The sequence below is a fragment of the Sulfitobacter sp. L-8 genome (assembly GCF_056859255.1).
The window spans coordinates 113,937-171,607 of record NZ_JBSXOD010000037.1 but is presented as its reverse complement, the minus strand read 5'-3'; the positions used below and the strand labels follow the sequence as shown (position 1 = coordinate 171,607).

The following is a 57,671-nucleotide window of genomic DNA, read 5'->3' as shown; positions in this document are numbered from 1 at the left end:
TTTGGTTTGGCTACTCATTTTGTAATTCTCCTAAGGAAATTCCGAAGCGCACGGGTTCATCTCTTGGTGAAGGCCGCAATCCGCTCTGCCATGTCCGGGCCGATGCCGGCGCTCTCCATCACTTCCCATTGCAGTCCCGCATCCATCGGACGCAGGTCTGTCGCTTCAAGCAATTGCTTGTTGGCAGCGTGGGAGAACGAGGAGTTCGCGATGATGCGGGCGACCAGTCGTTCGATTTCGGCGTCGAATTCGTCAGCAGGAACCGCGTATTCGGCCAACCCGATCCGTACCGCTTCATTGGCATCGATCATATCTGCCGTGAACATCAACCGCTTGGTCGTGGCAACGCCCACCCGCCGGGGCAAACGCTGGCTCATCCCCCAGACGGGGGTCAGGGCCCATTTGGCGTGGGTATCACCGAAACGGGCGGTATCGGCCGCGACGATGAAATCAGCGGCCAGCGCCACTTCGAGCGCGCCGGTATAGCAATGTCCGTGCACTGCTGCGATCACGGGCTTTGGCAGTTTTTCCATCAGGCGCAAGGTCTCGGAGTGCCACCCCGCAGACGGTACATCCTCCCCTTCGGCAATATCGCCAAGGTCATGGCCCGCCGAGAAACACTTGCCCGCGCCGCGCAGGACCACGCAACGGATCGCGTCATCATCGCGCAGATCAATAATATGTTGTCGCAGCTCCTTGAACAGTGCAACGGTCAGAGAATTCAACTTCTCCGGCCTGTTCAGCGTCAGAACGGTCCAACCGTCTTTGTCCTCGCGTAGTACCAGTTCAGTCATTGTGCACTTCCCTTTCCCAAACCGTTGACCCTTACGCAACCAGTCGTGCAAGCCGTGTAGAGATGATGGACTCGGCGTCTGCCACGATCCGCGCGATCAATGCGTCACAGGTGGGGATGTCGTTGATCAGCCCTTGCACCTGCCCCGCCCAGATCAATCCTCTGTCGAGATCGCCAGACATCAAGGCTTCGCGGCCTTTGACGCCAGAGACATAGGGTTGGACATCGCCGAATTCGGCACCCGGTTTCGACCCGATCTCGACCACCATGTCAGAGACCGAGTTCTTGGCGACGCGGCCAGTGTTCTTGAAACCGCGGAAAATCAGGTTGGTGTCCCGTTCGCCGTTCGCCACCAAAAACTGTTTGACCTTCTCATGGATCGGCGCTTCCACCGTTGCGCAGAACCGCGTTCCCATATTGATCCCGTCGGCCCCCAGGGCCAAGGCGGCGGCGAGCCCGCGGCCATCGCCGAACCCGCCTGACGCCAGCAAAGGCACATCAATCTGATCAGCCGCAGCAGGGATCAAAACCAGACCCGGCACGTCATCTTCGCCGGGATGGCCCGCACATTCGAACCCGTCGATAGAGATGATATCGACACCCATCTTGACCGCCGAAAGCGCGTGACGGACCGAGGTGCATTTGTGCAGGATCGTAATGCCATGGGCCTTGAAATCCTCCACATGCTCCTGTGGCCGCCCCCCTGCGGTTTCCACGATCTTGACCCCCGCTTCGATGATCACACGGCGATAGTCGCTGTAGGGCGGCGGGTTCACCGATGGCAGCACGGTCAGGTTCACGCCAAACGGTTTGTCCGTCATGGTTTTGCAGCGCTCGATCTCTGCGGCCAGGGCGTCAGGCGTCGGCTGGGTCAGGGCTGTCAGGATGCCAAGGCCCCCGGCATTCGAAACCGCGGCAGCCATCTCGGCGGTGCCGACCCACATCATGCCACCCTGTACAATCGGGGTTTCGATCCCCAGCATTTCGGTGACCCGCGTATGAAGAGCCATCAGAATATCTCCGCTTTCAGAATGTTTGAATTCAGACCGAAACAGACATGGCTCATTCGCCCTGCGCCTTTTTCCAATCCTGTTCGACCTTTTTGGCCAGTGACCATTTGTGCACTTCGGTCGGGGCGTCATAGATCCTGAACGCGCGCACCTCGCGGAACACCTGTTCGACGATCGTATCGCCGGTCACGCCCTGCCCGCCCATCACCTGAACGCATCGGTCCGCGACCCGCATCAGCGACTCGGACACAGCCACCTTGGTCATGGAGCTTTCGACCGTACCCAACTCACCCGTATCCAGCACGTCCGCGCACCAATAGACCATCTGCTCGGCCTGCCTGAGGTCGATCATGTTCTCGGCCAACATAAATCCGACGCCCGCGTGATCCACCAGCGGTTTGCCAATACTATACGGCGGTTGGCATACTCGCTCGCGACCTCATTCGCGCGGATCGCCGCACCGAGCCAGCGCATGCAATGAGTCCGACGCGCAGGCGGCAGACCCGACCGGATCAACACACATGCGGTTTCACGGTGGGTCAGGTGCGTGCCGTCCTCAAGGATATGAGGCGTCATCACCCCTGGCTGGCAGGCCGCGTCCTTCATCTCGTCGCCAAGCGCTTCCGTCGGGCCATGGCTGTTGCGGCGGTCGTCATATTCATAAGGTACGATCTTTTCGTGAATGAAACCCTCTACGCGGTTGGCGATATCCAAGGCCCGTTCGGACATCCGGCTGCTATCGATGGTAAACGTCATTTTCGGTGATCCATTCATGTCATCAGACCAGTCGGGTCCCGCACCCGCCTGTCAGCCGCCCAACCCAGAGGCTCAGCTCCAATATTCGTCCTTAAGCTTTCGTTTGGTCAGTTTTCCCGTTGGTGTGCGCGGCAACTTCTGGCGAAAGTCGATGCTTTTCGGGGTCTTGATCCGAGATAGACGAGACCGGCAAAACTCCATCAACTCCTCAGCTTTTGCCGGCGATGGGTCAACGCCTTCCTCAAGTTGCACGACCGCCTTGACCTCTTCGCCCATTTCTTCGTTGGGAACGCCAAATACCGCGACATCCGCAACGTCAGGGTGGCAGGCGAGCAGATCTTCGGTTTCTTGCGGGTAAATGTTCACGCCGCCGGAAATGATCGTGTAGGACGCCCGGTCTGTCAGAAACAGAAAACCTTCCTTGTTCACATAGCCGACGTCCCCCAGCGTGGAACAGCCCGGGCGCAAATACGCCTTGGCGGTTTTATCGGGGTCTGCGCGATAGGAAAATTCTATACCGCTGTCGAAATAGACATCACCGATCTCTCCAGCGGGAAGCTCATCTCCATTCTTGTCGACCACCACGATTCCACCAATAAGCGACCGCCCCACGGTGCCCGGATATTTCAGCCAGTCTTCCGAGGTCGAAACGGTCACGCCATTGGCCTCTGACCCGGCGTAGTATTCGATCAGGATCGGGCCAACCCAATCCAGCATCTGTCTTTTTATCTCTTGCGGGCAAGGTGCAGCCGCGTGGAAAATCACCTCTAGCGAAGATAGATCACATGCCTCGCGTTCAGCGAGGGACAGACGGAGCATCCGTACGAACATTGTGGGTACGACCTGGGTATGCGTCACCTGATGCTTCTCGATCAAATGCAGCATTTCCCCAGCATCAAACCGCTCCATGACGATTGACTTGCCACCCAGCATGACCGCCATCATCGATGTGCGCAAAGGTGCCGCATGATAAAGTGGGGCCGGCGACAGATAGACGCTCTGGTCATCCATGTGCGCCATCGTTTCACACAGCACCGTCATCAGCGGAGGTATCACCGTGTCGATGGGCTGACGGGTGAATTCGCGCACCACACCCTTGGGCCGCCCCGTCGTGCCAGAGGAATATAACAGATCGGTGCCCACCGTTTCGTCGCTGATCGGACCTGTGGGCAGTGAGCGCGTAAAAACGTCCCAATCCAGTTCCGGATCGTCCGTACCCCTGCTCACAAAAATCCGGACTTCCGGGCAAGCGCCTTGGATCACCGGCAACAGCTCTGCATATTTACAAGACAGAACCAGCACTTTGGCCGAGCAATCGCCAACAATATAGCTGATCTCGTCAGCGGTGAGATGACAACTTATGGCGGTGTAGAACACACCCGAGCGCTGCGCAGCCCATGTCAGAACGACAAAATCCAGGCAGTTTTCAAACAGCAACGCGATATTTTCGCCCGATTTCACTCCAAGCTTTCGAAAGCCATGCGCTGCCTGGTTAGAGCGGCTGTCAAGCTGCGCAAAACTCAGGGTTTCGCCACTGCCTGCCATCTCATAGGCAATTTTATCAGGTGCGATTTTCGCAATGTGAGATGGGTGTTTCACGGCGATACCGCACCATGTCTCAGATCAAGAGATACCCCGTCGTCGTCAGATATCTCAGCATTCCGCTTGCAGCTGTGAACCATCATCCCCTCCCAAAGCACGGTATCAAGGTGCCCTATACGGCCAGGAATCCTCCACAAAAACCTTGGCCCTCTCATAATTACGCGATGCTTGATTTTTATTCAAGCACTGCTTTACTTTTATCAGGAAAATGTAATTCTGGTATCGCGCCGTAGCAAAGCGGAGCGAACCTAACCCTCGCCTAACAACTTGAACCTCTATAAAACGGAGAGCACCAACCATGCCCAACGTCCACGTTATCGCCGTAATCAAAGCCAAAACGGGCCAGCGCGCAGCCCTTCTGGACCTATTCAACAAGAACGTCCCCACGGTCAAAGCGGAAAAGGGCTGCATCGCATACGAAGCGACAACCGACACCCAGAATGCAGGCCCCATGCAGACCGAATTCGGGCCAGATACATTTGTAGTTATTGAACAGTGGGAGAGCATGCAGGCGCTTGGTGCGCACGCCGTATCGCCACATATGAAAGACTACAGCGCCCAAACCAAAGGCATGGTTGCGGATAGCAAGATCCACATTTTATCCCAGGCGTAACCGTCATGCGCCGGTACGCGGGGTCCCTGTAACCAGCCCACGACAAAACCGACGTGCCGCATGCCTGGTCAATACGGCATGATGACCCCACCCCTTTTTTCAGCCGCGCTTTGTTGATAATTTTGACAGCAGACGCGGCTCAAGAGGTAAGCGAATGGATGAAAAAGGTAACCTTAGAAAAGGTGAGCGGACACGCAATCAACTGAAAGAGGCCGCGCTGAAACTTTTTGCTGAAAACGGTGTGGAAAACGTGTCTATCCGAGACATCCAGCTTGCGGCAGGACAAAAGAAAAACGGCTCGATAACCTATCACTTCCCGTCCCGCGACGCACTAATTCGCGAACTGGTTCAGGACGTTGGTAAGATACTCGATGCTGGCAACAATCAACGATTGGACGCTCTTGAGGCCAAGGGGGGGCCGAAATCTGTCCGTGACGTGACAGAGATCATGATACCCACACTCCCGGAAAGCGGTGACCTGTCGCCCAAAGAACAGGCCTATGGCCTGCGGTTCTTTACATCCGTCATGATAAGCCGTCGTGAGTTATTGTTTGAAGCGACTGCGGGCCAGGACCGGGGTACACGCCGCTGTTTCGCGGCCATCCGAAGCTTGGCACCCGATATGCCGCCAGAGATCTTGCGTCAGCGAATGATGCTTACCCTTATGTTTGGACTTTCGGCAGGTGCATCCATGGAAGCAGCGGCAAAAGATCAGGAAGTCTGGAAAAATCTTTGGGGTCAGCCGTCCGCGCGGTCAAATCTCGCGGATACGATGGCCGGGATCATTTTGGCGCCGGTCTCTGACGAGACGCTCATGATGCTGGAGTCATGACCCCGACATGTTGAGTAAGAACATCAATCAGATCGGCTGCGCACGCATGTGTTCAACACGCGCACCCACAAGGAATGTCAGTTGCGGTTTATACCGGCAGTGTCCAACCACGGTTTGAACACCTAATCTGCCGCCGTGACAGAACAGCAGTTGTCGAATTGCCCGCAGTGACCTCCCGACCATGAGAACAACAAAGTCGAACTGCGGCTGACCTCATCGACTGCCCTTAACTGCATCCTATGCAAGCCAGATGTGACCTCGACCGCTGATATGGCAGGTACAAAGATGCGTGCCGTTGTCAGCCTTGCCAACCTGATGCGTCGGATTGGCACCGTGTCTGCGACCACTGCCGAGATGTATGAAGCCATGCGGCGCGGCGCGGCGATCAAAGCGGTAAAAGCCAATGGCCCGGAAATCCATGAGCCCGACGATGAGTTCAAGGCGCTGATCACGGAGTTCCGCGCCAGCACATCTGCCGATGCTATCAGCTCAGCCGAAAATACTGGCGCGGCACAGGCAAGCTGCGCTGGTCGACCCTGTGGTGATGCAGGAACGAAAGCTGGTTGCTCGCCCGCGGGGTGTTCATGTTGGCCTTTTGGAACTGCCGCTTGGTCAGAGGGTTGGAAATCACGGCCTTGCACGCCGGAACAGTTTTCGTTCGACATCGCCGAAAGAAGCAATACTTCAGTTATTCGTCATTAAATCTCAAGGAGAAAGAAAATGACTGTCAAACTCGCAATAGTCTATTATTCCAGCTATGGTACCAATCACCAGATGGCTACCATCGCCATGGAAGCAGCTAAAGCCGCAGGTGCCGACGTGCGTCTGCTTAAAGCTCGCGAAACCGCACCTGCCGAAGCAGTCAATAGTCAGGCCGCATGGAAAGCCCATGCCGACGCGACGGCTGATATCCCAGAGGCATCCGTCGAAGATATGGAATGGGCTGACGCCTATCTCGTCTCTGCCGGTACCCGCTTTGGCGTGATGGCCAGCCAGATGCGCGCCTTCATTGACACGCTCGGCGGGCTGTGGAGCAAGGGGGCGCTCGCGAACAAGCCGATCTCAGCGATGACGTCTGCACAGAACGCTCATGGTGGGCAGGAAACCACGCTCAGCTCGTTTTACATCACGGCGATGCATTGGGGGGCGATTGTGGTTGTTCCCGGCTACACCGATGAGGTGATTTTCAAGACCGGTGGTAACCCCTATGGCTATAGCCACACACAGGGCGCGGAATTTTCCGAAGACGTAAAATACGCCATCGGGCACCAAACCCGCCGCCTTGTGGAGATGGCCGCAAAACTTGCCTGAAGCCGCCCCTAAAAATACCCTGTCGGTGCCGCGTCCGGTAACCGACGGGGAAACAATCCTGACGCGGCTTGCTCTTGAGTAAGAGTTCCATTCGCATGTGACGTTCGATTGACTTGCCCCAGTCGGTCGTATCGGACCCAAGCGTTGGATTGACCTGCCTCGGGATATTTCCTCCACTTGAAACGAGAGTCCTACCCAACGAAGGGACGGACGATGAAGCGAACGAGACACAGCGAAGAACAGGCCATGAGCATTCTGACCGAGCATTAGGCGGGTGCAAAGTCTGCCGATCTGTGCCGCAAGCTCGGGATGTCGGTAGGGACATCCTATGCTTTGACGTCGACGTGTGGCGGCAGCGATGAAGGAACTGCGGAAAAAAGTACGGTAAGGCCCGCCGTAAAGCGAGAGGCAGTTGCACCTCTACAGGTCAATCTGGCCTGCCGCTTTGTCGGGGCGGATCGCAAGATGGTTCCTACCAGTCCAGGACTTCCGCCGACGGGCTGCTCACCGCAACCTGCGCTAATCGGCGTATCAACCCAAAGCGCTCCGGTTCCAGCTGGGTGAAAGTTCAGTGGCAGGTCAGTATGGAGAAATCAATGTGATCAGCGCAGCGTTTGCGTCAAGTGGTTCTGACGTAACGATCAGGCTATTCCAACTCCCTGAAAACGCTGAAGCAGGGAAGCGGATTCACCACCGGTTGTTGGATCAGATCAGTGTTGTGCAAAAGCGGAAGGATGATCAATCGATTCACATCACATCACATCACATCACATCACATCACATCGCCAAGCTTAGAGATTTCTGTCCAATCGCGATCAGATCAACCAGTTCGTCGGTCCCCATCAAGGTCAACACGCCGCAAACCCGGATCGCCCCGTCCGAGATGACGCGTTCACCCCGCATACCGATTTGCTTCATCACTCTTTTAACTGCGCATCCGGACCTCTCGACGCCGTCGCGTTTCATTTGACGTCTACACTTGGGCACCTCAATCATCCGGCCGTTCTCATCCAGGAGCCTGTTGATCTCGAAACGCAGCTCCATATCCCGCTGATGCCTCGCCCAGGCGTGAGTTTGATCAGCGATGCGTGCCAGGTGGCGGAACTATATTGACGGTGCAATCAGCCGCACCCCGCTGATCGACCCGACGCCGTAAGTTGCGCGCTGCCCCTCTATTAAGGCAATTACCGTTTCAATGAGCGGTCGAGTTTCCGTCCGCTGCCCAGCAACGCATGATGTCATGCGCGAGGGGGGCGCAAAATATGGCGATGATTAGCGGAGAAATTCATTCGGGTGGGACAGTTCACGGTTCTCTCGTTCAGACGACTTGATGAGATCACGTTTCTCGACTGTCACTTCGTCGCGCATGGCGTTGGTCTTCTCGGCTGCTTGACCTATCCGCGCAACGTCTGGGAAAACGGCCAGTCATGCGTCCAACGCCCACCATCCCGCCTGCCTGCGTTTCGTATGGGCCTCGATGTCCGATCTCCGTTAGGACCGCCCGGGCGCGGGCATCTGGCGAACAGCTATTTTGCTTTATGTCATAACCATCATTCTTGGTTGTGTTTATGGTCTCCGACAAATTCGGGCCAATGCAATCAAAGGGTATCGCGCTGGCAGGAACTCAGAGCCTCATTGAGCGGTGAAGGAAGTTGTTAGAATACCGCAGCCAGTTTACGTACGGACAACGGACCCCCGGCCTGTTTTCTGATCCTCCTCACCTTCTTCAAAACCGTCACGGCCGCACTGATCTGGAGGGGGTTTTCGATTACAGGCGGCAAGCTGAGATGGCGATCTTTGGTTGTATAAGCGCTTCTACAAGCCGCGTCGTCGCCATTCACTTCTCGGACGGGACAAAAGGGGGTCATGCTCAACAGCGATTTATCTCGATACTATTCCGCTTCCCGAAACTATGTGACTGTTCCCAGCTATCGTCGTGCCGCCCTCGCCATTCGCTATCGTCCACTGGGAGCATTTGTCGTCTGGGAAGCTACCACAAGCGTCGCACGGTTTATGGTTCATATGCTTCCGGCTACTGACGTAAACTTATGCGACAACAGCAGTGGTGCCAAAGTGAGTAGCGGTCAGTCTCCGTGAAATTCTACCGCGCGAGATAGATACACGGAGTGAGCGGGCTAAATCCAAGGTCTTGGCTTCTTCGTCCTCCTGGAGGTAGATGTTCAGGCTGCCTGTGTGCCGATGAACAAGACGGTTGCCATATTGAAATGGATTATTATTCTGCCGCCCAAATTTTCGCAGACTTCTTGGAGCGATACTCTGCTTTCCGTCGCTGGCTTACTGCCATTGCCACACGCTTAAAATCGCTATCGGTCAATGATTTACCATACCATTGTGGCTCGGCAGGCTCAAAGCCGTGGCGGCGGGCCATTTCTGATATACGGTCAGCGTCCACAAGGCTCAGGTCGCGTCCCAGACTGTAATCATCGGTCTCGCCTTCAAGCGCCAACAGCATCGTCTCGCCGAGACAGCCCCAGCAAAGATCTTCCGGGAGGTTCTGGAAAGGTCCAAGGTTTACCGGGAATGGGGGTGTGACCAAGCCACCGTCGAAAACGAGCACCCCGTTTTCCGTAAGATCGGCATGTGCCACGTTCGGGGGGCGCGCCACATCGCATACGACTGTGCCGGGACGCAGTTGCGTCGGATCGAGGAAAGTAACCTCTGCGCTGGTCGCCACCAGCACCAGATCTGCGGTCGCGAGCGCTTTGCTCAAATCCGTGGTCGCGGTAATGGGAACGGATCTGCCGCGTTCGGCACAGGCACGAGCGAATTCATTTGCCACACCCTTGGTCATCTCATCACCTTGCGGTTCAAGATATTCGCGTACGCAACGGTTCAATCCCCCTGCGCTTGGAGACGGGTGCTCGTTCGACAGCATGTGCACCACTTCATCCGTGACGCGGTCCAGGAATTGCTGAGCCTGCCTGTTGCTGGCGTTCCCTACCAGGGTTAGCTGATTTGCTCGGCGGGCGAGCATCAGGCTTGCCAACCGACCAATTGCTCCGGTAGCGCCGACGACGACAACATTCGCGGTGGCCGGATCAATACCGGCACGCCATGCAGCCCGTTCGAGCGCCGTCACGCCAGACACGGTGGTTAGGGTGTTGCCGCTGGTGACCGGCACGCCGCGGCCAGCTACTGCGGCACCTCCATTGGTGGCGATTGACGTAAACGCCCCAAGACCTAGTCGACTTGCGCCAAATTCGGCGGCGATGCCAGCCGAGGCCTGGATCATGCCTCGGGCTTCTCTGCGGCCTTTCCCCATCATGTCGGTAGGCAAGAGCGGGACGGACATGATCATTCCTTCGGTCGTGCTTCCGTCGCGCGAGGTGCCCCCTGATACCGGCCATGCGAACCCGGGTCCAACCCGCTTCACCCATTCAAGCCACGTGGATCGTTCTTCGGCAGTAAAGTTTGCGAAGGATGGATCGGAACGCAAAAGATCCGCTTCCTGCGTGTAATGGATAAGGAAACAGAATCTGCCTGGAGCAGATCCCGGCACGTCGCGGGCCGGACCCTGCTGAGGCGCAGTGGGTGCTGTGTGTTCCAGTTGTTCCCGCCGCTCAGGCGTCACAAGGTGCCGCATGAGCATGTGGTAATCACCACGGTTCAGCACGCCGCATACGGAGTCCAGCGCGGAAATGCACCGGTCGATTTCGGCACGACCCGCAATAAGGGGCGGCTGCAAACGCATTACTTTGGCATCATTGAAGACAGGAGCCGTTAACACACCCTCTACGTTAAGAAGGTACGAGCTCAACAGCCCGATAAATCCGCCGTTTAATCCGCAAAATGCCATCGATGCTGAATCGGCGCGCTCTACCGGTTTACGGAACTCGAGGGCGCGCATGTAACCCCTTCCGCGAACGTCGATCAATACCCCGGGATAACGATCCTTGAGTGCTTCCAACTGTTCTTGGAAATAGTCACCGTTTTGCGCGATATCTTTGATAAAGGCTCTGTCATCATCAAGAATAAGATCCAATGTCGCATTAGCTGCCGCGCAGGCAAGGTTGTTGTTCGCAAAAGTCGAGCTATGTAGGAAACCGAAGCGATCATCCCAGACCTCAGGTCTGACAACAACGGCAGAAATTGGCATCAAACCTCCGCCCAATGCTTTACCGAGCAGCAGCATATCCGGTGCTTGTTCGCATTCCTCACACGCAAAAAGTCGGCCAGTCCGGCCTAACCCGGTCTGGATTTCGTCGATGATGCTCAGCACGCCGTACTTGCGGCAAAGTGCGATGACATCATTAAGATAACTATCGTCAGCCGGGCAGACCACCCCGCCTTCGCCTTGGATCGGCTCCACAATAAACGCGGCGATAGAGCCATGGTCGGCTTCGAGCTTAGCTTCGAGTTCCTCAATATCGCCAAATGCGATATATTCAAAGTCTCGAGCCGGTCCGCCAAAGTCCTTTTGGTACATCGGCTTACCTGTCGCGGACAAGGCACCCATGGTCTTACCGTGAAACCCGTTGTGAGTGGAGAGAATGATATCCCGACCGCTTCGAGCACGTGCAAGCTTGATCGCGGCTTCGACTGCTTCGGCACCAGAATTAGCCAACGAAACCACACTAAGATCATGTGGGGTAATGCTGGCCAGCCGGTTGGCCAAACGCTCTGCTCCGACGGCGCGCAAAGGCTGTACCATAACAGGTTGCATAGCCTCTTGCTGAAGGTTCAGTGCCTTCCAGATCTGGGAGGGATTATGACCAAAAGGCAACGCGCCATACTGCGATAGAAAATCGAGGTACTCACGTCCTGCGGCATCGTAAAGCTTACAGCCATCGCCCCGGGTCAGTTCTACATCCAGGCCGAAGGTTTCCAAAAGGCGCGCACGGGTAGGGTTCAGTCCGTTCATCATGCTTTCCATTCTTCTCAAGTGTCCAATAAAAGGTTGTTGAACCTAAGCTCACAACAAAGTTGGGCATTAATAGGGCAAAAAACGGATTTTTCGCTTGCAAGTTGTTTCCGCGCTTCCCGTGTTATTTAGAATACGAATCATTTCAAAATCTTCTAAACGCAAGAGTTGTCTCAGGTTCATACTGGGCGCAGGTCTCGGTACGTGAGATTAGAATTGCCGAAACTCCAGTAAAACAACGTCGCTCTCGATCATGTCTGCGGCTTGATAACATTATTGCGCGGCCGGTCGTGAGCATTGCTCGTCCTTTCATCACTGCGTATGGTTGTATTAAATTGGTGTCTCGGGTTGATAGCATTGCGATGACGTTTGCACGAGCATTATGGCAAACGTTCAGCGAGATCTCGCGCAAATAAAAAGATATTGGGAACAATCCGCCGACTTGTGATTCGTGAGCATTCAAATGCATGGACTTCGGGCTTGCCAGCTATCGGGTCGGTCCGGCACGCTGCGTGTTTGGGACGGAGGGGTGCCAAAGCATCAGCGCCGCCAAACGAAAAAACCACGACAAGCGATGCTTGCCGTGGCTTCTTTGATATCTGACCCGGGGCGTTTCGTCCCGGGTTAAATTTTTGTGACTTAGGCCTGACGACGACGACGGCGTCTTGCTGCCGACGACATACCGGCAAGGCCGCCCAATCCGCCAAGAAGCAGGAATGCGGAAGCTGGAAGCGGTACGACACTGATCGAACCGATTGCTCCATCGAATTCAAATGTGCGGGACTCAACAGCGAAAGCAAGTGCGCCGATGTCAGTCCAATCAATCCCGGAAGGATCATTGAATTCATTCAAGCGCAGATCGGTGCTGAAGCTGATCTGACCGCCGGGGTTGGTCAAATTCTCGAAGTAGGTTGCAATTCGCCCGCTTTGATCGAACGCATAAGCGTAGAAATCAAGAGAGCCTCCAGCGTCGAAGCTGTTGAGTTCGAATGAGAACTTGGTATTTGCAGTTGTACCGCCAACGGCGAGCAAATCCACACCCCCCAGACCGGTTACATTGACCGGGATATCAGCAGAAGTACTGCTGGCAAAGGGCGGCTGCGGAAGGTCTTTAAACGTAAACGGTGTAGTAGTTGCCGCTGTTCCTGGGCCATCGTATACGAGAACCGCTTGCCCTCTTGCACCGGTGCCGTTGGTAAAGTTCAACCCACCGCCGGATGCCTCAAACTGAGTGCCGAAGGCTGGAGCAGGAAACGTATCTGTAGAAACCCACATATAACGTTCACCACCGAGAATGCCGGGTCCAGCAAATGCTGCCGTGTCCGGGTTACCGCCACCATTGGAGAAAACAGCTCCCGGGGTGGTAAAATCATCCACCACAATTGTGGCGGCCATTGCGGCTGGTGCCGCAAACGCTACAAGCGCCGCTAGTGTTAACGAAAACTTCATATTCATAATAACTTCCCCCAATAATACCGCTGTGAATGCTTAATTTACACAGCAGGCGATTCTAAAAATAGTTTTACCTTCTATGACGTTATCGCTTCGAAACCCGCGCTGTCAACAGAATAAGGTGAAAATAAGGCTAGAATAAGGCTCGCGTCGGCTAGCTGGGGGTGTTTTCCTCGGTACTATGTGTAACCAAGCTTCGTGCGGGTTGCATACCACGTCACTTAGGTGGAGAAGATCATGTATCGGGCGAAACAGAGGCAACTTCGGCGTCCGGTTGCCACCCAGACGCTGGAGACCGCGCTGAAACCGAAAAATCTGTTCCTTTACAGCATGATTGCTGTGTACTGCGTGATCGAGATCACCTTGAGCCTTGCTGACTCTGGCGCGCTCGGGCCTGTCCGTTTGCGTCCACTGGCCTATGATTACGGCGCCTTTTGGCCCGGGCTACTTGGGAACTGGAAACCCAATTATCTCGCGCAGCCGTATGCGATGTTCGTCACCTACGCCTTTTTGCATGGCGGTTTGGTACATCTTTCGGTGAACATGATCAGCCTTTGGTCCTTAGGCCGTGCAATACTGAAGCGAGCAAGCATCGGGACATTTACCTTTCTGTATGTTGCCTCGAGCCTGAGCGGTGCCGCGGGTTTCGCTCTGTTGGCCCCGGGCCTTCGCCCCATGGTCGGCACATCGGGTGCATTGTTTGGTTTGCTAGGTACGCTTTTGGCCTGGGAATACATGGACCGGTACACCGTTCGGGAAGGAATAGAAGATGTCGCGAAGGTTATCGCGCTCCTTGTGGCATTGAACCTTGTTATGTGGTGGGCAATGTCCGGCCAACTTGCCTGGCAAGCTCATCTAGGAGGATTCCTCGGTGGTTGGATTGGTGCCTTGCTTCTTGATTACATGGCGCGCCGCCGTACCTGAGGGCTTGGCTGCAACATTCGATGTTAAATCTCCACGCACACTTCTCAGGCGCGCCATCCTCAGGGCGCCGACCCGGGCAACGTCCGTTTGGCCAAAAAATAACCACACTGCAAACTATGCTGCCCATAGTGCGATTGGTTCCACGCTAATGGGGTTGGCGGCTTTAACGATTTTCTTCGGGCCATCTTGACGATAGCGCCCGCGTACCGCATCACGGGAGACGGAGTTGTCTCCTCTCCAATCTCTGCGATGACATTCGAGTTAGAGAGTGGAAAAGAATGAGACCGTATTCGAAGGGTGGCATCTTTTGTCAGTGATTTCTGCCATTATTGGGCTGTTTTTCCGCCTGCTTGCGGTGGTTGGCATCGCAGCAGTCATTATCGGGCTTCTCTTGATCGACTTCATGTCGCGATCCGAACCTTACGAGCTCAGCAGTGACATACCCTCTACCGCAATCGTTTTCACGGGTGACTTTGATCGCATTCGATCAGGTCTCGAGATGCTTTCTTCGGGCAGGGTCGATAGACTGTTTATCACTGGCGTGAATGGCGATGCGGGGCTTGAGCCCGCACGCTTTCCTGCGCAATTCGGACTTACCGACCAGCAAACCGACTGGATTGCGACGGGCAAACTGGTCCTTGCGCCGGACGCACATACAACGCTTGAGAACGCGCTTGAAGCGGGATGCTGGCTGGATGTTCAGCCGGATATCCAGGCCGTCACTCTTATCACCTCTCAACCACATATGGCGCGGGCATCGATTGCGTTGCAACACACCATCGCTCCTATATCCGTCGTGCGGGTGATTTCGGATTCCCCTGCCGACTATAATAAACTGCGCATCGATCTCGTCGAGTTCAGCAAGTTTATAGCAAGCTGGTTTATCTCCCTCCTACCCCGCAATTTGTGGCCAGCCAATGAACCAGCGCTGTGTTGGGGCCGCTGAACGAATTTATTCAGACGACGGGCGGCCCAACCTGTCGGCCTTTCGCGGTTACTAGGGGAAAGACTCGGGCGCAGGTCTATCAGAGCGCAACACCGTCCTGAGCGAAACCAAGGGGGTCACTGGTATGGACGGCAGTAACGTGACCGCGAGCGCGGGCAGAAATTCTTGAAACCGGTCGTGTGGCATCAATATTTTCGCCTAAGTCTCCTATCGGCACCAAGGCCTTGCCGACCGGCTAGAATTCAGCGACAAACAACACAGGGCCAATTTTCGGTTCCTGACGCGAAATGATTCATTATTAAGGACTTTTTCTGTGCGCGCCCTCAAAAACCTGGTGTCGGCTGTCATTCTATTGAGCAGCGCTCTATTTTTATCCGCCTGCGATTCAGTCGAAGAACGCGCAGAACAACATTATCAAAGCGCTCTTGTCCTGATCTCTGAAAAAGATATCGACCGCGCTGTGGTCGAGCTGCGTAATGCCGTTACCTTGGACGCCACTCACAAGGCTGCGCGTCAAACGCTGGCGGAACTGCTGTTGGAAAAAGGCAACCGGCAAGGGGCCTATCGTCAGTATCTTCGCCTCGCCGAGACGTTTCCCGATGATCTTGACAGCCGCATTATCCTTTCCGAAATGGCTTTTTCCTCGGGAAGCTGGGACGAGTTCGATCGCCATAGTTCCCGCGCCGAGGAATTGGCACCAGACAATCCGCGCGTAAAGGCCATCGCTCTGGTACGGAGTTACCGGGTTGCGATTAACGATAATGACGCAGCTACCCGTCGCAGTCTTGCAAGCAAGGCCAGCGATATGCTTGGCGATCAACCGGAAAACGTGCTGTTGCGTAACACTCTTATAGATAACGCACTTCGCGAGCAGGATTATACGCAAGCACTGGCACAAATCGATTGGATGATCGATTTCGACCCCACAAAGCTTAGCCACTATCAAGAGCGCCTTCGAGTATTGTCAACGATTGGCGATGAGACCGCTGTCGAGGCGCAACTGCGCGAGATGATGAAAATTTTCCCCGATGATCCATCGAACAGAGAAACGCTTATCCGATACTACGTTTCGCGGAATAATCTGGATGCGGCAGAGGGCGTATTGCGCGATCTGGTGGTCGCCTCCGGCTCTGAAGATCCCGGTCCGGCACTTGATCTGATCCGCTTTCTGGCGGAATTCCGTGACCCCGAGGATGTTCGCGCCGAGATCAGCAAGGCTCTCTCGGAACGCGCTGATCCAGTGCCATTCCAGATTATTGAAGCGCGGTTCGAATTCTCGCTCGGAAATCACGACGAAGCCATCGCAACCCTTCAGGACGTGCTGTCGAAAGCCGAGCCATCAGATCAGTCGCTCGATCTCAAGATAACGCTTGCCAAGATGCTTCTTGCCACGGGCAACAACGTAGGTGCCCGGACACTGGTAGAGGAAGTTCTGACCGAACAGCCAACCCAGCCAGACGCGCTCAAAATGCAGGCCGCCTGGCAAATTGAAGCGGACGACACCGACGCTGCGACCGGCGCGCTTCGGACCGCACTTGACCAGAATCCACAAGACGCTGCGGCGATGACCCTGATCGCCAACGCATACTCTCGCGCCGGTCAGCCCGGACTGGCCAAGGATTTTTACGCACAAGCGGTGGAAGCGTCCGGCAACGCTCCAACGGAAACGCTTCGCTATGCCCAATTGCTGATGGGAGAAAAGCGCTATCTCCCGGCCGAGGATATCCTGGTGGCGGCTCTGCGGCTTGCCCCGACCAATACCGATATCTTGATCACACTGGGTCAGCTCTATCTGCAAACGGAAGATTTCAATCGCGTCCAAGGTGTCGTCGGCACCCTGCGTCGCATTGGAAGCGATGCAGCGATTCAAGCGGCCAACGGGATAGAGGCCGAACGGCTTAGTGGACAGAGTGGTATCGACTCGGCCTTGTCTTTCCTTGACGACTTGGCCACAGGCGCTGAAACCAACCTCGCCACGAAAATCGGTCTGGTTCGCGCTAGGCTAAATATAAAGGACAAAACCGGTGCCCTCGCCCTCGCGCGGGCGCTGAAAAACGAAAACCCCGACGACGAAACGCTGGACTTCGTGCTGGCCTCGACCCAAGTCGCGAATGGTGATCTGGATGCGGCCGCGACCCTTTACCGTGATCTTCTTGCGACAAATCCGATCCGACCCAGAATCTGGCTTGAATTATCCCGATTGGAGCTAAGGCAGGGCGATCCCGATGCAGCCGAGGCTACCATCGACGAGGGCCTCGACCACCTGCCCAAGAACCCAGAGCTGCTTTGGGCAAAAGCATCGTTGGCCGAAAGGGACGGGAACATTGATGGGGCGATTGATATCTACCAAGCGCTCTATGAAGACAATTCAAACTCGATTGTCGTCGCCAACAACCTGGCAAGCCTGCTTGCGACCTATCGCGAGGATGAGGAAAGCCTGAACCGCGCCTGGAGCATCGCACGTAGATTTCGCGAGGCCAATGCCCCGGCATTGATGGATACCTTTGGGTGGATCCTTCACCGGCGTGACAACAGCGCCGAAGCCCTACCTTATCTTGAAGCTGCGGCGAAGGGGCTACCAGAGGATGCTATCGTTCAGTACCACTTGGGTCAGGCATACATCAGCCAAAACCGTCCGCAGGATGCGCTTGAACAGTTTCGTAAAGCAGTATCGGTAGCAGGCGCAGCCGATACTCGGCCCCAGATCGAAGAGGCACGGGCGCTTGTTCAAAGTCTGCAAAAATCACCCACGATCGAGAATTGAACCAATCATACAAGAACATCTGACGAGCAGCGTTCGCCTTAATTGGCGGGCCGCTCGTTCTCAAAATTCGTGATAGGTAACGCAGCGACGCGCTGATCCTTCCGGCTGACAGCACTGGTGCCGGGTTGCTGCCGGGGTCATCATCGCACTTGTATCCAGGCTAAATCCGCACTCTGGGACGAAACTGATCGTCACCGCGTGTATCGGCGAACGGGCTTCACGCTCGCGCTATCGAAAATGAGAAGGGATTTTCCGCGGTGGGGTTGCCGTTCGGGCCTAGCGTCAATCGGGCCGAACCTAAAAGATGAACCTCGTCTGCAACACATTCGAAATCCGTGTATCGCGCGATTGCTTAATTTATACCTTTATGTATTTAAATCATTTGAAGTTGAATAATTCTTCTTGAAAATACTGGCAGTGAGCTATGCGCGCGATGTCATCCGAAAGAAACGGAAGCTATAATATGAAACAATTGTTTACTCGAATGACAAAAATTCTGTTTACTATTGTCCTTGTATCCGCACTTGGTGCTTGCGGCTTACCACGTTCCGGCCCGAAGAAAGCCGAGCTGCTTGATGTCAAAATGGACAAATACAGCAATACCGAAATTGTGGTGGTAGATGAAAATGTTACCCGTGCGGTGGCTCTTCCAGCTGACAGCGGCTTTCCTCATGTATTCGTGGATGGTAGCTCCTCTGCTCCTGACCAAATTCGGCCGGGCGACACGCTGTCATTCACCATTTACGAGAACGTAGATGACGGAGTGCTAAGCCGAGGCAACAGTGGCGCGGCCACCCTCAGCGCACTCCAAGTGGATGAAGCCGGTTTCATTTTTATTCCCTACGCAGGACGAATTCGCGCCGCAGGCAACACGCCCGAAGCGCTTCGGCGAATTATTACAAATAAGCTGAACATCCAGACACCGCAGCCTCAGGTGTTGGTGCAACGCGCGCCTGGCGACGGTGCGACCGTCTCGATCCTCGGCGACGGCATCGCGGCGCAAGGCGTCTATCCTATCCAGCGATCCAGCCGCAGGTTGATGGAAATGCTGGCCACCGCAGGCGGGATCACAGCGCCGTCGGAAGTTGCGCGCATTACCGTACTGCGCAACCATACCAAAGGTGAGATATGGTTCGAGGACATATATGACCGCCCCGAATTCGACATAGCGCTATACGCCGGCGACCGTGTTCTTGTTCAGCGTGATCCCCGTGTGTTCACTGTGCTCGGGGCAACCGGATTACAGGCAAACGTACCGTTTGGCATGAGACATCTGTCGGCACTCCAAGCTCTCGCACAGGTGGGCGGTCTGGATGGATCGATCGCCGATCCGACCGGTCTGTTCGTCATCCGCAACGTACAGGCAAAAAGCGACATCAAAGGATTTGGCCGCGGCAATCACCTCAGCGACAAAACCATTATCTACGTGCTGGACCTGACCAAGCCGAACGGAGTTCCCCTTGCGCGGAATTTCGACATGCGGGACGGGGATACGCTTTATGTCACCGAAGCACCTTACGTACAATGGACAAAAACACTCAGTGTACTGGTCGGTTCGGTAAGGGCAGCGCGAACTGCGGGCCTGACGACTAACAACGGACTATGATCGCAAACGAGTCCTATATACAGCCTGTTTGATTTGCTTCAGGAAATCCAGGGCATGTGCTCGTCAGTTCGAACATCGAAGGATATCGGTTAAAAACCGATATCCTTTGCGTTCAGCAAGTGACACAATATCGGCAACTATGGACGGTTCCGGTTTGGCAAACTTATCGGCACCGTGAGCAGGTTGTTCGGCAGCGACATGTGTCCGGCCTATTTGGGGCATCCGGGGTTGTTGGACATCATGAAGTCCGCGCATCGCATCACGGTGTCAACTCACGTCTATCATGTCGCCGTCATGGACCGGTCCCGCTTTCGTGCCGCGCGCGGTGTTCGTTTAAGCCACCTTTCGTTCGAATGCGACCGGGCTTTTTCATGCCTGTGCTGAGTGGTGACGACGCCGATCCAGTCATAGCTGATACCACCGGCCTATTTCTGGTTGGGCTGATCAGCGGTGAAGTCTCGTTCTGACAGGGTCGGCGCGACGTTGAACTTGCGGACACGTTCTATCGTAAACTTGTGCTAGCAGGTTTTGACGACGGAAAAACCATTCTGGCGCTTCATCCTGCCAACCAGGCGATATCCGACGTCAAAGCCGATTTCCTTCAGATCTTCCGGCATCTGTGGCCTGTCGTCGTAGCTGTCCAATAGAAAGTCTCCTGTGCTGCAATAAATGCAATCAAAGGAGCGGCATCAAACCGCGACAGGTCCATCTACCGCTGCCCAGAACAGGAAGATCAAAGGGAAACTTTCACGACCAGTCGCATACCGATAAGCAACGATTACGTGGCACCAAATGATCTCTTGTCGTGGCGATAGCCGTTCAACACGACACCGAGAACGTTTGTGTGCTCGGCGACTTCGCGTTTGCAGGTTTCGAATTGGGTGTAACTCGTTGTATCCGCCCGGACGACGATCAAGGCGCAATCAGCGTTCTTTAGAAAAGCTCGCGTATCGTCGTTCACCAACACTGAGGGAAGATCAAAAAGCATCAAGTCAGGCTCGTAGGCTGCCTGGATAGCATCGAGCTTTCCGGCTGTTTCCTCGGCTAGCAATATCCGCGTCGGGTCTGTCTCAGCACGTTGCGCCATCGAAACCGCGACATTTTCGCCATACCGCATGGCCTGATCTTCAAAAGGTACGGTACCCGTCAACATATCAGAGATGCCATGGGGCGGCTCGACACCGAAGAAATCGCGCAAGGATGGGTCGCGCAGGTCCAGGTCAAAGAGTATGGAACGCAGGTCGCGTTGGCGGCCAAGTCCAAGAGCGATGTTACATGCCATCGTGGTCTTGCCGGAGCCGGGCATTGGCGACGTGATTGCCAACCGTTTCCACCCGTTTTGACGCATTTGAAGGAGCGACTTTGTGCGCAAAATGTCAAAAGGCGTGGCCGTCTTGCCGGCTGACCGTGTCACTACCCTGTTCTGGCTAAGGTGCTTTTCCTGCACATCGAAGGGTGTCAAAGCCTGCCAGCGGTCGAGCAGACGCGGATTTGATTTTTCCCGGGATCGCTGTGCAATCGGCTCGGCCGTTTGGACGGCACTGTGTTCGTTGCGGGACAAACGAGCCTTGTCAATTGCTGCTTGGAGTTTTTCCATTCGACTTTCAATTCTCTCATCTGCTTTAGCTAAGCCCGATTTTGGCCAAGCTCCTCTGCACAATCACTTCCAACGGAAGATAATATGTATCTACATACCAAAGCGCCAAGGGCACACAAACAAGAACGGCAACAAGAGCCGCCACCTGTACACCGCGACGCACTATTTTCGTGGTGTGGGTCTCCATATAGGGAATCGTAGCGATCGGCTTGATGTCGAACCTTTCGGTGAGTTCGGCTGGACGACGAATAGACCTGTTCAAGACTTCCAACAAAATGAAATACCCTATTGCCAGGCCTACCCCGACAAAGATGCCCATAGCGGCTACGAGAAAACGGTCAGGCCCGCTCGGAACCTGGGGTACGTTGGCGTTCTCGATTACGTTGATCCGCTGACCTTGAGCCGTCGCTTCTATGCGTTCACCCATGCGCGCTGAATTGAGGTTGGACACCGCCGTCGTATACCGGCTTAGTATAATCTCATAATCGCGCTGTAGTTCGGAAAGTTGGAATGCGTTTGCACCACTTTCCGAAATATTTTTCTTGATTTCTTCCAGTTCGGTCGTGGTGGAGCTTATCTGCGCCTCGAGTACCGCGATTTCGCTGTCAGCTTCGGCCTTTGCAGCTTCCAGCATCGCCCCTTGTTTAGTCGCTTCTGCCCCTGCTGTATCTGCATTGCCGGTGTCGTTCCCTGCGGCAACGATAGCCTCGAGACGATCTATCTGGTCCTTCAACCGAATGACTCTTGGATTATTTTGGTCATAAGTTGCCGTCAGCCTGTCAAGTTCGGCCCTGCCGACTATCAGCTCTTCTTCGTACGGGTTGAGCGTGGTAGCGACAGGTCCGTCAAAGCCGAGCTCGAGTTGGTCTCGCTTCTTCTTGACGACGACGAGCTCCCTCTGAAGCCGTTCAAGACGCTCCTGTAACAGACTTTGGCGCCCCAACCGATACGGCTGGTCTTGGGGCAACGCTTTGGCGTTTTCGGAATTGAATACGGCGATTGCGACGTTGCGCTGGTTCAGTTCTTCGTCCAGCCTTTTGACCTCTTGCTCAAAGAATTCCAGCGTATTTTCGGCTCGGGATACCCGAAACTTGGAATTCTCCTGCAACACGAGAGTTACGTATTCGTTTACAACGTTTGCAACAATCTGCGGAGAGCGGCCCTCAAAGCTGATTGTCATCATGGTAGCCCGATCCCCGTTGCGCGCTCCCCCTCTGCGGCGAATATCAGTCGCGGCTCTCATAGCCGAAAAGACTCTGTCGGGTGCCATTCCACGGATATTCTCGAACACGTCGAACCGGTTGGCGATATCAATCAGATTTGCCCGCGTCATCAGCCGTTGCTCGATTATATCCAACTGTTCAGCCGCTCCGGCCTGCACTGCCGGCGTGATCATGCTGGACGGAATTTGTGGCGCCTCGAACAACAGCCGCGCACTGGTCGAGTATGTTTCAGGTAATTTAAACGCAGCTACAAGCCCGAAGCCCGAGAACAGAAGCACAAACAGCATCATTACCGAAAGGCGGCGCAGCAACATTGCCCAATAGAAGCCCAGGTCGAGACTCATTCCGCGGCCTTTCCAATATCTTTTAGCTGGTTAGTCAGCAGGAGTGGGGAACGAAACGGCTTCAGGATCAGACCATCGTTGATCAATTCCTCAATGATGGCCACGTCGACTTTTTCCTCTTCTCCGCTAGAAGCATAGACAAGTGCCAAGTCGCATAGCTTGTTGACAACTCGCGGGATCCCTTCTGATTCTTCGAAGATGCGGACGATCGCTTCTATGGTGAATTCTTGGCCAGTACCGCCGGCGTGCCGTAAGCGATGCATGATATATTTGAGCGTCGTATTAAGATCCATCGGCTCTAAGTGATACGAGGCCGTCACCCGTTGGGCGAACTGACGCAATGACGGTTGCCGAATAAGGTCGCGCAACTCTGGTTGACCGACCAGAATGATCTGCAACAATTCGTCCTTTCCTGAGTTGATGTTGGTCAGCATGCGCAATTCTTCCAGTGTTTCGACCCCAAGATTTTGGGCTTCGTCCACAATGAGAGCAACATGTCGCCCGGCGGCGTATTCATCCAACACAAAATCTTGAAATCTCTGGAACAACGTCACGTAATCAACACCTTCGGGTGCGGGTATGTCCAGCGCGCTCAACACCCAACGCAGCAGATCCCCCCGGTCGCCGCGTGCATTAGAAATCAGCCCGACCGTAACATCATCGCCAATGGAGCGCAGTAATTCCTGAACCAGCGTAGTCTTGCCCGTGCCCACTTCGCCTGAAACAACGGTGAGCGGTGCCCGCGTCACGAGACCATAGTTGAGAACTGACAAGGCCCGTGTGTGCGCCTTGGACCAGTACAAGAACTTTGGGTCGGGCGCCAAGGAAAACGGTCGCTCGCGAAAACCAAAATGATCGTTATAAAGAGAACTACACATGCTATGCTCGGATCACTATAATTTTGCGCGTTTTATATCGGCAAGAATAAGCTTACCTACATCTGATTGATATTGAAAGCCAGCTATGCTTGATTGGGGGCAAGGCCGGTCCTTATGATATATCAGCATATTACGCATGTGCGGCATACGGAAGCGTTGTCTTTCTAATTGTGGCCTGCTGTCATTCGACATTGATCTTGCAGTGCGCCCCTGCCGTGCCCCGTTTGCTGTTAATCGTGGCATATCTCCCGAACTCAAGGAAGAACCCGCTGTCTTAAATCGGCCCAAGGTATCCTCCTGCCCGCACACGATAAGGTCAGTTGCGGCCAGACGGTAACCCCGGCAAAAGAGCTTAGCGATGGCATCGCGCAGGTTAACTCAAGCTCCAGGTATGAAGCTAGGTAGTCGGCCAAGAAGCTCTTTCAGCAAAGCGTTCATTTCAGCCTCGGCTTTTGCCTCGCCATCCGGTTCATCCTTGTCGATGGGGCTGATCAGCCTGAGGATGGCCCCGTCTGTGCGCCCGGCCACCAAGCCTCTGGTCAGCACACTGAATTTGGCGGCGGTGTTTCTGGGAATCGTCCGCCCCATGTGGGTAAACCAGTAATAAACGATCATTCGGTCTTCTTCTTTCTGAATGATCACCCGATTTACATTGAATGGAGTCTCCAGTCCCAGCTTGCCGGAAAGATCGACCTTCTGTACTTCGGCGATTTCCCAACCGGCACCGGGAAGACAAATTTCCGGAGTATGCTGAACGCCGTCGGCTGACAGATCCTTGTACCACGCCGTAAAGAAGTCGAGGGTCGGCGCGGATATGGACCGGCTGTACTGTACACCAAGATAGTCATCGGCGGCCAAGCTCTTTTCGATGTCCGGTGACAGCCGGCGTTCGTCACCGTACTGAGTCCATGCACCAACCTCTTTGGGGAACAGCGCAAAGCTAAATCGCTCTGGTGCGACATGCGTACGCTCGGGCACCAGCGGCCAGGCGCTTGCCGCAAACACCATCAGACCGGCCGCAATGATCAGCGCAGCGGAAGGTTGCACAAGCTTTACCCGCGACATTTGCGGCAGGATATTTTGAGTGTCGAGATCAAGCGCTTCGGTCAAACCCATCTTGCGTGGGTTCAGTTTCAGCAAAATCCACGCAAGCAGGAACAGGATCAACACGCTCGCCATGAATATCACCCAGCCCTCGAAGAAATGGGTAAACCCTTCAAGCCATTCAGCCCCGAAACGCTGCATCAGGATCCCTGCCAAAGCGATTCGCACCGAGTTCATAAACACTGCGATAGGCGCGGCAGCCAAAAGCAGTAATGCCTTGTGCCATTTCGGCCCTTGATACAGGAAGGCGAACACATAAGAGAAGCTGAGGATCGGAAACAAGTACCGAAGTCCCGAACAGGCCTCGGCGACATGCAGCTTCAACACTCCTAGGTCGATGATGTTGCCATCAAGAAAGACGGGTACCCCTGCAATCCTTAAAAACCAGACCCCAAGCTCGGAGGAGACGAGCTGAAGAAAGGTAGAAACCTCGTAATATACCATGCCGGGCAGAGGCAGCATAAAGACCAGATGAAGTACCGGAGGCCAGAAATGTTTGCCGGTCTGCCAGCCAAAACTAAGCAGCAATATCCCGCCGATCCAGATGATCATAGCATAGGCCACCAGGCTGTCCGCGCTCAACAGCACACCAGTAACGGCGATTGCGACAGACACTAGAACAACGAACAAACCTGGCCAACGATCGCTCTTTGGACCGGGCTGGGCCGGATATTGTTTTAGTTCACGCAGGAACATCAGCCCCGAAAGTATCGGAATGAGCGGGCCATGACTGTATTCCGGTCTGCTCCATGCATCGAGCAATACATCAAAGCCGGCGCTAAAGAACACTCCGGCCGCAACTATGGTCACGGCCAGCCAGAAAAGCCCCCAATGTAACCACCCGGCAGAGGTCTTGTTATGATAACTTTGATCGGAAATGATTGTCATGCAGCAAATTTCTAAGTTATAATATTACTGGAAATATCTTTGGAATATGACATTTCCCATGGCTTTAAGCAAACCCCTTTTTGTCAGAGTCACATTGTCGACAGTGGTTGGCGGATCAAAACTCCGAATATCGGGATAGCCTGTCGTCCACCCAGGCGGAGATCTGTCGCCGGGCCCGTGCTTTGAGGTCAGCGAAAAGGGTCGAGCATCAGTTGATTTGAGCGCTCTGCGCGGTGCCGCCCATTCTGAACTCTCTGGCCCATAACAACAGCATCAAAATGGTCCACAGTTCGTTTCCGGCATTGACGCGCCGTGCCTGGTGCTTAGCCCACAATTCACCGATAAGGTCCGCGTCCAGGCCCAAGGCTTCGGTCAGGTCAGCATCTGTAATCAGCGCCGAACCCCATTCCTGCAACGCACCCCTCAACCAGTCGTCCAGTGGTATCGCAAACCCCTGCTTCGGTCGCTCTATCAACGACTGCGGAACATGGCGGTAAACCAGAGACCGAAGAAGTTTCTTGCCTTCGCGCCCATCCACATGAAGCCCGATGGGGATTTGTCTCGCCAGAGTGGCAACGCGCGCGTCCAGAAGCGGTGCGCGGGTTTCCAGACCGACGCTCATCGCGGCGCGGTCAACCTTAACCAGGATGTCGCCGGGCAGATAGCCGGACGTGTCCCGCGCCATGATCCATTCGGCCATGTCCATTCCCGCCGCGTCAAGTGCCCGAGGGTCAGAATGATCTGCCAGCCCGGGGTTCTCCAGCATGTTTTCCAAGCCATGTCCTGTTGAGACGAAAGTCTGGTAGAAATCCTCGGGATTTCCTGATGACCGCAGGGCAGCAGCCAGTTTTGGCAGTTTTTCAAAGGTCGTCAGCGGCAGCCGCAGAGTGGATAGCGCATACCGGGACATCTTCTCGTTTCGCATACCCCACTGTACGACACCCTGCACGGCACCAGCCCCGGCGTGGCGCAAGGCCCAAGGCAAATTGCTGATTTGGCCCCATAGCTTGGGTCCGCGAATGTGACGATTGTAGCCACCGAAAACCTCATCCCCGCCGTCGCCCGTCAAAGCGACAGTGACATGTTTGCGTGCCGAACGGCAAAGCAGTGTCGTCGGTATCTGGGAACTGTCAGCAAAAGGTTCATCATATATAGATGGAAGATCCGCGACGATGGCCAGGGCATCGTCCTCCTTGAGGGTGAATTCGGTGTGGTCCGTACCCAAATGTGCGGCCACCGCAGCTGCGTGCGGTGCCTCGTTGAACCGGGCGTCGTCGAAACCGATGGAAAAAGTCTGGATCTTGCGGACAGACCCTGCCTGCATCAGACTAGCCACCAATGACGAATCCACTCCGCCTGACAGGAAACACCCCAGCGGTACGTCGCTGATCATCTGATCGCTCACCACCTCTTCGAGGACGCTTTCCAGTCTTCTCACAGCCTCGTCACGATCATGGATCTCGCGGGGTTGCGCGAATTGCGCTTCGATCGATGCATAACACAGCTGTTTCGGTTCTGCATCTGCACGAAGATGGACGATGCTGCCGGGCATTACCTTGCGGACACCATCCAGAATGCAAAGATGATCGGGAACATAGCCAAGCTTGAGGTATGACGCGACCGCCCGTTGGTTGATGGGTGCCGTCAGCCCGCCCGCCAGCAACGTGCGCAGCTCAGACCCGAATATCCAGCCGCCGTCTTGCTGCGAAAAATAAAGTGGCTTCTCTCCCATCCTGTCACGCGCCAGTGACAGCAAATTCTCCTGACGGTCCCAAAGCGCGAAGGCGAACATCCCGAATGATTTCTCGAGTGCGCGTTCAAGACCCCATTCGACAATGGCGGCAAGCAGGGTTTCAGTGTCAGAAGAACCATTCCACGCCATGTCTGGTACGTCGTTCATCAGATCGACTCGCAGCGCTTGATGGTTGTAGATTTCGCCATTGAATGCGAAAACATACCGGCCACAGCGCGAGTGCATAGGCTGGGCCCCCGATGGACTCAGATCCAGAATCGAAAGGCGCCGATGCCCAAGCGCCACTCCTTGCGTATCATCCAGCCAGTGGCCTTCGGCGTCTGGCCCCCGATGCTTGATTGACCGGGTCATGGCTTGCACCTTGTGACGCGCCTGTCCAGCATCGGCGAATGGCTGGAAGGTAACAAAACCCGTTAGTCCACACATGAAGGGCTTCTCCTAGATTACTTCTGCGACAGAAGATTGTTGCAAGCGCCACGATAATCGTCTTGGAACAGACTGGCCTGCGCCCATCTTTCGGCGGCACGTCGCGAAAGCGCAAGCCAGGATTCAGGCGCAGCAACCAGTGCGGCGACCCGCTGCGCGGTTTCCTCGGGGGTGGTGACATGAATACCGGTGTGGCCATCCTGACAATAAGACGGAATTTCACCCACCGGCGTCACGACCGGAACCAGTCCCATACCCATCGCTTCTATGACCGACATGGCCATCCCTTCAAAAAGACTTGTCTGCAAGTAAAAGCTGTAGTTGTCTGCGCGCGCCATCAGTGCCTCTTGCGGCAGCGCACCTATAAAGTTTACGGCGTGATCAAGCCCCAGTTCGGCAACCCGTGCCCGAAGTTGGGCAAGCGCCCCGCGATCCGGACCGATAATGTCGAACTTGGCATCTGGCAGCAGTCCGTGAACAGACGCAAATATGGCCAGCGCGTGTTCCAAATTCTTTTCAGATTGCAGGCGGCCCCAATAGACAAAATTTGGCGTAACGACGCGTGACTGACCACCTGGTGGCACGTCCATCAGGGCCGGCGGACGCTGTGTCAGGAAGGAAAGCACCCGGGCCCGCTTGCGCGCCGCGGCGGGAACACGCGCCTCAACGGTTGAGGCTGAATCCGCCCAGATCTCATCGGCCAACATCATTGCTGCGCGGTTGAACAGTTTGTCGAGCAGGTGAACGTCTACTGCCGAATGCAGGAACAATACAGTCTTCGTGCGTGGACGCATCACCTTGAGCGCGATAAATGTTGGACAACTGCGCCAAAGTGATGCGACGACCAGATCCGCACGGCTTTGCAGTGCAAATTGCAACAGTTTCCAATGTGCGACAGGGTGGTTAACGGATGTCGCGGGCCCATGCCAATCGTCCGGGAATACTTCGACTGCGGAATGCGTCACCAGATACGCACGGCGAAAGCGCACAGCCCCTGCCCCGCCCTCCCAGTTGGCCGGAACAGACCGCGCGGCGGTTTCGACACCCCCGACCGTGTCATAGGGGATGAGGTGCAGGACCTCGTGCATCAGCGGCGCGCCCGTGCCCGAAACAACTGCCCGCCCAGTCCCTCATACGCGCGGGCCGTTTGCCTCGCGTCGAACTGGCGCAGCGCATGCGCACGCGCGGCCTTCGCCAGATGCCTCGCACTCTCTTTGTTATCCAGGAAGGCGGCGATTTCCTTTTCGAGCGCCTGTTCATCGCTGGACGGATAAAGCACTCCGACCTCCGGCACGACCATGTTCGTGACGCCCGGAACGGCCCCTGCAATGATCGGCAATCCCACTGCCATGGCCTGCATGATCGAATTGCTCATGGTCTCGCCAAGACTCGCGTGCACATAGATATCGAGGCTGCGCAGCAAATCGCGCACCCCCTCAGCGCCAAGCGTGCCATGCAGCGTAACGTGGTCCTGCAACCCACGCTGCGCGATCTCTGCTTCCAGTCCGGGCCTTGTGTTCCCGTCTCCGGCAATCTCGAGGCGAAGGTCCACAGAAGGGCGCGCAGCGCGAAGGCGATCAAAGGCCTTGATCAAGGTCATATGATCCTTGTTTGGTTGCAGGCGTGCCACCATGCCCAAGCGTATCACCGGGTGTGTAAGCAATGCATCGATGTCCCCGGGCACCGGACTGAAAAAATCGGTATCGAGTCCGTTGCCGATGATATGGACCTTGTCCGGCCGGTGCAGAAGGCGGAGCTTCTTGGCCGCCGTTTGTGCCGCATCCTCGGTCAGGTGAACAACGGCATCGACATTTGCATGAGCCAAGGCTAGTGATCCCCAGTCCTTCAATGGCTTGGCATGTGGGTTTTCCGTGTCGCGCACCAGCACCGCCGCGCGCGAGCGGTTCACGATAACCGAAGGGACCGTCGCCAATCCGTGGACGAAAACGAGATCGGGCGCGCTTTCGAAAATGGCTCGCCGTAAGGCCCGGTAGAACGACACATATCCCCGGCCAGGCTGCTTGGGGACGTAGCTCCACGCTATCTGGCGCTGGTCGAGGCGTTCGACGTAATCTTGCAAGGGCTCTTCGACGCCGGTCAACAGGACCAGGTGCTCTGCATCGGCATAAAAACCTGCTTCAAGCATCCCGAACATGACAGCCCCATGCCCGCCTAGCCCGGAATAGAGAACATGGACCACGCGCTGCACTTTGTTATTCCCACTCATGGACGACCTTTTTCAGATATAGCTGCAATTACATTTAGGCTCGGGCACAACCCGATCCATTAAAATATCGGAAATACCACTTTAGGCGCAGAGTACAGTTAAATGAGACACCGATTAAAGCGATAAACGTCGGGGACCTCACAGTTGAAATATCCGCACCGCTTGGAAGGTCAACTTGTGAAAAGACGATGCCAGCAAGTTCCGGCGCATGATCGTGATCTCGTCATATCCGGACTGACCGCGAAACAGTCTTTGCCCGGGGGCGAGCATGCCTGCCGTCATCGGCACGACATATCAGACCATTCTTGCGTTACGGCGCAATGACTAATTGGGCCTTAGCTTCCGTTTGGCTGTTAGGGCCAGTTTGAGCGACTTGCCAAGCGGCCAATTAAGAGCGGCGGGCCAAACGCGGTCACTGGCCTGATCGAAACCGATGATACGTGCGGCATTGGACTTCACGAAGCGGCCCAGGCCGTCAATCTCCTCTGTCGTCATGTTATTTGTGTGTAGACACATCGTATAGACCCCTGCACCGATATTGGCAGAGGATTCAAACAGTTGCGGCACGAACGTGAGACCGCCGTCGCGCCAGGGATATAGACCATAGCCATCGGTCACAGTGGTAAACCCCAATGATTTCAATGCCGCGAGCGTCGCCCTGTCATAGCTGTGGAACGGTGCCATGAAGATCTCTGCGACGATGCCCTGGTCGGCCATTATTTTTTTGCCCTGCTCCAGGTCGTCACGTTGAACTTCAAACGGCCGCCCCGCAAATTCGCTGCGCGGCGAAATGCCCAATAAACCCCGGTCGCCGGTATGGATCCGGTGCTGGTAACCGTGCTGCGAAATACCCCATCCCGCCGCGTCAAGCGCCCTGACCATCTTCCAAAAATCTGGATCGGGCGTGTCGATCACCAGATCGGGGTCGCGATTGTCGGGGACGACGCCGATCAGCGGACGAACGCCTGCTGCTTCGAAACTCGCCCGTGCGCGGGCAAATTTTTCATGGTCCATCGTCGGGCAGATATCATCCAGCCTGATCACGAAACGTGCCATCAACAGTGTCCTTTCAGCCGGTTTGATCCTGTAAAACCGCTTCGATACGCGCGAAACATTCCTGGTAGACAGCTTCCGTCGCACCTTGGGGGTCATGCAGTTCGCCGGTATGGTCATGTGCAAGGTCGTCAAACATCACGATTTGCGGTCCAAGCTCGGGGCTAATCATCAGCACATCCGCCTTGGTGCGATAGTCAAACACCACGATAGTTGCCCCTTGCGAAACAAAAGCCCTGCATGTGTGCAGATTGGTAGAGCGATGCAGCGTGCCGTCTTTGCCTCTTTGTTTCAGAAAACGTGCTGCGGCAGGGCTGATGCCACGCCCTTGGAACGGCAGGACACCGGCAGAGCGCACCTTGCTGAACCCGGCATCCCGAAACAGGATTTCGGCGACGGCACTGCGATTGATGTTTCCTTGGCACACAAACAACAGCGGCTCTTGCGGGTCCAGACGCCGAAACCGGTGGCGGTGACCCAGACCAGCGGTCTTCATGCGCAGCGCCAACCGGCCACGACGCCCCAGCCGGGCCAACATCGGATTGAATTGACCCAGGGCAGGCAGAATGTCATCGCTCTGCTCGATGTCCATATGCTCTTGCTTTAGCAACGCGCGCGGCGGGGCGGAAAGCCAGTCGAGCAACGGAGAGCCGCGCGAAAGCCACCGCCGGCGTTGCCCGACCACCCAACGTAGATCGTTCTTCAGGTTGCGCACATGTACGGGGCGGTCGCTGCGGACCAATGCCGTTGGCAGCGACAGACCCAGGGCTTGGGCAACCGCCAGAGCGGGAAAATCGACTCCGGCGCGGATAGCGGTTTCTATCGACCCCCAAGGACGACAGTTCATCTCCATAATCGTCAGTCGGTCGGCGTCCTGCTTCAGTTCGATCATCATCAACCCCGACCAATTCAGTTCGGTCGCGATGCCACGCGCGATTTGCAATTCGCGTTCGGACACCGGCACGTTGCAGCGATAACTACTGCCGCCTCCCTCGGGTGGTTCGTGAAGGCGTCGGTTCATGCTGATCGCGACCAGGCTCCCGCGGTCAGCCAGGAAATTCAGGCCGACCCCGTGCCCAGGAACCGGTTGCTGGACCAGAACCGGCAGACGAGGCAAATCTTCGGACAGCTTGCGTTCAAGCTGCGCGGGCGTGGTACATTTCTTGACCTCAAATGCGTTGACAAACCCGTCCGACAGCAGAGAACTTCGCACCGGCTTGGCGTAAACCGGCCCTTGTTCCAGCAGCTTGAATGCCGGCGTCTGGTCATCGCCGAATTGCATCAGGACGCCATCAGGTACGTGCAACCCGACCCGGCGCGCCAACTCCAGTGCTTCAGACTTGTCCACCGCCTTGTGATAGGCTTTGGGATCGGGGCCGACGATCACAAAACGCGACGCTATCGTTGCATCCCCCGCATAAACCAGTTCGCAGGCCAAATCGGTAATCGGAAAAATCGCGTCATAGTCGTTTTCCGCGAGATGAGCGGTCAAACGGTCAAGCACCTTGATCGCGTCGGTAACCGGTGACCCGAAATAGAACCGTCTACGACAATACCGGGACATTTCCGCAGGCTGACGTACCGGATCAAAGGCGACGATCTCGACAATGGCACCCTGCCGGCCGAGCGACCGGCAGACCGATAGCGCGGCGCGTTCGTTGCTTCCCAAAAGCAGAATGCGTTTGCCGGATAGAAGGCGATCAGTCATTAAACAGGCTCATCGGGGGGCGTATCCTTGTTGGTCTTTTGTCCAATGAGGCGCGCAGGCACACCGGCCAATATGGAGTTATCGGGAAAGCTGCGATTCACGACGGCATTTGCACCGATCCGGACACCATTGCCAAGACGGATTCCGCCGAACAGCTTTGCCCCCGGTCCGATATAGACGTCATCGCCAAGGTGCGGAGCCTGCCCGTCTTTCAGCCCGAGGTTGACGCAAATGTTTATCCGCGCCCGCGCGCCGATGCGCGCCTCTGGGCTGATCACGATAGTGCCCCAGTGGTTCAGCCGCAACCCAGGCCCGCAGGTATTGGGTGGTATGGTGAAGCCAAGGTAAATCGACAAAAGGCGGAAATAAACCACCACGATCGCCCGGTGGACCCGAATGATCGAGTTCTGGCGGCGGTTTGTGAGGTATTCAACGCGCCTGAGGACGCGCAGGAAATGTATCGTAGGATAACGCAGCCCCATCCCCAGTCTCCACCGGGACAGTCCGGCACCCTCCAGATCGGCTTTTCGCCACGCGCGAAAGTCATCTTTGGAACGTATAGTGGGCGATAGCTGCATCACCGCACCCCGCGCCGTATTCCGGCCAGATACTGACCAAGCGTCGGATGATACCATTGCTGGCCCGGCCCTTCTGTCGGTACCGGTTCCGGCAGCGTGCCCACGCGATCGAGAGTGTTCAGGGTATCGACCAGAACGGGCAATGCTTCGGCAAGCTGAACAAGCGGATACGTCACGAAACTGTCATCAGATTCCGGCGCCGTCCGAACGTGCTGCAGCACTGCCCCGGTATCGACGCCGTGGTCAACCACATGCACCGTGGCTCCGAAATCCTGTGGTTGCCCCGACCACAGTGCCCAATAACCGCCATGTACCCCGCGAAATTGCGGCGTTATCCCTGCATGGATATTCAAAACTGGGGCCCCTGCCGCCAGCAACGTGTCGGGTTTGACGATGCGCGTGCCGCTCAGCACTACCGCATCCGGAGCAAGCTTTTTCAAGAGCTCGCGCGTTTCAGGCGCGTTTACGGTGCGGATAGACGTCACTCGGTTCGGCAACAAAGGATCGGCGCGCAAGCGATGGACCTTGCGAAGGTAGCTCAGTCGACTGGCACCGCGCCGCCGGAGAACGGGTAAAACCAGCGCCATGAACAGCGCCTGACCGAAAACCGCGCGCCTGCCCAATCGCCGCGCCCGGCCCCGCAATAATGCCCGGCGGGACTGCGACGGTTCGATCAATACGGCAACAGGAGGGATGCCGGCATCATCCAGATAGTTGACCAGAATATTCGTCGGCGTACCGCCCGAAGCCAGAACGACTACTTTCATTGACGCTCTCCGCTGGTTGCCATTGTTCGCGACACCATTCCGTATTCTTCGCGCAAGCGGGTAAAATGCGCAATGATCCGGTCCAAGCCAGCCAAGTTGGCTTCTGTATCGAGGCCGAAATTATGCGGATGCCACCACAGGTGAAATCCGGTTTCGGTCTGGGCCGCTCGCGTCATCGCCCGTTCTATCACCGCCAGATGGTAGGGATGCAGCGCTGTCAAGCGCCCGGCGCGGGGTCGCAGGAAATGGCTGGCCGGCACGTTGTTGCCCCCCGGCCGGAAAAGATGCGGCCCAAGCACACCTGTATGGGCATCGGTCAATCGCATCAGACGGCGGGGCAGCGTTTGCCCGGCACCGGCTACCGACCGATAGGCCCACGCACCGGGATTGCCCCGATAGCGTCGGATACCCCTTTGTTCAATCGTGTCGAGATGCAATGGTGAATACTGATTGCGCGGAAACACTATCGACTGAAGCGTAATGTTGCGCTGTTTGGCCACCTGACACGCCGCGTCCAGATCGGCGGCAAAGCTTGCGATATCTGCACCCGGCTCCAGGCAGTAATAATGCGACATGGTATGCGTGGCAATTTCCTGTCCGGGACAATCGGCTATCTGATCGACCAGCGAGGCACCGAAGTAATACGGATCGTGGGCTTCGTCCGCGCCCAGTTCATCAAGGTAGCGATAGTTCGACAAGGCTGGGTTCTGGTAGCGCGGCCACAGGTCTTTGTGAGGGAGTACCTCGAGCAGTTCCTCGCGAGAGCCGCAGAACGCCGCGCCGACCGTCGCCCAGGTTGCCTGAATGCCGTGCCGAGCAAACCGCTCGAGCGTCGGCGCAATCGCCGCCCGCCCGCCCAGAATGTTCGCGCCATAGCTGTCGCGCGTAGCGTGATCCCGGACCCCCCAAAGCAGCTCGAAATCCAGCGATATAACGATTTCTCCGCCGCTCATCGCGTTTTCTGCTCTTCTGGCAATCCCAGAACACGGCACCAGGCGTTCAGGACCGTATCCGGAGCATATCGCTGCATTACGCCCGGTGCCGCTGCCGCAAGTCGTGAACGAAGCTCCGTACTGCGCATAACTTTATCTAGGGAGGCAGCCAGCGAATCGACAGTGTGATCACGGACGAGAAACCCGTCGACGTTGTGTTGAATTATCTCTTCCGGGCCAGTATCGCAGGTAAATGCTACGCACGCTTTGCCCGCTCCCATCGCCTCGACCAGCACGTTCGGAAAACCTTCGAACCGAGAACTGAGCACGAACACATCGGCTGCTGCGTACCAGTCGGGCATGTTGCCAAGATGGCCGGGCAGAAACACTCTTTCGGTCAACCCCGACCTGGCGGCGGTATCCAGAATATCCTGTCCGGAAATCCCCTGTTCTTGCCGGCTTGGCAGCAGTCCAGGAATGGCTAGGTCCCATTCCGGGTAGTCGTTTGCAATCTGCGCAAAGGCCGCGATCAGCAAGTCGAACCCCTTTTGATAAGGTTTGGTACCAACAGCCAGCAAAAGCTTGCGCCCGGGCCGTATAAACGATTGTGGCCGAACCACCGGCGGCCCTGACGGCAGGCTTGGCTGCACCGCATTGGGAATGATGGCAACGCTTCGGCTACCGGTTTCCCGACGCATCCAATCGGCAATCGGCTGCGTTTGGGCGACCTGTGCATCGGAAAATCGATATACAATGCGGCGCAGCGCAGTCCAAATCTTGTCCTGCTCGCGATGCCACGGGGCGTTGCGTTCGGAAACAACTACCCGCATCCGGCGGCCAAAAGAGGAAACAACCGCCATCACCGACTCATGCGGCATCATCGCCACCATTGCAGTGACCCGGTGCCGCCGCAAAACACGACGCACCTGCAAACAACGCCGTATGTTCACAAGCAACTTGCCAGGCAGGGTGTCGCGTCCTTCGTCGAACCCGACGGTTTCGCGGTTGATCCCGTCCGGCAGTGTGAAAAAGTCAGCATCGGGGGCGGAGTGCGTGAGCACTACAACGTCATGTCCCCGACGATGCAATTCGCTGGCCAGCCAAACGGTGACACGTTCGGCACCCCCAGCCTTGAGGGTCCCGATAAACAGGCAAACGCTGTGCCGCGCGTCGGTCACGAGATATCCCCGTTGCGCTGAGGCCGAAGCAATCGCGCGGCGGTGCGCCTTGGCCACCCCACTATCCGCTTTCCCAGAAACATCAGCCAGTCGCTTCGTTTCGTGAACGAATACCGACGGAAATGGCAGATTCGGGGCCGGGCTTCTCGTTTGCTCCAAAGCCACAAATTTTTCGGATACCGAATATTGTATTCCGGTGGAAGCGTAGCAAGACGCAAATCCGAAGCCCACAGAAGCTCTCGCAGGGTGACCTGGTCCTTGCGGAAACCTGCTGTCTTGTAGCTGTCTGACCAATCTTGCAAAAGCGCTTGCGTCTTTGCATTCCGTCGTACGGCAACAACACCAGTGTTAAGCTGAGGAAAGGAATCCGGCAGCGCCTTCGTCCAAACAGCCCGCGTCGCGTCGCGGTTGCGGGCGTGGGCATGCGCCATCGCCATATCGAACCTTTCAAGCAGATCGAACAATTCACTGACATCCTCGAGCACCCGTATGTCGGCATCAAGGAACAGCGTTTTTTCAAAGGGCGAGTTCATCAGACAATCGACCTTGGAACGGTGATGAACGGATTCGAGTTCGATAACCGGATCGAACACTTCGCTCAGCGTGACGCCAAGTTGCCCGGCGTTGGTGAACAGGGCGATCGGGACCTCGGGCATATGACGGCGTACAGATCGGGCGGCCGCTTCGGCGCAGGCGATATATTTTGCGCCCGTAGCGACGAAGACCACACCCGATTTCACCAAGGGCTGCGGAGGTCCGTCGAGTGTATCTGACTTTTCGAGGCTCACTTTGAAACGTCTTTCATTAATTGCGCGTAAATTCGGTCGGGGCTCAACCCGTCACGCAGGCGCACGATCAGCCGCGCCAGATGATAATCGGCTGACGGTTTCGCCTGTGCCCGACGCATCGCGGGCTTACGGCAATCGACCAGTTCGCGTCCTACATATGTTGATAGACGCTGCATGCCGGCATCCGTTGTCATGAAGTCGGCATAGTTCAGCAATAACATACGCGGATGTTTGCGTTTCACATCTAACAGGTGCTGGTTATAGACGCACCAGGCGCGAAGCGCATCGGGCAGAAAAGCAGGGTCGCGGTTGATCCATTTGCGGTCGGCTCGCCGCAGGTAATGGCCAAATACCTCGACCGGGTCCCGGACAATGCCAACCAGGATCGGGGTTTCCAAAACCTGCTCCCAGAAACCGAACGTAAGCAGTGTACGGGGGTCTTTGAAACCCCAACTCCGCGATCGCATCCCGGCAAGAAGTTCCTGCGCTTGTTCCAGATGCAACGCTTTTGCGGCACTCGGAGCGAGAGGGCGGATCAGCCGCAAGCTTTCAGTTCCGGTATCGCCTAGCAGAGCCATGTTCAGCGCCCGGGTTTCTGCGCGCTCCATCTTGTTGCCATCGTCATAACCGCCGCCGGCGTCTGCTCCGACCATCTCGATACCGCTGCGGTGCAAGGTATCTGCAATCAAGGTGGTACCGGACTTGTGCATGCCCATTACCACCACGGGCCATGAGGCTGTCGTTTGGCTGAAGTTGACTTTGTTCATGATTTGCTACCGGTGCCAGGCAGGACGTTGCTGTATACAGCCGCCCATTTTTTCTTGATAGCTACATCACCAAACAACCCATCGGCAATACGCGAAATTTCGTCAGGTTGATAAGTAGCATATGTGCCCATCACGCGAAGCATCGCAGTAGATAGCGCGTCGGGATTATCTTTATCACACAATTCTCCCAAGCGGGAATCAGTTAAAATATCTTCTGGACCTCCGCATCTTGTCGAAACCACCGGTGTGCCGACAGAAAGTGCCTCAACCATCGGAAGCCCGAAAGTTTCGGTATCGCTTGAAATGACGCAGCAGTCCGCTGCTTCCGCCAAGTGTCGTATAGCCGCGCGGTCTATCCTGCCAGTCACGATAACAGACTCCGTTATATCGGGATGCCGGCGGAGAAAATCGCTCATGATCTCTGCCTATAATATGTTCCTTACGGCATGTAGCAGCCGTCGATGTCTTGAATAATGCGCGCTTGAGCATCCTCCCACATTTCCCCGAGCTTTCGGTCCCATTCAGGCGTAAATTTCTGGAAATGTTTTTTCTTCCACAAACTGCTCGGTCTCAAGGTGACTTCTCCGAGATACACGTCATCATCTGACTCATAGAGATCAACCCGGACGAATGGCGTCTTCACGCAAAGAGATATTTTCTTCGCTGCCTCTAGCAACTTATCGATATCTCTAGGCGCTAGTAAACTTGGATCATATCGAAATCCCAATCGATCTATTGGACCCAGATCTCGACCGTCCGGAGACCATAGCTTGTATGGTTTATCTGGCTTGCCTTGGTCACCTTGCCTAATCAGCCCCACCTCGCCATAGAAAGAGAATACTTTCCAGTTCAGTGAAGGGCGATTATTAAACTCGACAAGTTGCTCCGCTATAAACCCGACGCCCGAAAATTTCGATAGGCCTTCCACATACAGGTTCGTAAGTTTATTTGAGTAGTTTTTACCATTCAAAAGATCAATTAACTGGCCGTTTTGTTGCGATATGAGAAACACCCCGTCCGCACCGGACCCAACGATCGGTTTAATTACAAACTTGTCTGGAAGTGAGTCGAGATCAAATTCACTAAGTTCCATGAACGGCCCCTGTAGTATACCAGCAGCCTTTACGTTAGCTTTCTCAGCGACGGTTTTCTGACCAATTTTGCTCTCAATGGAATATATTGGTCCATCCCCAACTTTGCGTATGTTTCGCAGCCGCTTAGCCAGACGCTTTCGCTCGGCCATTTTCGCGTAAAAGCTCGGATTAGGCATCCTGCGACGCCTGTATTCCTCTTGGTAACGAATTAGTTTATCTTGAACTCTAGCAAAGGTAAGGGAATTCATCCATGCATCCTTTAAACGCTGGCAGCTGATTGACGCGGCAATCAAGCGACCATCTAGTTTGCATCATTTGTAAAATGTTACTCATTTTTACAGTCCGTAACCATTCAAACTTTTTTATCCAGACGGGTCAGCGTCTTGAATACCGCATTTTGCGCGTTCAGCCGGTCCCACGTGTCGAAGCCCGCAATGTTACCCTTGTCCAAGACCAAAATCCTATCGCAGCGGCGCACCGTACTGAGCCGATGGGCGATAATAACGATGGTTTTGTCCCCAGGCAGTGCATCCGTGGCCGCCATCACCTCACGTTCGGTCACATTGTCAAGCGCAGACGTCGCTTCGTCAAACACAATCAAGTCAGCATCACGATAGAGAGCACGCGCAATCCCGATCCGTTGGCGCTGCCCACCCGACAATCGCAAGCCGCGCTCGCCGATAGGGGTATCATATCCTTGCGGCAGTTCATTGCACACAAAAGTATCAAGCTGGGCGAGTTGCCCTGCCTTCTCGACCCGAGCCCGGTCGATCTTGGCGGGTGAAACACCGAAAGCAATGTTCTCGGATACGCTGGCATCAAGCAGATAGATTTCTTGGGGGACGTACCCGACGGAACGCCGCCAAGATAGAAGTCGACCCGAGGTAACGGGGATGCCGTCGGCCAGAATCTCGCCTGCCTGAGGTCTCAGAAGGCCCAGCAGGATATCGGCCAGCGTCGTTTTGCCCGCGCCGCTGGTTCCAACGATTCCGATCCGTTCGCCGGCCTGAATTCGTAGTGTGACCCCTTGCAAACCAGGAACATCAGTATTGGGATAACAGTAACTTATTCCGTTCAGCACCAGTTCTCTGCGCAGCGGCAAAGCCGGCTCCTCGGTTTCGGCTCCATCAACACCGCCTTCACCGACAAACATGCCTTCGTAAACGGCATCGACCGCAGCGCGGCCATATCGCAGTAACCCGACGTTCGAAAACAAGCGACTCAGTTCCGGCATCAGGCGTTGCGCGGCAAGGGCCATGACGCCCAAAATTGGGACCAGTTCTGCCATAGCTGCGGTCGGATCATCGGCGTTGGGGTCAAGTACGAGAAAGCTAACCAGAATGACGCCGGAAAAAACCAATGTCTGAACCACATAAGGTGGAAGTTGGGTCAGTACATTCTTGCCAATATTCGTATGCGCCATCTTCAACGAATGTCGGTCAAAACGCGAAATGAATACCCGTTCACTGCCCAGTAATTTGATATCCTTGATACCGCTCAGCGCTTCCCCGGCGACCCTGAATCGAGCCTTGTTCGAGGTCTTTCGAATTTCACCGGAGGTGGTCAGTTTTCGGCTGCTGGCAAGCAAGGCCACAGCGAACACGCCGCCCACCACAAGAATGGAAAAGATCGCAATCACCGGATCGACCCAGATGACCACGACGATGACCATCGACATAGTGATCGCTGCCGAAATGACTTCTGTTGCAGGGCGCAGAAAATATTGCACCACATTGCTGCTTTCATCTAAAATCCGAGAGCTCATGTCGCTTGAATGGGCGGTCAGGAAAAATTCATAGGGCTGATGCAGATATCGCGCCAGCAAACGATGGCTGATACTGTGCACGCGCATCATGGTAAATCGAGAAAGCGCATACACGCGCAGCATTTGCATCGCATTGGCGATCACGATCATCGCGACCGTCGCCAACCCTAGCGCAACGATGAATGTGTATTTCGATGAAAAGCCGAACCGCTCATATGCCCAAGCGAGCTGCGATGTGGTTTCGATGCGCGAAGGGTCAGACAAGACCGTCAGAAACGGCAGGACTGATCCCACCATCACCGCGGCACTGAGTGCCGACAGAATGACAATTCCCAGAACGATCCAAGCCATACGACGCTCATGTTGGTCCAGCAACGATATACCCCGTTTCCAGAGCGTCAGATCAAGGAACGGCTTCTTCAGGCGTTTAGGCACTTCGTTCATACAGGAGCTTTCTGACGTGATTTTGACATCCGCCTCAACAGTTCGTTGCATTGTTTTTCACCCAAGAAATACATACCCCAGCAGGCGGCAAGTATTACAGGCAGGAAAAGGATCCAGGCCCAATAACTTTCGATATCCTGAGCACGTATGTTGAACTGCTGTTCGAGGATCAACGCGATCAAAAAGATGAATGCCACATGAAAGATATAAATGGAATAGCTGAAGTATCCCCAGTTCCAGCGCGGGTTCGATGTCCACGCATGTGGAAGGTTTCGGATGCACAGGACACTGAAAAGTATCATTAGCGAATTAGACACTGCATTGGGCGCGCCGTAGAATGTCTTCACGACCACTATGAGCCCCAGCAACCCCAAGGCAACCATCACGAAGGTGCGCACCTGCAAGACCGGCACCCGTTCGATGTAATGATACGCGACGACACCGGACATAAACCAAAACGCTGCATTGATCGCAAAGTTTACCAGAACCGAGGAGGACGGGTTTGATTCTACCCCCCAAAACACGACGCCGATGATTGAAAGCAACACCGACGCGCCGAAGACCGCAGGAATTGCCGCTCGGTACCAAAGCAGCAGAGGGCATAGAAGATAGAAGATGACTTCATAGGGCAGCGACCAGAACTGTGCCGTAATGGGCGTAGCGACCTCTACATAGGTCGCCATCAGAAACAGACCCTCGGCCGTGCAGAGACGCCCCGTGCATCTCTGAGTGATGTTACCGTCCGGATCGTACATCGTATACAGGACACAGACGAAAGCAGCGAGCGCGATTGCGACCAGATAGGGTGGCCAGATGCGTATCAGACGTCGTTTATAAAACTGGGGTGGCGACGTAGTGTACAGTATCGAATGCGCCATTGCAAAACCGCTGACGCAGAAGAACAAGATGACAAATTCAGTGCCAAGGGCGGTCGCCTGCAGTAGCGAAATAGACACATAATCGTACAGGCCAAGCGGATCGGCAGACTCCGCTATTGTGCGACCGCCTCCTTTGAAAAAGTTGCCTCTGACGTGATTTACAACTACATAGACTGCTGCAAACCCGCGCATGAAATCCAGCACGTGGGTTGGCACGCGCGCCTGTGTGGATTGGCTCGAGCTGTTCGACACAACCGTTTCTGTCTTATCCATCATATGTCACGTCCGACAGCCGACATACTACAGTCATAAATTGCGGCGCAGTTGGTGCTTGATGAATAAAACGTCATTAAGTTGCTCCATGTGTTTCCCGACATTTGCATTCTAAACCCTTTACCGCCCAGTCATAGAATACACAGCGCGCCCAATCCATTCCCGCAGGGCGGTGTTCAGTAATCCCAGGTTGCGTTGGAAATTCCAACCAAGCGCGTCTGACCAACCTCGCGTTCGAAAATCGACCGGGAAGGGTATGATTCCTTGCCAGCCCGCAGCCCTAAAGCTGCTTACCGCGCGCGACATGTGAAAGGCGCTGGTCACCAAGACCCATTGCTCCCCGTCCTTAGGGCCCGCGAGCAAATGGCTCAGGCGTGCGTTCTCGGCGGTATTCCTAGATTGCCTTTCAAGTAGCATCCGTTCCGGCGCAATACCCTGTGCGAGGAAAATTTGTTCGGCGACCGCAGCCTCGGATACTTCATTTCCTGCGCCATCGCGCAAGCGGCCACTGCCACCGGTAAAAAGCAGTCGCGCGGCAGGATAACGGTGGGCAAGCGCCGATGCAGCGATGTAGCGGTCGCCTCCCTCGTCAATTTGCGGCTGCCCGGACCGTGTAGTGGCGGGCACGTCTTCACCGCCGCCAAGCACGATAATACCGTCAACCTGCCCCAAAGCCTTTTTTATAGGAAAATCGGCTTCAAGAGGCCGCATGAGTACGTCTCCTAATGGTAAAAGCCCGATACCAAGAATTGCCAAAACGAGCGTGGCGGAGGCGACTTTTGCCACGCGAGCCCAGGAACGCAGGCCAGCCCAAAATGTCAGTACGGCAATGACAAGAAGCCAGGTTTCCAGCTTCAGAGCGGTGCCGAACAGTTTTGAGAAAACGAAGAAAACCGTATCCATTGCCCCGAACCGTATCAATCCTGCCTTGAAAGCAGGACTGGCCTATCGTCAAGTACACGCTGCACTTGACCCATAGGAAACACACGACGGCGACGGGACGACGTGGACTTCGACAGTTTCCTCATCGCCACCCTTGCCCCGCAGTTTGCGACCATGTCTGCAAAACGCTCATGCAGCGGGGTTGACCTTCGTGGGTAGCAGGTCACGCAAAGCGGTACGGTAGGCATCTATCACAATACTCTGGCCGTACTCGTGCTCCATTTTCAAGCGACCGGCACGGCCGAGCGCCGCGCGCTCCTCCAATGATAAAGCGATAAATGTCTCACAGGCCGCTGCCAAACTTTCCTCACTGCGGACGTCGCAGAGAAAGCCGGTGTGCTTGTTATCCACCACTGCCCGGCACCCCGCGACATCTGTAGCGATAAGCGGGCGGGCCATAGCTGCGGCCTCAATGAGCGTGCGCGGTGCCCCCTCTCGGTAAGACGGCAGAACTATGCATTGCGCGGCCTTGATCAATGGCCGCACATCTTCGACCGTTCCAAGATATTCGATGATGCCTTCCTGTTCCCAACCTCGAACAGTCTCCCGGTCGATCGCTGTCCGGTTTTCGCTACCCGTGGCGCCAAGAAGCTGGAACCGAACTCCGGGGTTACGCGCCTTTACGCGCCGCGCTGCGCCGACGTATTCCAACACTCCTTTGTCACGCAACAGCCTGGCAATCATCAAAAATTGCGGTGCCTCGCTTTGGGAAGGATAGTCGGACGCTGCGAACCGTTCGAGATCAATGCCTGATCCCGGCAGGCTTCTGGCTTGGCTGTCAGCCACCAAACCGCGATCGAGAAACAGCTCTCGGTCGTCGTTGTTTTGAAAGAAAACAACCGGAAGGTTGCGGAATGCTGTTTTGTAAAGCGCCACCGCAACCCGTTCCAGCATGCCGCCTGAAAGAAAGGCGGTGCCTAGACCTGTGACATTGGCAATAAAGGGAATCCCAACCGATTTCGCTGCAATGGCACCAAAAATGTTATTCTTGATGGTAAAGCTTAGAACTACGTCCGGCTTCAATCGGCGGAAGTGCCCGCGCAGACGTACCAGCGTTTTTGGCTCCTCTAGCGGATTAAGGCCCTTTACGCTCATCTCAAGGTGATGAAACTCGCACCCTAACGCCTCGATTTTCGGCACCGTATCGTCCCATGGCGCAAGGACGATAACAGTGTGCCCATCGGCCAGCAACGCGTCCACGAGCGGACGCCGGAAATTCCAGATGTTCCAAGCGGCGTTGACGGTTAACAAGACCTTCACCGGGGGCACCGAAATGCGAATGCACAAAGACACGTTTGAGCATGATGTGCCACGACCGGGTGTCTCCAGAAAAAGTCGCCCGACCGCAGGTTTGTACCGAATTTGACCTTCAGATCAGCCATATTTGCCCATGTGCTCCGTTCGTCACTCGCAAATCCTCTGCGCAGGTGCGGTTTGGTGAGTTTCCAGGGCAGCCCGGAGCCGCAGCATGACAGTCTGAACTGGCCGGCAGAACCAGGAGTTACAGTCGAAGATCACTGTCATCGACCGCCAGAACGTATTTGAGGTCATATAGGACGTGTCCGTCTCGGCCGTACTTGCGCAGTTCTTGCTCCCCACTGTCCCGAAACTGGCTGTGGGCGACAGCCAGCAAAATGGCATCGTAGGAATTCTCTTCTGGCGTGTCGACCATACTGACGCCGAGCTCGGCCTGTGCCTCCTCCGGATCGACCCACGGGTCATGCACATCCACGTTAATCCCGAATTCTTCGAGTTTCCGTATTGCGTCGATGACGCGCGTGTTGCGCAGATCAGGGCAATTTTCCTTGAAAGTCAGTCCGAGCACCAAAACCCTGGCCCCCTTGACCTTAGCCTCGCGGTGGATCAGAGCCTTCACCAGTTGTTCGGCGACATAGGCACCCATTCCGTCATTCAGACGACGGCCAGCAAGAATGATTTGGGGGTGATAGCCGATTTCTTCCGCCTTATGCGTGAGGTAGTAAGGGTCGACCCCAATACAGTGCCCTCCGACCAGCCCTGGTCGGAACGGCAAAAAATTCCATTTGGTCCCCGCAGCTTGTAATACTGCCTCGGTATCAATGCCTAACCTGTTAAAGATGATAGCCAGCTCATTCATCAACCCGATATTCAGATCGCGTTGCGTATTTTCAATCACCTTTGCCGCTTCGGCGACACGAATGCTCGCTGCCTTGTGTGTCCCGGCTGGAATGATTGAGCTGTAGAGCGCGTCTATCCGATCTGCTGCCTCTGGCGTCGACCCCGAAGTCACCTTGACGATATTAGGCAGTCGGCGATCCTTGTCGCCGGGGTTAATGCGTTCGGGGGAATACCCCACGGTAAAATCGTCGTTTACACGCAGGCCCGAGAGGCGTTCCAGGATTGGGGCACATATTTCTTCGGTAGCACCGGGAAACACCGTTGACTCATAGATGACCATGTCACCGGGCTTCAAAAGGCCGCCCACCGTTTCAGAGGCGCGAACCAAAGGCGTTAGGTCAGGCCGTTTAGAGCTGTCTATCGGCGTGGGTACTGTCACGATAAATACAGTACATTCTTTCAGATCGGCGGTGTCCGCCGTCGCCGTCAAGTTGACTGACTCGCGCAGCTCGGCTTCCGAGACTTCCCGCGTGTGGTCCTGCCCTTCGCGAATTTGCGCTATGCGGTTCGGATTGATGTCAAACCCAACGGTCGGGAACTTCTTTCCGAATTCCACCGCCAACGGAAGGCCGACATAGCCCAGTCCAATTATCCCAATCTTTAATTCATCTGAATGTGTTAAATCACTTGTCATAATAATCCCTGAACCATGTCACGAAATCCCGGATGCCGTCTTTAATATCTGTTTGGGGGCGGTAGCCGGTCAAACTTTTCAAAAGCTCGGCATTTGCCCAAGTCGCAGGAACATCGCCCGGTTGGATGTCCATGTAGTTGCGTTGCGCCTTGACACCAAGCTCGTCCTCGATCGCGTCCACAAAATCCAGAAGCCGGACCTTGATGGAGTTACCGATATTGACAATGCGGTAAGGGGCCACGGGCGACAGGCTGTCGCCTGCTTTGATATCATCCGCCGAAGCGGGCCGTTCGGGCGGCGTGTCGATCAAAAGCCTTATGCCGCGAACCAGATCGTCGACATAAGTAAAGTCGCGGTACATGTCACCGTGGTTGTAAATATCGATTGGACGCCCATCCAGAATCGCATCGACGAATTTGAACAACGCCAGGTCGGGCCGGCCCCATGGTCCATACACCGTAAAGAAACGGAACATCGTCGTGGGCAAGGTCCACAAGTGCGCGTAGGCATGGGCCATGCTCTCGTTCGCCTTCTTTGTAGCCGCGTAAATCGTGAGCTGTGTGTCGGCTTTCTCTGTTTCCTGAAACGGCATTTCGTCGTTGGCACCGTAAACCGATGATGTCGAGGCCATCAGCAGGTGCTCGACCTCCAGCTTGCGGGCCGCTTCCATGACGTTGAAGGTGCCGATAACGTTGCTGTCCAGATAGGCGCGCGGGTTCTCGAGTGAATATCGGACGCCGGCCTGAGCAGCGAGATGCACGATTACATCCGGCTTGAAATCCTGGGCTACCGACCAAAACTTTGCTTCATCCTCAAGCATACCTTCGGTTGCAGAGAAGGCGTTGCTTTGCAACAGCATCGCGTGTCGCCTTTGCTTCAGCGTGACATCATAATAGTCAGTCATCCCGTCATAGCCGTGCACGCGGAACCCTTCGGCCAGCAAAAGCTTTGACAGGTGGAACCCGATGAAACCCGCTGTCCCTGTAATTAAAATACGCTTCATTGTAACTTATCCGATGTCAATTTTATTGTAGTCTATCTTAGACGTGGTCCATCCAAGACGGCGGAGAGATCGCAGGAAAACAATCCCGTTCGCCCCAGGCAACGACCCGACCTGACCTTGTTCAGGTTGGGAATGAGTGTAGACATTCGCGAATATGGCACCTTCTGCAAGAGATCGACCCACGGCTACCGCATCGGCACTCGCATCAACGGCCCGGCAGAGTAAACCAGTCTGACAGAATGCGTGCGCTTCTGCGCTGCTATCAGCCTCGCATGTGTATTGTAAGTGTTTTATGGCGTTATCATCGAACTTTAGCAACTATAACACTGAAGATTTGGCCTCCTGAAAAATCAGTCCTGCGATATTGCGCTAGAAAAGTGTATCCGGCCCCGAGGAGCCTGTAACGGTGCCGTGATGGCGCAAAATCAGATATGCGGAAACAGCTTGCCTGATCCCCTGCCCGGTCGCGACCAACCTGGGGCATCGACCAGAAACCAGCAGCGGTATTAAAGCATTTTGAGAACCTCAGGCTGCTTGCCCGTCAGCGAGACAAGGGCGAACCCGTTGCCGCACCCACCCCGGAAACTTTATGATCAGTATCGCGAAATTTGCATGGGCGACAAGCGCATGGATCACGCGAGGCTCGGTTCAGCATCCACAGAACGGTGCTCCACGTCCGCAACCGGCAGTTCTATCCTCGTATAGCGTCCCATCAGTTCAAGCAGGACATAGATGCGTCCCTGCTCAGAAATAGCTTCAATCTCAGCAAACTTGGTTGCAAGAGGCCCAGAGACCACCTCGACCCGATCGCCCACCTCCATTCCAGCTTGCTGCTGTGACTTGGTAGTTTGACGCGCCCGCATTTGCAGCGCGCAAACGATCTCGGGCGCAACAGGCGTGGGGCGCCCCGCTTCCAGTGCTACTAAACGTGAAACCCCGTAGGTTGCATTGATGGCGCGCCAGTCCTGCCTGCCGGCGGGAACTTTGACAAACAGGTATCCGGGAAACAGAGGCTTGGCGATCGTGCGCCACCGACCCGCACGCCGCCGTGTTTCTTCACGGACCGGCATCAAACTGTCAAAGCCTTGCCGCGCCAGGTTGACAACAGCCCGGTCCAAACCCCCGGGCTTGAGCTGCGCAAGATACCAAGCGTCATGCACGATTCAGAACAACCGATCGGATGACATGGTTCAGCGTTGCCCGAACCCGGAGAAAACAACCCCGAACGTCAGCGCGATCACGTAAAGATCAAGATAAATGCTGGAATTCCGAATGTAGAACCTGTCATATTTCACCTTACGCTGTACGGCGCGCGGGTTATCGGCATAGCCTCCCCGCACCTGTGCAAGCCCTGTAAGGCCAGGACGCACCGACAGACGCTTACGGTAATGAGGTACGCCCAAAAGGTATTCACTGGCATGCTCGAACGCGTCGGGGCGTGGGCCGACAAGGCTCATGTCTCCGGCGATGATGTTAAGTATGTTCGGCACTTCATCAAGCTTGGTGCGACGCAACAGGCGACCAAGCGGCGTGATACGGTGCTCATCAAGCGGTGCGCTGGCCGAACGTACCACCGCAGCGTCGGCGGTCATCGTACGGAATTTCCAGATCGTAAACGCTTTTCCGTTCTGCCCCATCCGGACCTGGCGGAAAAACACCGGCCCTGAATTGGAGATGGTATTTGCTATAAAAATCATGACGGCGAGCGTCACTAAGGTCGGCAATGCCAAAAGGGCAAAGACTAGATCGACCGAGCGCTTCAAAAGTGCGAAGCCTCTACGATCTTCATGAATGGGCACGTCACTGAAAAAATCGCTTTGGGCGACAAATGGGTAACTGGCAGCACTAACATGGGAAATATTTTTCACAATCGATCCCCCCCGGGAAGAAGAAAATCCGTCTTAAAATTAGTTTCGACAACAAAAGTTAACTGCGCCAGCTTAAAAATGTCACTGGCGCGAATCGCTAAATATTTATTAATAATGATAAAACTCCTAGGGAATATCAAGGGCTGTTCGTAAGATACGCATTTTCAGTGAACGAACTCCGTGGGTTTGTCGACGATAAATACGGGATCAACGCTCTTTATCAAGATTAACGACATAGATATTTCTACCTAAAAGTGAACATCGTCCTCCTTGAACACGTGGACGGGTCCTTGATCCGCTGTGCAATCCGCTTCAACATTATTCGTTTAACGATGACCAAGACGGGATGAGCCTGAAAACGGTCGCTTACCTACGCGGTTCGCGAAATTTATTCGCGATTTGAACTGATCAAGCTATCCAAGATACCGCTAGTTCACCGAAGCTCTCCATAACGACTCATGGAGATCGACGATTTATCTAGTCATATTATACGCCTCTTCGATATCCAACGGGGGGAACATTCGATACGGTTGCCACCAGTGAGAGAAATTTGCGTAGTTAAGCCACACGAATAAAACAACTGTATAAAAAAGAACCACTGTGAATGCCACTGCTTGCTTTTGGCTATCGAAGCGGCCAAATGCGTTCGGCAGATGAGAAAATACGAACACCTGCAACGGGATCAGATACAGACCAATTCGGTCTAAGGCGGTGGAGGGGAGCCCCCCCACAACAAGTGCGCCGAAAGAGAAGATCGCCAAGAGCGCCATGACAAGATAGATTTTCCGTTCACCCTTCGCGACAACAAACCGCTTCCGAAACAGGACCAGGAGAATGCCGGGGACCACGTTCATCAGTAACCTGACAAATGCCCCATCTGACTGCATCTCGTTGTCTATGTATTGCTCGACAAACTGATCCGTTTTGCCTTCAAGCAAGGCCGTATACATCAAAACGGCCACTATCAACAGGATAGGCAAATTCCTGAAATTGCGGAAGTTCATCGTCAGCAAGGGTATACTGATCAAAACAACGGCAGAGCGATGGAAGGTAGCTGCAAGGAATATCCAAAATACAAACCACAACAACCGTTGTCGGCCAAGAGCAACCAACCCGATCAATGCAAATCCCAGAGCGACCCCTTGGCGCGAATACCCCATTGAAACCACAATGGTCATATAAGGTATCGAAACAGCCAGCGCCAGCCAGGGCCGTGGCATTGACCTTGCGTAGATAACCAAACCTAGTGAGAATACAAATCCGCAAAAAAGGTTAACACCTACAATTCCCATCCCCGTTTTAAGGCTGATGATATTAATGATGTTATATGCGGGGTCAGGCAGTAAAATTGCCTCTGCAAATGTAAGGGTTTCCGCCTCGAACAGATGCCTGACGTAGGCAAACCAATCACCGCCAACGCGATCCCGAAGTCCGATCATCAGGGCAAGCGCAACCAAGACCAGCACCCAAGACGCGCCGAATTTCACGCTGCGTGTGCCATCTGCTCTGAGCTCTTGCATTGGATTTGCAAAAACCGCGGGCAACGCTGGTATCAGGAAGAGAATCCAATAGGGCCACATTATTAACTTCCTCGGTCACGTAAGTTCTGTTCTATCAAGTCCCTATGAGGCTGGGTTGATGTTCAGTCCTAGCACCTGTTGGGTGCCTCTGCATAGATCAGGCATAGTTTGTTAGTGACATCTCACCATTGCGGGTAGATGGTCAATCCGTATGCATTGTTATTATGTTCACAAAGTTATTCAGCGTGTGAACCGCTCGAAAATACTGTCGGCTCGGCATAACGAAACAAAGGACACACGGCAAACAGAATTCGAATAACAACACCGTATACCATTTTTCTACCATCAATAGATCTGACCCGTGGATTGCGACAAATTTCCCCATGCATGCTTTGCTCCATCTCCTGCGCTTCTCATTTGCGATGTTCTTGCTTGGCAGTCCGGTACATGCTGACGAGTTGCTGCTGACAAAAAATGATCTGGTACAGGTTCAACCGTCGCTATGGGCCGCTACCGGGCTAAAACTGCCACCGCCGGACCTCACGGCACCGATCGTCGGGTTGCATAATGTGCAAGACGGTGCGCGGCTTTTGAGGATCTATAGCAGTCAAGGCGACGTTAACGGTTTCGCGGGTATTCTCTACGATAACCGGGACCGCGGCCATTCGTCGCTAAGTGCAGACCTGTACCCCGGCCTGACACGGCTAAAATACGGTGCTGATCTCATTGCCGATGGGCTAGATTTTGGTCTCGGGGGCCGCATTGTCATGCCTGCGGTGGTATTGGGAAATTCCTCAACGGCGATGGAGCGCGGATGGGCACCGCGCAGTCTGCCTCGGCTGGCGATGACCAATGCACGTTGGGGTGCCGTTATGCCCGTGCTTTACGCAAACAATCATATCTACATCTATCCTGAACATCGCGATCACGATGCTGAGGATCGCTTCCCTATCAATTGGCCCTACATGATTATCAGTCAAGGATCGTCAGGATCGGACCAGCCATTTCTCAATGCAGTCGCGCTGACACTTGCGGCGCTACCGCGTGATACTTTTGCATTTCTGCGCGACAAGGGTTTGGTCGCGCCGACAGTGCAGATGATTTTGCGCCATAATCTTGAAGCCGTTACCACCCGCGATGACTATCTTTCCGGTATTGCGCATCCCGCCGCATTCGCTGGCCGGCTTGTCCGAACCGGCCGAATGGTTGCACAAGCTGCCAGCCTGCGCCCGGGAGATATTCCACCGGTTGTGCGGTTACGTGTCGTCAAAGAAGATTTCAGCGATGCCGCTGGACTTGCAAAGCTGGACGAACGGCTTCTCGATACGCCAGCAGCGATCGGGCGTTTATGGCGCAGCTATGCTTGGGAGCGTGAGCTTGTGGTGAGCGCTGAAGATACGTCTGCCCCAAATGACCGGCCCATTACCTTTGAATGGCGGTTACTGCACGGCAATCCTGAACGGGTCTCGATCGAACCACAGGGGCCGACTGGTCGCACAGCGAAGATCCGTATTGCATGGCACGATCCCTGGACAGAACGGATGTCGGGCGAAAAAGGTCCGGTAGAACGTCGCATGTCGCGCGTTGATATCGGGGTTTTTGCAAATAACGGCATCCACGACGGCGCACCATCCTTCATTTCGGTCGCCTTCCCCCAACATCAGAACCGCGAATATACTGTCTTGAGCGATGGGAAGAAGCGCCTCTCGTCCATCGACTATGATGCCGAAGGGCGTGGGGCTTATTTCGACCCTCTGCTCTACTGGTCAGCCCCATGGACCGATACAGCCCGCTACGACAATACCGGAGCAATATCGGGTTGGGACCGTCGTGGCACAGACGGGGCAGCTATTGGCTTTGTTGCAAACGGAGAGCGCTTTGAGCCGCGCTATGAAATCGACCGTTCCACCAAGCAGCTACCTGTGCTTCGCCGAACCAAGGAATGAGTGTTTGCCAGCCTGTCAGGCATATCAGCTCCTGTGTGCTCGTACCCGGGGAATTGGCGCAAAGGCTTTTGACACGCATAGACGACCGGACACAAAAAACGATTGGCGCTGTCCGAGCAACCTTATCTGCCCGAATAACATCGAGAGAGCATGGGAGTAGGAGCTCCATGCTTAAAGCCGCTGTGACGGCTTGTCTCATTCGGCTTCACAACACAAAGTTGTAGGCACCAAGTGAGCTTCCCACATTATCGCCGTGCAATCACAAACGTCCGGATATCTTACTCGGACTAAAGGATTTCACCGAGGGTATGGCCAAGTTGGTCGGCTGCGCGCCAGAGCATACCTGACCGCACCGCGATTTACGCGACCTCGTCTATGACCTCGATTAATAACCCAGCAAGAGTGGGCCGTTAAAGTGACAACACCAGTTCAAGCGCTCTTTTGATCTTCACTTTAAAAGCGTTCGGCTCCATAGATTTCCCTTCTGAGGTGCAGTGATACAGGAGATACATGCGTGCTGGATACAGTGATAATTGGTGCGGGATTTGCCGGCCTATCGGCAGCGAGAACCCTGATGAACGAAGGCCGCGGAAATTTCGTAGTTCTCGAGGCCCGAGATCGCGTGGGCGGGCGTACCAAAGCCGGGAAAATTGGTGACATTTCCGTTGATTTGGGCGGTATGTGGATGGCACCGACCCAAACACGGCTAAAAAGTTTGGCCGCGCATTATAACGTCCAAGCTTATCCGACCTATCTGGACGGCAATGCGATCTTTCGGATCGGAACCCGTGAAAGGCAAGGTCCACGCGAGGATCCCAGCCGGCTGTTGGGCATCGCGGGCGGATTGGCTTATCTATTTGCCAAGTGGAAACTCGAACGTCCCATGGCACGTCTTGATACCAATCAACCATGGGCGCATCCCCAGGCCAAGGAACTAGACGCAACGACTGTGGAAACCTGGATCGCGCGGAATGTGTATCATCCGCTGGCACGGGCCGCCTTCCGAACCATCTGCAATTCACTTCTTTGCGCTGAGCCGTCGCAGGTGTCGCTGCTGTTCTTTCTGCATTACGTCAAATCGGGCGGCGGTCTCGATGTTCTGATTTCAGCAGATGCTGGCGGTGCCCAGAACCTCATGTTCCACGGCGGCGTCCACCAGATTAGCCGTTTCATGGCTGATGAAATCGGCGACCGGTTGCACCTTAACGCACCTGTCATGGTGATCGAATGGCACGACCGCGGGGTAACAGTGCACAGCGAGGTAGGTACGTTCTCCGCTCGCTCGGCGATCATTGCCATTTCCCCGACGCTCATGCACCGTATTACCTTCTTGCCTACATTGCCGCAGCCGAAAGTCGCGGTTCACGAACATCTTTTCATGGGTTCTTCGATCAAATTTTGGGTGCTTTACAAAACCCCGTTCTGGCGTGAAATGGGGTTGAACGGGACTATACTGCGTGATGACACGGCAATAACCCCGGTGATGGATGTTTCGCCACCGGACCAAAAGAATGGCCTGCTGGTCGGTTTCTTTGATGCCAATCGCGCCATAAACAACGCGGACTTGTCCGTTGAGGGACGGCGCGCAATTGTGCTTGAGATGCTCGTAGAGCATTTCGGCCCGGACGCGTCAGAGCCTCTGGATTATGTTGATCATGATTGGACCGACGAGGTATGGTCGGGCGGTTGCTACGGAGCATATGCGCCACCGGGCGTGTTTACGCCCTACGGCCAGACCCTGCGGGCAACCATCGGACCGCTGCACTGGGCCGGCACCGAAACATCACCCCAATGGACCGGATACATCGAGGGAGCCATCCAATCCGGAGAACGCGCCGCCAGAGAGATCCTGTAAAGATTGAGAGTGGCGATCATCTAGGCGCACGTTTCCCCAGCGTTTCCCGCGCTCCTTAGCACCCGGTCAAGACAGTGTCGAAATCATCTGTAATTCAAGAAAGGCATACGTCGAACACGTATGCCTTCCAAAGAAGCAGCTATGTCCGGATCACAACTCAATGCTCGAATATCATGGCCGAACGACTGGCCCCGGCGCTTGAGATTGCCGAACATGTGTTTGCGGCATCACCCCTCAAAATGAGAGGCACCCGGGTCGTGACAGGTCGCGCCATGGTGCAGGCTATTGTAGGATAAGACCGCGATTTTGCGTGCGGTGGCTGTGACTGCTTTGGCTTACCCGCGGCGCTACCCATCGCCGGTAGGATCAGCCTAACGCCTTGTCACCTCGCCCTATCCTGACAATGGCCAATTGCAAAAGTAGTTGCTGCGTTGATGGATGTTCTCACTGCCAGAGATGACAGCATCTTCTCCCCCACTGTCTAGTTACCCGGTGCCGGACAGGGCCACGAGTTGACATTGCCTTTGGGCCTTTGCGCACTGAACAGTGTCACAATCGCCCACCGGCTAGAGCGATGTGAACGGCTCCATCCCGTGGGTGCTTGTCAAATCCAAACCGAGAAACCGGAATAGGTCTGCCCTCACCACAAACGATCACTGTCGTCTATCTTCCAATCCGGCACAACCTTGGCGTAACGCAAATTGACGAGCCTGGTTACGCCATGCGCTTCGATCCAAGCAGCCAGTTCGAGCAGCTCATACATGAAGGTATAAACCCTCGAACCGACGAACCTGTCGCATAGGGATTTATCGCCGCCACGTGCCCCGCTGAATTGATAACAACTGCCGCAGCGCAAACATTTACGGTCTTGATCGCTTCGGTCTCGCGGATCTTTTGCTTTGCTGTCGTCGATTGTCCCGGTGGCACCAGAGTGGCCGGGGACATGCGAACCTGTCGGTGCCATAACCGGGATCCCCACACAAGCCGGGTCACCATCTGCAAGTATGGATCAGCCCATAAACCTCGTTTATTACTGCGGGTCGTGACACCGCCGGAACCATCCGTAATCGGCCGGACCGGTGCCCTTCATCTTGCAACGACAACGCTGAATTTTATACCGTGCGCAGAAGGGCCCCCGCTCGGGGACAAGTTTCTCAAAGATCGCAGTGCACTATCAGGGTTTCTTCTGCATAAGTTTACTCTGGTCGCGGCCTTTTAACAGCTGGCGAACTTGTTCAAGACTAAGTGGGAAAATTGGGATCAACTTTGTATGAGTTTTTATCATAGGTAACCGTCCTAACTGGCGAGTGTGAGACTTGCTGTATCTATCCCATAACCTGTTTTGCTTGGCCTAGTTTACTTTGTCATGGCGCCATAAACATGAGCCATTTGTGAAAAAACTAAGGCCAGCAGTAAAATCGACGTCGCCATTCGCCAAGCAATCTGGACCTGTCGCGGCTTGATACTGCTGGACAAATAGATCACGGCGCACCGAGGCACCGATGTGGTATTCAAAGAGGAGCTAAGCCTAACCCAAGAGAATGATCGCCTTCAACGCGAGGTATGCATTCTAGAGGCGAAGTGGGAAAGTCTTATAAGCAGGTCACTCGGTTCCGCGCGGGCCGGAAGCAATAAGATCTAGGTTTACCCATCACCCGGCATCGGCGTGCGCAACATCATCCCGCGAGAGGGGCATCCAAGCCCACAAAAACGCCAAGGTCGAAACCGAGAAAGGCGGCAGTCCCTGCGGCGAAGATTTTGCTGGGGAGGTAGCGGCCCAAGAATTTGAAAGTCCGGCAATATAGCGCTAGCTTATCTGCGGAATGCTTTATCGAACCAAAGCTTATTACTATTTTAACAAACCCTCCAAATACATCCCGTAATCGTTCTTGGCGAATAATTTTGCCCGTTCCTCGAGCGATGCAGCACTGATCCAGCCCTGATTGAACGCAATCTCGTCAGGGCTCCCTGTTTGCAGCCCCTGCCTAGTCTCTAGTGTCCGCACAAAGTTCCCCGCGTCCAGCAGACTGCCGTGGGTGCCGGTATCCAGCCAAGCATAACCACGTCCCATGCGTTGGACATTGAGAAGACCGTCATGCAGGTAGGTTTCGAGCAAAGTGGTGATCTCCAACTCTTTCCGGGCCGAGGGTTTGACGGTTTTGGCCCGTTCAGATGCAGTGTTGTCCAAGAAATAAAGCCCGGTAACGGCATAGTTCGAGGGAGGCACTTCGGGCTTTTCGATGATCTGGCGCGCTTGGCCATCTCTGTCAAAATCCACCACCCCATAGCGTTTGGGATCAGAGACCCGGTAGCCAAAGACGGTGCCGCCTTGGGTTTGCGCATCCGCAGCAGCAAGGATTTCAGGAAGACCGTGGCCAAAGAAAATATTGTCCCCCAGGACCATCGCCGAGGGCGCGCCGTCAAGAAAACCTTCGGCCAGCAAATAGGCTTGCGCGAGCCCGTCGGGGCTGGGTTGCGTGACGTAGCTGAGCGTCACCCCCCACTGGCTGCCGTCACCCAGAGCGCGTTTGAACTGGTCGGCATCTTGCGGGGTGGTGATGATTGCGATTTCGCGGATACCACCCAGCATCAGTACCGACAGCGGGTAGTAAATCATCGGTTTATCGTAGATCGGCAATAGCTGTTTGGACACGGAAATTGTGATCGGATAAAGCCGCGTGCCGGACCCACCGGCGAGGATAATGCCTTTGCGTTTGGGCGTCTGGGTCATGGAAAATCAGTCCTTGGTCAAATCAAGTTGGGTCAAAATCTGAGTCAGGCTGGCGTGCCAATCGGGGCGGGCAATGCCAAAGCTGGCCTGCGTCGCGCCGCACTCCATCCGCGAATTCAGCGGGCGTTTGGCGGGTGTAGAGTAATCGCCAGAAGGGATATCGGTGACGGCACAGGTGATCCCCGCTTGATCAAAAATCGCTCGGGCGAAATCGGCCCAGCTGACATCGGGCGAGCCGGATAAATGATAGATTCCAGATTTTTCAGGCTCTGATACAAGGGTTTGGGCGATTACGATACAGGCCTGTGCGATCTCGGCGGCACCCGTAGGGCCCCCGATCTGGTCGGCGACAATGGTGAGCGCCTTGCGCTCCGCACCCAGGCGGAGCATGGTTTTGACAAAGTTATTGCCATGGGCCGACACCACCCAAGAAGTACGCAATATTGCATAACGCCCCCCCGCTGCTTCGATGGCAATCTCGCCGTCTCGTTTGGTGCGCCCATAAACCCCCTGCGGGTCGGGGGGGTCACCGGGGTGCCAAGGTGCGATACCTGCGCCTGAAAAAACATAATCTGTCGATATAGAGACGAACGGGATATCGCGTGTGGCACAGGCACGGGCCATAGCGGCCGGGGCCTGGGCATTGATCAGATCGGCGGTTTCAGCATCATCTTCAGCCTTGTCGACTGCCGTGTAAGCGGCGGCATTGATCACCGCATCGGGCGCATGCATGGCAATCGCTGCGCCACAGGCGGTGGGGTCAGTCAGGTCAACATCAGCACGGGCCAGAGCAACGATATGGGTATCCGCGCTATCCAGTGACCGTAGTTCTGCGGCAACCTGGCCGCTATGTCCGAAA

At 55.1% G+C, this 57,671-nt stretch carries 48 protein-coding genes, 1 pseudogene and 1 other annotated feature (2 of these 50 cut by a window edge); of the genes and pseudogenes, 10 read left to right on the top strand and 39 right to left on the bottom strand.

What is annotated here, in order from left to right:
* From AC13DE_RS05715 to AC13DE_RS05690, 6 genes are all read right to left on the bottom strand, one after another.
* Positions 1 to 18 carry the 5' portion of an acyl-CoA dehydrogenase family protein gene (locus AC13DE_RS05715; protein WP_483047327.1) on the bottom strand. It extends 1,188 nt beyond the left edge of the window, so only the first 18 of its 1,206 coding nucleotides appear in the window; the start codon lies at positions 16 to 18; its stop codon lies off the left edge, out of view.
* A 38-nt stretch (positions 19 to 56) separates the two neighbouring features.
* Positions 57 to 794, bottom strand: coding sequence for an enoyl-CoA hydratase/isomerase family protein (locus AC13DE_RS05710; protein ID WP_483047326.1), 738 nt, complete (start codon positions 792 to 794; stop codon positions 57 to 59).
* A 31-nt stretch (positions 795 to 825) separates the two neighbouring features.
* Positions 826 to 1,803, bottom strand: a complete 978-nt coding sequence (locus AC13DE_RS05705) for an NAD(P)H-dependent flavin oxidoreductase (protein WP_483047325.1) — start codon at positions 1,801 to 1,803, stop codon at positions 826 to 828.
* A gap of 52 nt (positions 1,804 to 1,855) precedes the next feature.
* Positions 1,856 to 2,170: an acyl-CoA dehydrogenase family protein gene (locus AC13DE_RS05700; RefSeq protein WP_483047324.1), complete on the bottom strand. Its 315-nt coding sequence runs from the start codon at positions 2,168 to 2,170 to the stop codon at positions 1,856 to 1,858.
* Positions 2,152 to 2,559, bottom strand: coding sequence for a hypothetical protein (locus AC13DE_RS05695; RefSeq protein WP_483047323.1), 408 nt, complete (start codon positions 2,557 to 2,559; stop codon positions 2,152 to 2,154). Before AC13DE_RS05695 ends, AC13DE_RS05700 begins: the two co-directional genes overlap by 19 nt.
* A 72-nt stretch (positions 2,560 to 2,631) precedes the next feature.
* A complete protein-coding gene (locus AC13DE_RS05690) occupies positions 2,632 to 4,158 on the bottom strand; it encodes an acyl-CoA synthetase (RefSeq protein ID WP_483047322.1) in 1,527 nt (508 codons plus the stop codon).
* Between the two features lie 301 nt (positions 4,159 to 4,459).
* On the opposite strand from AC13DE_RS05690, the gene AC13DE_RS05685 reads away from it, so the two are divergent.
* From AC13DE_RS05685 to wrbA, 4 genes are all read left to right on the top strand, one after another.
* Complete coding sequence (locus tag AC13DE_RS05685; RefSeq protein WP_483047321.1) at positions 4,460 to 4,774, top strand: putative quinol monooxygenase; 315 nt, start codon at positions 4,460 to 4,462, stop codon at positions 4,772 to 4,774.
* A 154-nt stretch (positions 4,775 to 4,928) separates the two neighbouring features.
* Positions 4,929 to 5,606, top strand: coding sequence for a TetR/AcrR family transcriptional regulator (locus AC13DE_RS05680; RefSeq protein ID WP_446306256.1), 678 nt, complete (start codon positions 4,929 to 4,931; stop codon positions 5,604 to 5,606).
* Between the two features lie 285 nt (positions 5,607 to 5,891).
* Positions 5,892 to 6,308, top strand: a complete 417-nt coding sequence (locus AC13DE_RS05675) for a hypothetical protein (protein ID WP_483047320.1) — start codon at positions 5,892 to 5,894, stop codon at positions 6,306 to 6,308.
* Positions 6,309 to 6,326: 18 nt separating this feature from the next.
* Positions 6,327 to 6,917 carry an NAD(P)H:quinone oxidoreductase type IV gene (wrbA, locus tag AC13DE_RS05670; RefSeq protein ID WP_483047319.1) on the top strand — a complete coding sequence of 197 codons (591 nt, stop codon included), beginning with the start codon at positions 6,327 to 6,329 and terminating at the stop codon, positions 6,915 to 6,917.
* A 777-nt stretch (positions 6,918 to 7,694) separates the two neighbouring features.
* On the opposite strand, the gene AC13DE_RS05665 is transcribed toward wrbA, so the two are convergent.
* The 3 genes from AC13DE_RS05665 to AC13DE_RS05655 form a co-directional block, all read right to left on the bottom strand.
* Positions 7,695 to 7,820 (bottom strand): hypothetical protein, encoded by a 126-nt coding sequence (locus tag AC13DE_RS05665; protein ID WP_483047318.1) that lies wholly within the window; start codon positions 7,818 to 7,820, stop codon positions 7,695 to 7,697.
* A gap of 210 nt (positions 7,821 to 8,030) precedes the next feature.
* Positions 8,031 to 8,150: a sequence feature (AL1L pseudoknot), on the bottom strand.
* Positions 8,151 to 9,150: 1,000 nt separating this feature from the next.
* Positions 9,151 to 11,802 carry an aminotransferase class III-fold pyridoxal phosphate-dependent enzyme gene (locus AC13DE_RS05660; protein ID WP_483047317.1) on the bottom strand — a complete coding sequence of 884 codons (2,652 nt, stop codon included), beginning with the start codon at positions 11,800 to 11,802 and terminating at the stop codon, positions 9,151 to 9,153.
* A gap of 636 nt (positions 11,803 to 12,438) precedes the next feature.
* Positions 12,439 to 13,254 (bottom strand): hypothetical protein, encoded by an 816-nt coding sequence (locus tag AC13DE_RS05655; RefSeq protein WP_483047316.1) that lies wholly within the window; start codon positions 13,252 to 13,254, stop codon positions 12,439 to 12,441.
* A 234-nt stretch (positions 13,255 to 13,488) separates the two neighbouring features.
* On the opposite strand from AC13DE_RS05655, the gene AC13DE_RS05650 reads away from it, so the two are divergent.
* The 4 genes from AC13DE_RS05650 to AC13DE_RS05635 all read left to right on the top strand — a co-directional run bounded on the left by AC13DE_RS05650 (position 13,489) and on the right by AC13DE_RS05635 (position 19,491).
* Complete coding sequence (locus tag AC13DE_RS05650) at positions 13,489 to 14,175, top strand: rhomboid family intramembrane serine protease (RefSeq protein ID WP_483047315.1); 687 nt, start codon at positions 13,489 to 13,491, stop codon at positions 14,173 to 14,175.
* A 268-nt stretch (positions 14,176 to 14,443) separates the two neighbouring features.
* On the top strand, positions 14,444 to 15,121 hold the full coding sequence (locus tag AC13DE_RS05645) for a YdcF family protein (protein ID WP_446306252.1): 678 nt from the start codon (positions 14,444 to 14,446) through the stop codon (positions 15,119 to 15,121).
* A 313-nt stretch (positions 15,122 to 15,434) separates the two neighbouring features.
* Positions 15,435 to 17,885, top strand: a complete 2,451-nt coding sequence (locus AC13DE_RS05640) for a tetratricopeptide repeat protein (protein ID WP_483047314.1) — start codon at positions 15,435 to 15,437, stop codon at positions 17,883 to 17,885.
* Between the two features lie 463 nt (positions 17,886 to 18,348).
* Positions 18,349 to 19,491: a polysaccharide biosynthesis/export family protein gene (locus AC13DE_RS05635; RefSeq protein WP_483047313.1), complete on the top strand. Its 1,143-nt coding sequence runs from the start codon at positions 18,349 to 18,351 to the stop codon at positions 19,489 to 19,491.
* 428 nt (positions 19,492 to 19,919) lie between these two features.
* Here the strand turns inward: AC13DE_RS05635 and AC13DE_RS05630 are convergent.
* From AC13DE_RS05630 to AC13DE_RS05500, 27 genes and pseudogenes are all read right to left on the bottom strand, one after another.
* Positions 19,920 to 20,148: pseudogene (locus tag AC13DE_RS05630) on the bottom strand (IS3 family transposase); the annotation flags it as partial.
* 121 nt (positions 20,149 to 20,269) lie between these two features.
* Complete coding sequence (locus tag AC13DE_RS05625; protein WP_483047312.1) at positions 20,270 to 21,088, bottom strand: CpsD/CapB family tyrosine-protein kinase; 819 nt, start codon at positions 21,086 to 21,088, stop codon at positions 20,270 to 20,272.
* A gap of 25 nt (positions 21,089 to 21,113) precedes the next feature.
* Positions 21,114 to 22,655 (bottom strand): GumC family protein, encoded by a 1,542-nt coding sequence (locus tag AC13DE_RS05620; protein WP_483047311.1) that lies wholly within the window; start codon positions 22,653 to 22,655, stop codon positions 21,114 to 21,116.
* The gene (locus AC13DE_RS05615; protein ID WP_483047310.1) at positions 22,652 to 23,428 is read right to left on the bottom strand and encodes an ExeA family protein; all 777 of its coding nucleotides are present in this window, start codon (positions 23,426 to 23,428) and stop codon (positions 22,652 to 22,654) included. Before AC13DE_RS05615 ends, AC13DE_RS05620 begins: the two co-directional genes overlap by 4 nt.
* A gap of 483 nt (positions 23,429 to 23,911) precedes the next feature.
* Positions 23,912 to 25,525: a VPLPA-CTERM-specific exosortase XrtD gene (gene xrtD, locus AC13DE_RS05610; RefSeq protein ID WP_446313391.1), complete on the bottom strand. Its 1,614-nt coding sequence runs from the start codon at positions 25,523 to 25,525 to the stop codon at positions 23,912 to 23,914.
* Between the two features lie 208 nt (positions 25,526 to 25,733).
* Positions 25,734 to 27,704, bottom strand: coding sequence for an asparagine synthase (glutamine-hydrolyzing) (gene asnB / locus AC13DE_RS05605; protein WP_483047309.1), 1,971 nt, complete (start codon positions 27,702 to 27,704; stop codon positions 25,734 to 25,736).
* Between the two features lie 17 nt (positions 27,705 to 27,721).
* The gene (locus tag AC13DE_RS05600) at positions 27,722 to 28,792 is read right to left on the bottom strand and encodes a glycosyltransferase family 4 protein (protein ID WP_483047308.1); all 1,071 of its coding nucleotides are present in this window, start codon (positions 28,790 to 28,792) and stop codon (positions 27,722 to 27,724) included.
* A complete protein-coding gene (locus AC13DE_RS05595) occupies positions 28,792 to 29,931 on the bottom strand; it encodes a glycosyltransferase family 4 protein (RefSeq protein ID WP_483047307.1) in 1,140 nt (379 codons plus the stop codon). The genes AC13DE_RS05600 and AC13DE_RS05595 overlap by 1 nt, the downstream gene beginning before the upstream one ends.
* A 324-nt stretch (positions 29,932 to 30,255) precedes the next feature.
* The gene (locus AC13DE_RS05590) at positions 30,256 to 30,987 is read right to left on the bottom strand and encodes a DUF2334 domain-containing protein (RefSeq protein WP_446313387.1); all 732 of its coding nucleotides are present in this window, start codon (positions 30,985 to 30,987) and stop codon (positions 30,256 to 30,258) included.
* Positions 30,988 to 31,000: 13 nt separating this feature from the next.
* Positions 31,001 to 32,692 (bottom strand): ATP-grasp domain-containing protein, encoded by a 1,692-nt coding sequence (locus AC13DE_RS05585; RefSeq protein ID WP_483047306.1) that lies wholly within the window; start codon positions 32,690 to 32,692, stop codon positions 31,001 to 31,003.
* Positions 32,692 to 33,270, bottom strand: coding sequence for a serine O-acetyltransferase (locus tag AC13DE_RS05580; protein ID WP_446313385.1), 579 nt, complete (start codon positions 33,268 to 33,270; stop codon positions 32,692 to 32,694). Before AC13DE_RS05580 ends, AC13DE_RS05585 begins: the two co-directional genes overlap by 1 nt.
* Positions 33,270 to 34,037, bottom strand: a complete 768-nt coding sequence (locus AC13DE_RS05575) for a formyl transferase (RefSeq protein ID WP_483047305.1) — start codon at positions 34,035 to 34,037, stop codon at positions 33,270 to 33,272. Before AC13DE_RS05575 ends, AC13DE_RS05580 begins: the two co-directional genes overlap by 1 nt.
* Positions 34,034 to 34,990 (bottom strand): polysaccharide deacetylase family protein, encoded by a 957-nt coding sequence (locus AC13DE_RS05570; RefSeq protein ID WP_483047304.1) that lies wholly within the window; start codon positions 34,988 to 34,990, stop codon positions 34,034 to 34,036. Before AC13DE_RS05570 ends, AC13DE_RS05575 begins: the two co-directional genes overlap by 4 nt.
* Positions 34,987 to 36,204, bottom strand: a complete 1,218-nt coding sequence (locus AC13DE_RS05565; protein ID WP_483047303.1) for a glycosyltransferase — start codon at positions 36,202 to 36,204, stop codon at positions 34,987 to 34,989. The genes AC13DE_RS05570 and AC13DE_RS05565 overlap by 4 nt, the downstream gene beginning before the upstream one ends.
* Positions 36,144 to 36,935: a putative nucleotide-diphospho-sugar transferase gene (locus tag AC13DE_RS05560; protein WP_483047302.1), complete on the bottom strand. Its 792-nt coding sequence runs from the start codon at positions 36,933 to 36,935 to the stop codon at positions 36,144 to 36,146. Before AC13DE_RS05560 ends, AC13DE_RS05565 begins: the two co-directional genes overlap by 61 nt.
* Positions 36,932 to 37,702, bottom strand: coding sequence for a sulfotransferase (locus AC13DE_RS05555; RefSeq protein ID WP_483047301.1), 771 nt, complete (start codon positions 37,700 to 37,702; stop codon positions 36,932 to 36,934). Before AC13DE_RS05555 ends, AC13DE_RS05560 begins: the two co-directional genes overlap by 4 nt.
* A complete protein-coding gene (locus tag AC13DE_RS05550) occupies positions 37,699 to 38,118 on the bottom strand; it encodes a glycosyltransferase (protein ID WP_483047300.1) in 420 nt (139 codons plus the stop codon). Before AC13DE_RS05550 ends, AC13DE_RS05555 begins: the two co-directional genes overlap by 4 nt.
* 23 nt (positions 38,119 to 38,141) lie before the next feature.
* On the bottom strand, positions 38,142 to 39,044 hold the full coding sequence (locus AC13DE_RS05545) for an ATP-grasp fold amidoligase family protein (protein ID WP_483047299.1): 903 nt from the start codon (positions 39,042 to 39,044) through the stop codon (positions 38,142 to 38,144).
* Between the two features lie 104 nt (positions 39,045 to 39,148).
* The gene (locus AC13DE_RS05540; protein WP_483047298.1) at positions 39,149 to 41,056 is read right to left on the bottom strand and encodes an ABC transporter ATP-binding protein; all 1,908 of its coding nucleotides are present in this window, start codon (positions 41,054 to 41,056) and stop codon (positions 39,149 to 39,151) included.
* Positions 41,002 to 42,159 (bottom strand): acyltransferase family protein, encoded by a 1,158-nt coding sequence (locus AC13DE_RS05535; RefSeq protein ID WP_483047297.1) that lies wholly within the window; start codon positions 42,157 to 42,159, stop codon positions 41,002 to 41,004. Before AC13DE_RS05535 ends, AC13DE_RS05540 begins: the two co-directional genes overlap by 55 nt.
* 117 nt (positions 42,160 to 42,276) lie before the next feature.
* Positions 42,277 to 43,059 (bottom strand): YdcF family protein, encoded by a 783-nt coding sequence (locus AC13DE_RS05530; RefSeq protein ID WP_483047296.1) that lies wholly within the window; start codon positions 43,057 to 43,059, stop codon positions 42,277 to 42,279.
* A 168-nt stretch (positions 43,060 to 43,227) separates the two neighbouring features.
* Entirely contained in the window at positions 43,228 to 44,358 is a 1,131-nt protein-coding gene (locus tag AC13DE_RS05525) for a glycosyltransferase family 4 protein (protein ID WP_483047295.1), read from the bottom strand.
* Between the two features lie 241 nt (positions 44,359 to 44,599).
* On the bottom strand, positions 44,600 to 45,889 hold the full coding sequence (gene tviB, locus AC13DE_RS05520) for a Vi polysaccharide biosynthesis UDP-N-acetylglucosamine C-6 dehydrogenase TviB (RefSeq protein ID WP_446298417.1): 1,290 nt from the start codon (positions 45,887 to 45,889) through the stop codon (positions 44,600 to 44,602).
* Positions 45,879 to 46,892, bottom strand: a complete 1,014-nt coding sequence (locus tag AC13DE_RS05515) for an NAD-dependent epimerase/dehydratase family protein (RefSeq protein WP_483047294.1) — start codon at positions 46,890 to 46,892, stop codon at positions 45,879 to 45,881. Before AC13DE_RS05515 ends, tviB begins: the two co-directional genes overlap by 11 nt.
* Positions 46,893 to 47,524: 632 nt before the next feature.
* Positions 47,525 to 48,052 carry a transcription termination/antitermination protein NusG gene (gene nusG / locus AC13DE_RS05510; RefSeq protein ID WP_446298419.1) on the bottom strand — a complete coding sequence of 176 codons (528 nt, stop codon included), beginning with the start codon at positions 48,050 to 48,052 and terminating at the stop codon, positions 47,525 to 47,527.
* 30 nt (positions 48,053 to 48,082) lie between these two features.
* Positions 48,083 to 48,691, bottom strand: a complete 609-nt coding sequence (locus AC13DE_RS05505) for a sugar transferase (protein WP_446306172.1) — start codon at positions 48,689 to 48,691, stop codon at positions 48,083 to 48,085.
* A gap of 542 nt (positions 48,692 to 49,233) precedes the next feature.
* A complete protein-coding gene (locus AC13DE_RS05500; protein ID WP_446313178.1) occupies positions 49,234 to 50,340 on the bottom strand; it encodes an EpsG family protein in 1,107 nt (368 codons plus the stop codon).
* Positions 50,341 to 50,663: 323 nt separating this feature from the next.
* On the opposite strand from AC13DE_RS05500, the gene AC13DE_RS05495 reads away from it, so the two are divergent.
* The gene (locus tag AC13DE_RS05495) at positions 50,664 to 52,226 is read left to right on the top strand and encodes a hypothetical protein (RefSeq protein WP_483047293.1); all 1,563 of its coding nucleotides are present in this window, start codon (positions 50,664 to 50,666) and stop codon (positions 52,224 to 52,226) included.
* Between the two features lie 514 nt (positions 52,227 to 52,740).
* Positions 52,741 to 54,081 (top strand): flavin monoamine oxidase family protein, encoded by a 1,341-nt coding sequence (locus tag AC13DE_RS05490; protein ID WP_483047292.1) that lies wholly within the window; start codon positions 52,741 to 52,743, stop codon positions 54,079 to 54,081.
* A gap of 640 nt (positions 54,082 to 54,721) precedes the next feature.
* On the opposite strand, the gene AC13DE_RS05485 is transcribed toward AC13DE_RS05490, so the two are convergent.
* The 3 genes from AC13DE_RS05485 to rfbD form a co-directional block, all read right to left on the bottom strand.
* Positions 54,722 to 55,045, bottom strand: a complete 324-nt coding sequence (locus AC13DE_RS05485) for a hypothetical protein (RefSeq protein WP_483047291.1) — start codon at positions 55,043 to 55,045, stop codon at positions 54,722 to 54,724.
* A gap of 885 nt (positions 55,046 to 55,930) precedes the next feature.
* Positions 55,931 to 56,812 carry a glucose-1-phosphate thymidylyltransferase RfbA gene (gene rfbA / locus AC13DE_RS05480; protein WP_446298425.1) on the bottom strand — a complete coding sequence of 294 codons (882 nt, stop codon included), beginning with the start codon at positions 56,810 to 56,812 and terminating at the stop codon, positions 55,931 to 55,933.
* Between the two features lie 6 nt (positions 56,813 to 56,818).
* On the bottom strand, positions 56,819 to 57,671 hold the 3' portion of the coding sequence (gene rfbD, locus AC13DE_RS05475) for a dTDP-4-dehydrorhamnose reductase (RefSeq protein WP_483047290.1). The gene runs 14 nt beyond the window's last position; the window shows 853 of its 867 coding nt (coding positions 15–867); the start codon falls outside the window, past its right edge; it ends in the stop codon at positions 56,819 to 56,821.

Coding starts and splice junctions, on each gene's coding strand:
- AC13DE_RS05680 (WP_446306256.1), top strand. CDS start 4,929: ATGGATGAAAAAGGTAACCTTAGAAAAGGTGAGCGGACACGCAATCAA.
- AC13DE_RS05535 (WP_483047297.1), bottom strand. CDS start 42,159: ATGATGGATAAGACAGAAACGGTTGTGTCGAACAGCTCGAGCCAATCC.
- AC13DE_RS05685 (WP_483047321.1), top strand. CDS start 4,460: ATGCCCAACGTCCACGTTATCGCCGTAATCAAAGCCAAAACGGGCCAG.
- AC13DE_RS05650 (WP_483047315.1), top strand. CDS start 13,489: ATGTATCGGGCGAAACAGAGGCAACTTCGGCGTCCGGTTGCCACCCAG.
- AC13DE_RS05705 (WP_483047325.1), bottom strand. CDS start 1,803: ATGGCTCTTCATACGCGGGTCACCGAAATGCTGGGGATCGAAACCCCG.
- AC13DE_RS05575 (WP_483047305.1), bottom strand. CDS start 34,037: ATGAAAGTAGTCGTTCTGGCTTCGGGCGGTACGCCGACGAATATTCTG.
- AC13DE_RS05515 (WP_483047294.1), bottom strand. CDS start 46,892: ATGAAGCGTATTTTAATTACAGGGACAGCGGGTTTCATCGGGTTCCAC.
- AC13DE_RS05570 (WP_483047304.1), bottom strand. CDS start 34,990: ATGAGCGGCGGAGAAATCGTTATATCGCTGGATTTCGAGCTGCTTTGG.
- asnB (WP_483047309.1), bottom strand. CDS start 27,704: ATGTGTGGACTAACGGGTTTTGTTACCTTCCAGCCATTCGCCGATGCT.
- AC13DE_RS05700 (WP_483047324.1), bottom strand. CDS start 2,170: ATGTTGGCCGAGAACATGATCGACCTCAGGCAGGCCGAGCAGATGGTC.
- AC13DE_RS05655 (WP_483047316.1), bottom strand. CDS start 13,254: ATGAATATGAAGTTTTCGTTAACACTAGCGGCGCTTGTAGCGTTTGCG.
- AC13DE_RS05545 (WP_483047299.1), bottom strand. CDS start 39,044: ATGAATTCCCTTACCTTTGCTAGAGTTCAAGATAAACTAATTCGTTAC.
- AC13DE_RS05710 (WP_483047326.1), bottom strand. CDS start 794: ATGACTGAACTGGTACTACGCGAGGACAAAGACGGTTGGACCGTTCTG.
- AC13DE_RS05590 (WP_446313387.1), bottom strand. CDS start 30,987: ATGGCACGTTTCGTGATCAGGCTGGATGATATCTGCCCGACGATGGAC.
- AC13DE_RS05665 (WP_483047318.1), bottom strand. CDS start 7,820: ATGCGGGGTGAACGCGTCATCTCGGACGGGGCGATCCGGGTTTGCGGC.
- AC13DE_RS05600 (WP_483047308.1), bottom strand. CDS start 28,792: ATGCACGAGGTCCTGCACCTCATCCCCTATGACACGGTCGGGGGTGTC.
- AC13DE_RS05550 (WP_483047300.1), bottom strand. CDS start 38,118: ATGAGCGATTTTCTCCGCCGGCATCCCGATATAACGGAGTCTGTTATC.
- AC13DE_RS05530 (WP_483047296.1), bottom strand. CDS start 43,059: ATGGATACGGTTTTCTTCGTTTTCTCAAAACTGTTCGGCACCGCTCTG.
- wrbA (WP_483047319.1), top strand. CDS start 6,327: ATGACTGTCAAACTCGCAATAGTCTATTATTCCAGCTATGGTACCAAT.
- tviB (WP_446298417.1), bottom strand. CDS start 45,889: ATGACAAGTGATTTAACACATTCAGATGAATTAAAGATTGGGATAATT.
- AC13DE_RS05500 (WP_446313178.1), bottom strand. CDS start 50,340: ATGTGGCCCTATTGGATTCTCTTCCTGATACCAGCGTTGCCCGCGGTT.
- xrtD (WP_446313391.1), bottom strand. CDS start 25,525: ATGACAATCATTTCCGATCAAAGTTATCATAACAAGACCTCTGCCGGG.
- AC13DE_RS05620 (WP_483047311.1), bottom strand. CDS start 22,655: ATGAGTCTCGACCTGGGCTTCTATTGGGCAATGTTGCTGCGCCGCCTT.
- AC13DE_RS05495 (WP_483047293.1), top strand. CDS start 50,664: ATGCATGCTTTGCTCCATCTCCTGCGCTTCTCATTTGCGATGTTCTTG.
- AC13DE_RS05660 (WP_483047317.1), bottom strand. CDS start 11,802: ATGATGAACGGACTGAACCCTACCCGTGCGCGCCTTTTGGAAACCTTC.
- AC13DE_RS05635 (WP_483047313.1), top strand. CDS start 18,349: ATGAAACAATTGTTTACTCGAATGACAAAAATTCTGTTTACTATTGTC.
- AC13DE_RS05595 (WP_483047307.1), bottom strand. CDS start 29,931: ATGAGTGGGAATAACAAAGTGCAGCGCGTGGTCCATGTTCTCTATTCC.
- AC13DE_RS05585 (WP_483047306.1), bottom strand. CDS start 32,692: ATGACTGATCGCCTTCTATCCGGCAAACGCATTCTGCTTTTGGGAAGC.
- AC13DE_RS05695 (WP_483047323.1), bottom strand. CDS start 2,559: ATGACGTTTACCATCGATAGCAGCCGGATGTCCGAACGGGCCTTGGAT.
- AC13DE_RS05675 (WP_483047320.1), top strand. CDS start 5,892: ATGCGTGCCGTTGTCAGCCTTGCCAACCTGATGCGTCGGATTGGCACC.
- rfbA (WP_446298425.1), bottom strand. CDS start 56,812: ATGACCCAGACGCCCAAACGCAAAGGCATTATCCTCGCCGGTGGGTCC.
- AC13DE_RS05625 (WP_483047312.1), bottom strand. CDS start 21,088: ATGGAAAAACTCCAAGCAGCAATTGACAAGGCTCGTTTGTCCCGCAAC.
- AC13DE_RS05580 (WP_446313385.1), bottom strand. CDS start 33,270: ATGCAGCTATCGCCCACTATACGTTCCAAAGATGACTTTCGCGCGTGG.
- AC13DE_RS05540 (WP_483047298.1), bottom strand. CDS start 41,056: ATGCAACGAACTGTTGAGGCGGATGTCAAAATCACGTCAGAAAGCTCC.
- AC13DE_RS05485 (WP_483047291.1), bottom strand. CDS start 55,045: ATGGCACCGACAGGTTCGCATGTCCCCGGCCACTCTGGTGCCACCGGG.
- AC13DE_RS05555 (WP_483047301.1), bottom strand. CDS start 37,702: ATGAACAAAGTCAACTTCAGCCAAACGACAGCCTCATGGCCCGTGGTG.